Genomic DNA, 57,671 nt, shown 5'->3' with positions numbered 1-57,671 from the left:
AGTTATGGACAGGCGTGCAAGGGGCTATTCATGATTTTACGGAAGGCCCCGCTGAGACCATTAATTATGTAACCGTGCATGACAATCTCAATTTGTGGGATAAGGTGGCGCGCACGCAAGGGTTACAAGATATGCTGGGTTTTCTGACGTATAACGAAGATGGGAATATCCGAGGGTTCGACAACGTGGAAGAAGCTGTTCAAGAGGCCAATCCTTATCTTCAGATCGATCCAGAGCATGTGCTAGAAAATGAAACCGTTAGACGCTGCCTTCTTGCAAACGGCATTGTGCTGACCTCACAGGGTATTCCGCTGATTGTAGCCGGAGATGAGTTACTGCGTAGCAAATACGGGGATGCCAACAGCCATGAGAGTGGAGATGTGGTCAACGCCATTCATTGGGACCAAAAACAGCGGTTCAAGCCGGTATTTGACTACTATCGAGGTCTGATTCGTCTGCGGCGGGAGCATCCTGCCTTTTGCCTGCGTACACGCGGAGCGATTGAGCAGCATATTCATCTATTGCACAAAGAAAAAGGACTGCTTGCATTCGAGCTGCAGGGGGCGGCTGTGGACGATACATGGCACCGGATTATAGTGATCTATAATGCTACCAAAGAATCTCAGGCGGTCTCCATTCCTTCAGGTACATGGGAAGTGGTTGTTGAAGATGGACAGGCTGGCGTGGATTCGCTTCGCACAATCGAGTCCACCGAGAAAATGGAGGACAGCAAAAACGTTCACACTAGGAAGACTCGGAACACCAATAACACCAATAACATCAAAAATAGCTCAGACAAGCAGGGGCATACCAACACCCAAGTACAGGTCCAAATGTTATCTATGACCGTATTGTTTTCGCAGTCATCTTGAAGAGAGTCCAGCTTGAACAGGGTGATTTAATATCGAATTGCGTTTAAAATCAGTACAATAATCAATAACGATGTGTAATGTGTATAAGTTGAACTATCCATTTACTCTTCAATGGAGAAAACAGAAAAGCCAAGGGATAACAATAAATGGAAGTTTATTCTGTCATGGAATCGGACTGTGTAAAATCTTTAGTTCAACTTATATAGTTAAAAAAGTCATATCGCCCACCACTCTCTTTGATATTAAAAGGGAGTTTTTTTTGATTTCACAGGTACATACGCTGTCAACCCTAACGCTTGTTTACATATGATAAATGAAAGCGATTGCTCATCGATTGCCTTGCTTTAACCGATATGTTGAGTACAGACAACCCCGGGTTGACAAAAAGCGTCCCACTTCGTAACATCGGGACAATACGAAATTAAAGGATACAAAGGCGGTGGGAACGATGCCGGAATGGACTTCTTTTTGTTATGAAGGCAACGATCTTGGCTTAACTTATACCAGTGCTGCGAGTACATTCAACGTATGGGCTCCTACAGCACAGCAAGTAAATATACTCGTCTTTGAGAATGAAGGAGAATATAACGATCTTGGCGAGGTAAACCATCATGAGGATGGTCAGGTATATGAGATGACCCGTAGCCCAGAGGGGATCTGGCAACGGACGCTTTCGGGGGACTGGGCAGGACACTTTTATATGTATCGCATCGTTCATCAGGATCAACGGGTAGAAGTTGCAGTCGACCCTTATGCCAGAGCGGTTACAGCCAATGGGCAACGGACAGCAATCATTGACCTGAAAACAACCGATCCTGAGGGTTGGGATCAGGATGTTAAGCCATCTTTTCTACATCCGGTTGATGCGATCATCTATGAACTACATGTACGAGATTTCTCTTCTGATCCGCAGGCGGAAATCCCGTATAAAGGGAAGTATCTTGCTTTTACAGCTACTGGACTTACAGATGAGACGGGCAACCGAATTGGCGTCGATCATTTGGTTGAACTGGGCATTACCCATGTACATCTTCTGCCTGTGGCCGATTATCAAACAGTAAATGAACTTGCAGCAGCGAACGCCGATTCCACGGTTAAAGCACCGTACAACTGGGGCTATGATCCACAGCATTACAATGTTCCTGAAGGTTCTTATGCGACGAATCCACGAGATCCTGCTGTTCGGATTCGGGAATTCAAATCGATGATCCAGTCGCTGCACAGGCAAGGTATCCGTGTTGTGCTTGATGTTGTCTACAACCATACCTACAGTGTGGAAAAAGGACCTTTTGAACGGATCGTGCCGGGGTACTTTTACCGTCATTATGAAGATGGTACACTCAGCAACGGTTCAGGTGTAGGTAATGAACTGGCAACAGAACACCCGATGGTACGAAAATATATTTTGGATTCCTTGCGCTATTGGGCTGAAGAATATCATATTGACGGATTTCGGTTTGATCTTATGGCATTGATTGATCAGGACACCATGAGTGAACTCACCCGTGAGTTAAGAGAACAGATTGATCCTGCTTTTCTGATCTATGGAGAGCCGTGGATGGGAGGACACTCGCCACTGAATCGTCCTACTCTCAAAGGAACGCAGAGAGACAAAGGATTTGCTGTATTTAACGATCATTTTCGCAATGCGATCAAAGGAGACAGTGACGGTAGCAGCAGAGGATTCATCACGGGTGCTGGAGGTCAGGAATACGAAATAGGCAAAGGGGCAGCCGGAGCACTGGATGACTTCACCTCTTCCCCAGCAGAAACCGTTAATTATGTAACAGCCCATGATAATCTCAATTTGTGGGATAAAATCGCAACCTCTCTCCATCTTCGCCATGATCTGGGTTTTCCTATATGGAAAGACGGACATCCCGTGGAGGGTGGTAGTGCCGAATCAGCGGTTAAAGCGGCAGTTCCGTATCGATATGTCGATGAAGCTGATGTAATGCATAATGAGATGGTGCGTCGTTCCATTCTTGCATCAGGTATCCTGCTTACGTCACAGGGAGTACCCTTTCTTCATGCCGGTGATGAGATGTTAAGATCCAAGGTTGGAGATCATAACAGTTATCGAAGCGGTGACGCGGTAAATACGATTACTTGGGCAAATAAAGCCTGTTTCAGACCTGTATTTGACTATTATCGCGGACTGATCCACTTGCGGCGTACCCATCCAGCGTTTCGCATGACGGAGGCGGAACAGGTTCGCAGACATCTTCGCTTTATTCGGATGGACGGAAATGTCGTTGCCTATATGCTGGAGCATGGAGCGAATGAGGATTCTTGGAATCGTATTATTGTGATTTATAATGGTTCGGACGAATCCCAGTCCATACATTTGGAACCGGGTGAATGGAAGGTTACCGTGAATCATCATACGGCTGGAACGGATGTGATCGAGACCGTCGTAGGCGAGGTTCGAGTGGAGCCGTGGTCGCTCATGGTTTTATATGATGTGGAGCGTGCTGTTGAGACCGATCCTGCTTCGCTGGAGATTGCTCTTCCGCGCCGGGTATTCTCTCCGCAAGAGACTTCTCTGCTGCGAGTTACGGTGAGGGATCATATCGGCAATGTTCTGGAAAATGTGCCTGTGGTGTGGAGATCATCCGATCCAGATATTGTTCGTATAGAAGAAGATGGTACCCTCCACACGTTGAATCGAGGGGAAGTTTTGATTACGGCTTGCGTCGGTTTGATCAAAACATCTTGTAACATTCAGGTAGATGTGCGGTATGCTGAGAGAATTGAAATTGTAGGTGAGCCTGTGCTGTATACCACTCGAATAAGTCGTTTCCGTGCGATCGTGCTGGATCAATACGGGCAGCCGCTCACAGAAGCCCATATCCGGTGGAATTCTTCTCATTCAGATATAGCTGCCGTAAGTCATGCTGGTATTGTAAGGGCATTGACAACGGGTAAATCGGTGATTAGCGCTGAAACGGGAAACATTCGCGCAACTTATGCAATCACGGTTCATAGACATATGTCACGAACGGTGACGATCCGTTACGAGCGCGCAGATCACTGCTACGATGGCTGGGATGTGTGGGTGTGGGGGACCGGTATGGAGGACGGAGCGGTTCGCTTGGAGCGGGTAGGCAATATTGCAGAAGCTCGGTTCCGCGTCGCTCCGGGTTTGCATCATCTCGGTTTTATCATCAGGCTGCACGAGTGGGAGGCCAAGGACACTTGCGGAGATCGATATGTGGATATCACACCTGAGGATAGTGACGTACAGATTATCGTGCAAAGTGGATCAGACAATATGCAAATTATACGGGAAAATCGTGAAATGGATGATCTGAATAGTGCCTAAAGTGTTGCTGCTTAATTCTATTTCACAGGAGATTTAGTTGAGCCTTTCAAATCCCCGCCAATCTTACAGTCGGAAGGAGTTCCGGCTGTTTTGGTATTCCCAAAATAAATGGAATGACAAAAAAAGGTTATAAATTTTCAGGTTTATGTTTTAGATGCTGGATCATTGGGGTAAATATAGATATGGCCCAATATATGGCCTCAGAAAAAAGACCATATCGGTCTAAGAGAGAAGCCGCAGAGCTTATCAACAAATACAAAGTAGGGATCCCTTGAAGGAGGATGTTCAATCATGAAATCCAACGGAAAAATGGCTCAACTTACAGCAACGCCAAGAACGGAAAAGAAAGGCGCAGCACTGCGCCTGTTAAGACAAGGTGGACGAGTTCCTGCCGTAGTTTACGGACCGGGGCAAGAAGGTGCCGCCATACATGTGGATGAAAAAGAAATGCTGAAAATGGCTCGTACAGGCCGCTCAGAGATGTTTAACTTGAACGTGGAGGGCGGCAAAACCGTTCCTGTACTGATCAAGGATCAGCAGGAGCGTAATGGACGTCTGTTGCACGTTGACTTTTTGCAGATTTCGAAAAACAAACCGATTAGTGTTAGCGTATCGATTGACTTCCAAGGTACAGCTGCAGGTTCCAAAGTAGGCGGTGTATTCCAAACGCAAGAAACGCAGCTGGAGGTTGAAGGTTTGCCGGCAGATCTGCCAACATCGATTGCAGTTGACGTCAGCGGTCTGGAAATTGGTGATCGCTTGACAGCGGGTGACGTTAAACTGGATAAAGGTTTGACACTCGTGACTTCACCAGAATCCATCGTTGCTTCGGTTATGCCACCACAAGCTATTGAAGAGGAACCAACTGCTTCTGCTGATGGTGCAGCACCTGAAGCGACAGAAGAGCAATCTGCAGAAGAATAGGGCGAAAGCTGGAAATTAAAAATATTCCTCGATCGTCAAGCCTGTCCAAGCTCAGTCCCGCTTATTGTGGACTGGGCTTTTTTCGCATGATCATGTTATCCAGAAAAGCGTTCATTTGGCCATGATTGCAGGTAGATGATTGGAAAATCCTAAATTGTTGGATTTAAAGGTCGTATTTATGGTACAACGTGAAGATAGATGAAATAGAAAAGAAAGCAGGTTTGCCATATGTTTGACCCGACTGTGTACGATAATTTAAAAGTAGCCTTCGAGAATGTTCTCTATGACTTGGACAATCTGGATGAGAGTATCCACATTACCCATCGTAGGGATCAATTAGAGATGGCTAGCATGTCCCGAGAGTTTACCCTGCAATTCTGTCTGAGAGATCATGCCGCCGTGACAGCTGAAGTGGTACTGAGAAGCTCGTTGCAGGCAATAGCCGCCGAGATTTTGGAGACGCCAGGCAGCCATCCAGGCTGCGAACTGGAACTTCGCTTTGCATGGGTAACAAAGGAACCGGAGTCACGTTGTCACGACATCATGGCAGTCATGCAGGAAAATTGGCCTGATCAGCGGACGATACAGCATGTCCACTATCTTTTTGGAGATGAGTCCAAAACCTACAACGTTTCCACTAATGTTTATTTTGATCGGCATGTGAACGAGGAGCAGATGCACGATATTCCCTTATTATGTGATCATATGGTTCAGGTGCTGAACAAATTGGTAATGATGCATGAATAAACATGTAAGAATTTAATAGAACTTTGTAAGCCTTATCTCTTATGGAGAGTGGGGCTTTTTTGTATTTATTTTAGATATTTGTATAGGCTTTCAGGCTTAGAAAAATCAGATTTTGGGTTATTAATTTACGCAAGCAAGTAAGAGAATGTATATTTAGGGAGGGGAAAAGTGCAATTGGACTATAAATAAAAGGTGAAATTGCGAAAAATCTATTTGGGACTAAAGATTTAGATATGAACTAAAGGAACTAGTTTTCCTTGCCGATAAAATATCGAAGGGGAGAAACTACATGACAGAGAAATTAATTCGTCTGCTGCGTATACTTCAGGCTATACAAGCTAATCCCGGAATCTCTGCTAAGGAATTGGCGCTGAAATGTGGTACAACAGTGCGCACAATCTATCGTGATCTCCGGATTTTGGACAGGGTAGCTCCCATAATGAACGAAGGATATGGAAAGGGTTATCGATTTATCGGTGAATTTGCCATGTATCCTTTAGACTTTACCGAACAGGAAGCCATGCTATTCTGTATGCTTCCGGCCTTAGTCGATACATCAAAATTACCTGCTGAATTTGACTCAGCTTTTGATAAGGTTATATCGGCACATACCAAACTAAAAACAAGGAACAGTGAAATTGTGGAAAATATTGCAGGAATCATTCGGATGGGGATACCTGCTTACCGTGAAGAGGGAAAAGATCCAAACTTGCTAATTCCCATTATCGAAGCGATTTTAGATGGACGTACGATCCAGGCTCAATATCATACGCTCACCGATAACGAGATTACAGTTCGGCATATAGACCCTTATTATCTCGTACCGCGTGACCAACGTTTTTATCTGATCGGTTATTGTCATTTACAACAGAAAGTTCGGTTGTTTCGCATTAGCCGCTTTCTGGATGTAACACGAACCAACAATGCATTTGATATGGGTGACTTTAATATAACTCATTATATGAAAAATACCTGGTCTGTTGACCGAGGGGACGAGCATATTCATTTTAAGGTGAGATTCTCCGAAAAGGTGGCCCCCTACATAAAAGAAGAAGAGATGTTTGTTCGTCCGCGAATGACAGATCTTGTGGATGGCAGCTTGTTATTCGAAGTAACACTGAATAGCAGCCGTGAATTTTTGCAATGGTTATATCAGTTCGGTCCTGAGGCTGAGGTGCTTGAACCTCGCGAGTATCGGAAAGAAATTCGTAAACAACTTCTGGAATGGCTGGAGCACTATGAAGATGAAGAGGCTCTATAGTCATAATCCAAGGAATATAGTAAAAAGGAGCATTCTTATGAGTAACAAAATTTTTGCGGCTATGGTGGGCATGGAAAATTATCATGGAGCACAGATACTTCATGTAGGGGATACACTTTATCTTGTAAAAGATCCGGATAATCGCTTGGATCATCAAGCTATCAAAGTGGTTATACCCCCAATAGGTGAGGTGGGTTATATCGTTAACCAGAATGGAAAGGTGCCTCATGGCTGCTGGACTGGGTCAGGGTTTTATGATGCCTTCTATCAACAAACCTGTGCAAAAGTGAGATTTATGATGCAGGATATAGTGATTATTGAACTGATTGAAATAACGCATGTACCTGTATTACAGAAACAGATAGACTCTATAATTGTGGAATGGCAGTTCCGTGAGAAAGCCTAATCAAGAAAAAAAGGCTCATGGACGGATGAGCCTTGTGTACACCGCCTCCAAATAAAGAGCCGTTCTTGCCCAGCTGAATTGCACACTAGCCGTTTCGCGGCCGTTTTTCCCCATGGATTGCACAAGATCAGGTTTGGTAGCTAAATGATACAAGAATGAGGTGAACTGTTGGGGCTGTTTATATTTTGATATCAAGTATCCGTTTCTTCCCGACTGGATAATCTCCCGGATCCCCCCGTTATCCGAGGCGATGACAGGGATGCCAGAGGCCATAGCTTCTACATTCACCAGACCAAAGGCCTCGTGGTTCTGTGAAGGACAGACCAGGCAGTCGACGCACCGATAGAGTTGATCAATTTGTTCGTGATTCACCTGTCCGAGAAAGGTAGCGTGAACGTTATGTTTCTGCGTCAGTTTACGGAGAGAGCGTACATAGCGTGGAGGCCCCTTACCGCTAATGACCAATTGGACAGATACTTGTGGCTGTAAGAGAGCAACAGCGCGAATAAGAACATCTACTCCTTTGCCAGGAATGACTCTTCCCGCATACAGAACAGTGAAACGTTCGGTGATTGCAAACCTTTGACGCAGGCGAAGACGCTCCTCACTGCTGGCAACGGGTCGGAATCGGTCAAGATCTGTACCCAGTGGAACGACGTTCATTTTTTCCTTCACTGCAGGAAAACGACGGTAAAGTCTGCGTTTTAATGATTGGCTGTTCACGGCAATACAATCAGCTTTTTTCAGCATTGTCAGCTTCCTCGGTCCGGGCTGAGCGAAGGTGAGTGAGTGGAGATAGAGAACAACAGGGATTTGTGGAAAGGCTTGTTTAATGGTCGTCATGCTGTGAGGTCGGTTATCCACCTGAATGATATCAGCATCAAGTGTCCGGATCAAACGAATGGCTGCCCCTGTGTAGCCTGAAACACTTGATGCAGAGATTCGCTGAATCGTAATATGGCGGATTTGCTCCAGCGCTGGTAAACCCTTTACTGCGCGGCTTATAATAGTAACCTGATGACGGCGGGCAAGTTCGTGTGCAATACCTAAAATACAGATTTCCACTGAACCATTGCCGGGCAGAGGCAACTTCTCTGGTGCAATCAGGACTATTTTCATGAATTAATCCCTCCTTGTCCGACATTGGTAACGACCTATTTCATGCATTGTATGTTATAGAAGCATATTTGCTCCTGTCAGACGGTTACATTGAATTTTTCTGAATCAAGGAATATTCTGACTGCTCGGCTGGATACAGATTGTCTCTGCTTTTGTGATATAATGTACAAGATACAACATGCGTTTATTGCATAAGAGCAGGGGGAAGATGATGCTAGGTTCAATGCTGGGGCGTTTCCGGCTAATGTTATGGTTACAGGGGATTTCATATGTAATGTTATTGTTCGTTGCGTTTCCCCTTCGGGATGCAGGAATTATGCCACAAGCGGTTACTTGGTTCGGTAACCTATATGGTTTTCTGTTCCTGATGTACCTTTTGTTTATGGTGTCTTTATATACGGTTATGAAATGGCGTCTGCGCCGTCCTATTGCGCTTTTCTTTATTTCTTTCATACCGCTTGGCAATATGATTTACGATTTTTTTGTCTTTCGAAAATTGGTTCGTAACACTGCAAATAAAGCTTGACTTTATTTTATGTTATGAAATATGATGTATACAGGTTATTCACCGGTTTCAACTAAAACTACATATTCCTGTTAAAGGGGAGTAGCTTTTACAGTAAAGTCGTCAATTCGGGATTACATCCCCGGCTTTATTGGCAACAATTTGTTGTTAGCGAGACCTTTACCAAGTTTTTATGCTCGGTAAAGGTCTCTTTTTGTGGTTAAAAAAGGATCTTGCCAGCAATGGTGAAGATCCTTTTTTTTGTACATTATAAGCATATTAAGGAGGAGTTAATGTTGGAACCAGCACTATTATTAGAATACGGGTGGGTACTTCTGGTCTTGGTTGTCCTTGAAGGATTACTTGCAGCAGATAATGCCCTAGTACTCGCAATTATGGTTAAGCATTTGCCTGAGGAAAAGCGTAAAAAGGCTTTGTTTTATGGTCTGATGGGTGCATTTGTTTTCCGTCTCGGGTCGTTGTTCCTGATCTCATTCTTGGTGGATGTTTGGCAAGTTCAAGCGATCGGCGCACTGTATCTTCTGTACATCTCGATAAATCATATCGTCAAAAAGATATTGAGTGGTCGAAACAAAACAGATGAAGCTGCTGACGATGCACCCAAAAAACCAAAGAAACAATCTGGTTTCTGGATGACCGTATTTAAGGTAGAAGTTGCGGATATTGCTTTTGCAGTAGACTCGATATTGGCAGCGGTAGCTTTGGCAGTCGCTTTGCCACCAAGCGGTTTGCCGCCAATTGGCGGCCTGGATGGTGGACAGTTCATTGTTATTTTCCTCGGCGGTTTTATCGGACTTGTCATCATGCGTTTTGCAGCGTCGTTTTTCGTGAAATTGCTTCATTCCCGCCCGGGTCTTGAAGTTGCTGCTTTTGTGATTGTAGGTTGGGTAGGGGTTAAATTGTCTGTAATCACACTGGCTCATCCTTCACTGGGTATTTTGGATGAGCATTTTCCAGAAAATAAAATATGGAAAATTGGTTTCTATGTTGTATTGATCACGATTGCTGTATGTGGATGGTTCCTTTCTTCCAAAGTACCTGAAAAGGAAGATGAGAATCCAGTGGAAGAACTGCAAGAGCAGGCTAAACTCTAAGGATTACAAAAGATTAAAAAATATCTTGCAACATAACAGATTACAACAGTGAGTAACCGTTAAAAAGTAGAAAACAGGAGGTTGTCCGGGGGACAACCTCCTGTTTTGTCTAACCCGTTATATCGTTTGACTGCTTTAATTTCCAAGAAAAGGGTTGACATTATAAAAGATGTACCTTTAATATATACATATCAATTAAGAAGGGAGGCCGAGAGACATGACATTAGGTTATGAATTGAATCCAAGAAACAGAAGCATTGACACAATTGCATATCCGGCTCATCGTCTTTTTGGCCTCATACGGTCGACATAAAAGAAAGGCGTATTGTTTATAGATCACATCTGAGCGTAACATGTGATGTCTATAAGTAATATGCGTTCTTCGCTATATCAAGCGATGGATGACATACACAAATTCCGTTTGTGCTGTTATCCGTTATTGTCATGTAGTAGAAGCCATGGGCGATGAGTCCATGGCTTTTTATGTTTTTATAAAACAACAAGCAGCAAACCGAATTTGCTGAACGAATAGGAAGGAATTACACTTATATATGAATAACAAATGGAATGGTTTTGAGAGTTTGAACGAAATGACCGGGGGGTATCGCCATCAAGTTAAATTACCAGCAGGAGAACTCACTGTATATGCGGCACAACAACTATTTTCTTCTCTGGATTACAAAGTATTTGAGATGGCTAACAACAATTTGCAAATTCCAGACATTTCGTACATGGGATATACCCCGGATGTACATGTCGGTGTAGGAACGTGTATTGGAACGACAGCAGTATGGGAAGCACAGAGTGGCTATGTATCACCATCTATCGTGGGCAGTGACATTGGCTGTGGTATGAGAGTACATCTGACCAATCTGCATAAGGATGATCTAAAAGAGGTAAAGCTTCGTCGCAAACTGGTTAAAGCGATTGAGAAAGTACTACCGATGGAGGCTAGTCAGCGAGGACATTTTTCAGATATAAGGCTGGAGCATATTGTACGTAATGGACTGCATGGATTACCTAAAAAATATATTCCTGATAGCTACACACCCAAGAAATCGACTTCACTGACGCATGTAGAGAGCAGCAGGTTTACGTATGACGAGAATGTGCTGAATCTTGTTCCAGATATGACCTGGCACCGTTCACATCGCCAACTTGGCACGCTGGGTGGAGGCAATCATTTTGCCGAGATTCAGGCTATTGAGATCGCAGAGGAAAATCGTGAAGTGGCCGAGGCTTGGGGGCTTTATGATGGACAGATTGCTGTTATGATTCACTCTGGTTCAAGGGCGTGGGGCGGACATGTAAGCCAGACAAGTTCGGCTGCGATTGCCAAAGTTATGCAGCGACTGGGGCTCGGAACTTCCGATCCAAGATTAGTATTTGCCCCACTAGATCATGCGGAGGGACGCCATTACGTAAATATGATGTACTCCGCTTTGAATTATGCCGTAGTGAATCGTCACCTCATTGCCTATGCAATCCGGGAGGCGTTCAGGGATGTATTCGGGCCAAAATGTGAATTCCGTACACTGTATGACTTGATGCACAACTATGCTTGGGAAGAATCCCATGCAGAGAGAGGCTCTGTATTTGTACACCGGAAAGGAGCCACTCGGGCATTACCTGCGGGTCACAAGGACAATCCCAAGCCTTACCTGGCTACAGGCCACCCGGCGTTGATCCCTGGCTCAATGGGGACGGCCTCTTATATCATGGTTGGTCAACCTGAAGGAGTAGATAACTACTACTCGATTTGTCATGGTGCGGGCCGTGTACGGTCACGTACTGCAACGAAACGTTTGGTGACGGTTGAAGATTTTGCTACAGCTCTTGGTGTAGGAACGGCGGATGAGATTGTTGTGAACCAGCGATCCTTGGAGTCCATTATTGATGAATCACCTCAGGCGTATAAAAACGTTGATGAAATTATAGATAGTGTTACCGGAGCCGGACTGGCTCAAGTAGTAGCCAAATGTAAACCGCTTGCCGCGGTAAAGGGAGCGAAATGATGAACGATAAAGAAAAACAGATGAATCCAATGAACGAAACAAAAGCCATCTATTCCTACGATGAACAGCATGATACGCGTATCCGGGTTGAAGGATACGCGGTCTATTCTAGACTGATTCGAGGAATTGGTGAGGCGCTTCTGAAGCGCTATGGCGTTGAATACAAGTTGTATTCAAGTTCTGATCCGAACAACGAATATTGGGAACTGTTGCGGGAAGACTTGCAGAATGGAAGTGACGAGGTCGAGCTTGTTGCTCGTATATTTGAGGATCTCGAGCTCCAAACGTTGCATTACGATGATGATGGAGATGTGCCAACATACGGTGTACACTATTCCATCCGCAACAACGTATTTGCTTATCCCAAGTGGGGCGTAGCTTTGGTACGGGTGCCTTTCTTCCGGGAGAACGGAATCTACAGTGAAGATTTTGTGTTCGCTGTAGGGGATGAAGAGATGAAGCATTTCCTAGGAAGTGTCCGAGAACGCGAACGTCAGCAAAATATGAAAAAAGTAACTGTTTATACGGATGCCCGCAATGGCAGCGATCGCCATGTGGAGTCCATAACACGTTCAGTGAGTAGAGAAGATGTGGTTCTCTCTGCTCAGATCAAACAGGATATTTTCCGTTCGCTGGATCAGTTTTTTGAAGCGGATCGTTCGTTTTACAGAGATTACGATATCCCTTACAAACGCGGCATTCTGCTATATGGACATCCAGGGAACGGAAAAACAACGCTGGTGAAATCGATAGCAGGTAGCATTCCTGGACCTGCTGCATATTGGCAAATTACCGAATACACGAATAGCGAATCTGTGCGTGAAGTGTTTGATGCAGCCAAACGTCTGGCACCGATGGTGTTGATTATCGAAGATATCGACTCCATGCCGGATGAAGTTCGTTCCTTTTTCCTGAATACACTGGATGGTGCGACGTCCAAAGAAGGGATCTTCTTGATCGGCACGACAAACTATCCTGAAAAAATCGACCCAGGTCTCATGAACCGTGCAGGACGATTCGACCGGGCTTATGAGATTCCTTTGCCTGATGAAGCCTTGCGCCTACAATATTTGAGGCAGCGTGGATTTAGCGTGTTTGCAGGTGAGGAAGGAACGATTGAGGCTGCGCGTCTGACCGATACCTTCTCGCTTGCACAACTTGGCGAATTGTATGTCAGTGCTGCGCTGGAGTGGCATCAAAATGGTCGAACGGATATTGTTCAAGTTATTCAGTCTATGCGAGGAGAGCTAGACAAGAGCCACAAACATAATTGGCTTGCACAGCCGGGTAAGGGCCGAGCCGGATTTTATTGATCTGGTTTATGGATTCTGTTTTTTTGATCTGATACGTTGCTGGGATACCGTGCTGATGGACTGTAAAGATTGAAACATTAATGGTTCTAAGCCATAAATATAAATTCACCTTCACTGGGTATACTAACCTTGTCTCGAGTAACATACAATGACTTTCGGGAGGTACATATCGCACCCATGTGCTGATGAGATGCCGGAAAATGAAGCGGCCTGTTGTCATGGTCTCGCGGAGCGCCTGTTAGCAGAGAAGGAAGCATTTTGGACAATGGTAATATGCAACAATTTTCATGCCAGTTGTTTAAATGCCTTCGGAGCGGTTAATAGTAGTCAGACGCAACAAAAACTTTAAAATAGAGGTGAATGATATGGGTTGGTTATGGTCATTAATTATCGGTGGTATCATTGGTTGGCTCGCAGGTCTGATTGTTGGTCGTGACATCCCAGGCGGTATTATCGGTAATATCGTTGCTGGTTTTATCGGTGGATGGTTAGGTGGAGTCATTCTTGGAGACATGGGTCCTGAAATGGGCGGATTCCACATTGTACCGGCATTGATTGGTGCGATCGTGCTTGTAGCGATTGTCAGCTTGATCTTCCGTTCGATGGGACGAAGCCGCGGGTAAACTAAAGCGAGCGAGGGTCTTGTCACGAAGCTATGTCACAGCTGCAAGTTGTACAAACCATATGGTTATGAGTGCTTCCAAGTGAAGCTGAATGAAGAGGTTGATGAAGAGCCATTGCGGTGGCTTTCCATCAACCTCTTGTTGTTTTACAATGTAGGAATGAATGCGTGTCTGAGCCAATTGCTTTCATGATATTGTTTTATACTAGAGGAGTTGAAAGAGATGGAAAAAGCAACGTTTGCCGGCGGATGTTTCTGGTGTATGGTTACCCCTTTTGAGGAACAACCAGGCATCTACGGTATCGTATCCGGTTATACAGGTGGTCATGTCGAAAATCCGACATATGAGCAGGTGAAGACGGGAGAGACAGGGCATGTTGAAGTCGTTGAGATTACATTTGATCCAGATGTATTCCCTTACGAGCGCTTATTAGAATTATACTGGCCTCAGATTGATCCCACGGATGATGGAGGACAATTTCAGGATCGAGGATCGCAGTATCGTACCGCCATCTTTGTACACAATGATCGCCAGCGGCAGCTTGCCGAACAGTCCAAAAAAGATCTGGCGGCCAGCGGTAGATTCAATCAACCCATCGTGACCGAGATTCGGGATGCTGTAACCTTTTATCCTGCAGAAGATTACCATCAGGACTATCACAAGAAAAACGAGAAACATTACAAGGAAGACCGCGCACTGTCCGGCAGGGACGAATTCATTAACGAGAACTGGAAATAAAAAGAAGCCGGAGAGCACCGCGAGGAGCTGTTCCGGCTTTTTTTGGCTAATGATATGTCAGGTAAGAGGCAATAGTAATTATTTAACTGAAGAAGTCTTGAGTGCATACTTAGAAAGGGTTTCACCCTTCATCGAATAGATTACATCATTCAGATAAGTGGAGATGCTTTCTAATGAGGGAGCAGCAGCACTAACGGTGTACACGTGCACGTCTTCTAATGTCTGCGGATTAAGAATATATCCTGCTTTGGCAAAATCAAGCTGGTATTGCCCGTCTTGTGTCCGGTCAACATGCATGAGCACAGGCTGAGTATCCTTGAACATACGCTCTGTCACTTTGCCTTTCATTGTGTATAGCTCTAACTTGGAGCCAGTGAGCACAGTGTATCCATTACCCGCTGTTTGTATATACGCATCCCCAGCGATCGCACGTCCCCATGCAAGTTTGCCGTCCGAACCAAATCCCATCAAGCGATTGCCTGTGGATTCAAAGTTAGCACGCATCAGAACGGAACCATCGTCCAGAATGGCAAGAGATTCACCGCCGCCATCCCCTTGTGTATTGGCATCTGCCGGGAACTGATAGAAGGACAGGCGTGTTAACGAGGTATCGTAGATTTCAATTTTGGGATTGGCTGCGGGCTGCCAGAAGTTGCCTGACTTGACCTGTTTGCTTGCATCCACAACGATCCGTCCCTGACCTGCCTTGAGCACAGTCCCTGTCATTGCTTTCTCGGTCAACAACTTGCCTTTTGTGTCGTACAAAGAGAGCGTCGAGCGCACAGAGCCATTCGCTTGTACTCCCTGGCTTGTAGCAACCAGTAGATTATCGTTATCCATGAGCGAAATGCGCGCTGGCGAATTCAAGGTTTTCACCCAGTTGGTCTTGCCTGATGTATTAAACGAATATAATTTCTTGCTTTTATCCGAATACTCCATATAGACGTAAGCCGTACCATTGCTTGTATATAAGGAATTGGAATAAGTTGTATAAGGTCCGCTTTTCTCATGGAAAATCGTGCTCCACTTAAGCTGTCCTGTCTTTGCATCCAGTGCTTGTAACGAGTCAAGCTGCCAGTCCAGCGTTGTTTTGCTGCTCGTTTTCGTTACGGGTTGGGAAGTGTGCACATACACTAAATTTTTGGAGGGCACAGCGTAAATGTTCTTAATCATGACATCCTTCTCCGTATTAGCCTCGTTTAACATGAGGGAAGAGGAAGTCCATGCCGGTTTTGGCAAAGATTCTGTGGCTGCCGCCGCGTATCCTGTTGTTGTATTCATGTTCATGAGAAGCATGCCGCTGAGCAGAAGAACGGCCCATGTTGTAGACTTGCGTTTAGGATTGGTATAGGTATGCAAGTGATAAACCACCTTTCGTCTTCGGTCAAAAATAACACCGATTGTAGAATTCTACCATTGATTTCTAGTGGAATTCAACCGAACACGCTGTAACCTTTTTGCACATTGAATGTGTTAGTCCAATGTTAAGAGAGGTGAAACAGTTACAGGGAAGTCATTTTCTTTAGATGTGCAAGGAAGTTTGATATATTTAGTGCTGTAACACGAGATATGCGGAGTAATGAGGACAAGGAGAAACCGACATGAATTGGAGTGAAAACATCACCCTATGGGTTATCACAGGCATTGCCCTGTTGTTGTTACTGACCTGGGTTATTCGCCGGATCGTTTATCGAGGACAACGGATACGAAGTGAGGCGAACCCCCAGAAAATTACGATTAAGGATATCGATAAAATGGAGGATGGCTCAGAGTTTGAATTATATCTTTACAATCTGTTCGAGCAACTCGGTTATGACGAGGTCCACAAAACAACGAGCAGCCGTGATTTTGGAGCAGACCTTGTGTTTGTGGACAGATTGGGCAGACGTACGGTGGTRCAGGCTAAACGCTACGGTGCCAATCATCCTGTTGGTCTTAGCGCAGTGCAAGAAATTTATACCTCCATACGTTATTATGAGGCGGATCGATCCATTGTACTGACTTCTGCCCGGTACACGGAGGCTTGCCGCACGCTGGCTGCTGTGAATGAGGTAAAACTGCTGGATCGAGAGGACTTGATCGATCTGATTGCCCTGTTTAAGTCGCGCAGGCTGGACGAAGCGATGGAACTGATCGAAGAGCATGACCACGAACCCATTGAGACGTGGCAGTCTCGGCGCAAGCGATCTTGATGTCAAACGAGCCGGAGGGGAACCTTGTGGGCAAGGTTGAAGGCAGTGCAGGGTATGGGTGCTGGGCTGGAAACGTTACACCATTACATGGCGACGTGGGGTAGAAAACATGAACTATGATGAATCTATATACGTCATTTATAAAAAAAGCATCAACTCATACAAGAAAGAGTTGATGCTTTTTTTCAGATAAAAACTTATTATTTAGATACTTCAGTATCCGGAAGTAATTTTTTGAAAGCTGATTGGTCAAAATCATCGGCTTGAACAAGCCATTTGTCATTTTTGTTTACGAGTGTAAGAACTCCCTTCATGGGGACAACCTCTTTTTCACCATTTTCTTTCTCAAGCACGAGATCCAATGTGTAGTCCAAATCTACGTAATCCTCTAACTCTTGATAAACTGAGAATTTCATGTTCTCAGGCTTTATTGAAGCTTGTTGTTTTGAAGCGGCTCGTAGGACTAGTGATGTATGACTCAAGTGCACAGGTTCTTCTTCGAAATTTTTAGCGAAAAAGGGCTCCATTACCTCGTAGCGTTTAAGAAATTCTTCTTCAGATGGAGGATTTTCAGGAATATCACTAATCGTATATTCCTTCAATTTGAATTCCTCAGCTGCTTTGATGTATTTTTCAGTTAAATTTTCTTTATCTGAAGGATCTGTTGGATTCTTCACTTCAGTTCCTGGATTCTCAGTGACCGTTTGTTGTGGACTGGAATTTGAACTACAGCCTACCACTAAAATAGCTGATATTAAAGTTATTCCTAATATCCATGGTAACCTCTTCATTGTTGTTATATTCCTTTCTATTTTAGGATAACCCTACCATAATTAACGTATTGCACAAAGATTAGTTTCTATTTTTGGATCAAGAATATCCTAAAAAAAGAAGGAATTATAAGAACGAATGTCCCCTTTGATTGTTTTTCTCCATTGAATTTCTCTTTATATAGAGGGGGACATCATATCAGACTGACCTCATTAAGCTAACAGGCAGTTTTGAGGTAAAGAAGAAATCCGGCAGATATAACTGCGATTAAAACTACCCATGACGCACATGCGTCATGGGTAGTTTTTAATCATTTTCATACGTTCAGGAGGGGGCCGAGGTGAAATAACGATGTCCTAATTACTTCGTTGGACAGACAGAATGGAAAGACAGAGTTTTGTTTCAAATGGCCACCGCTCGGGAACGGCTATTCTTCATATACATTTCCGAACCCACTTACTTGACCGGTCCCATCCAGGTTGAAATCGTCTTCTGCTGGTGCGGCAACGGCGGTTTCAACTTCCCGTTATCGATCAAATGCTTCAAAATATAAGCGACTAGCCGGCCTCCTCCGGTGTTGCCTCTCACCATGTAAGCAAGCTGCGGCTCCAAATGTTTCGGCTGATTTTGCAGGAACAAGTTGAGCATTTTGTCGTAGAGCTTGCCGACAGCAGGCGCATACAGAGCGGATAAATCCGGCATTGCCTTGTTCAACCGATCCAACGTTTGCGGAGAGTCAATCCAAATCGCATTGAACTTGTACCCCTCCTGCGTCTTGCGGATGTACCCCTTCTCCAGCAGGAACGAATATTGCTCGGCGTTCTCTTCGTTGTCGGGCAGTTCCCCTTGTTGGAACGCATGACAAATCTCGACATTCCGGTATTCCAGGAAACGCCAATCCATCTCGCGGTCGCTCCAGTAAGTATTGAATTGCCATAAGTATAAGGGAGTGTCTTCGACATAGCGGAGCGACGGACCGAAGGTGACGTAACTACCCATATCAAAACCCGGATCGGCATAGTGGCTACGATTTAACGCCGCATAGGCAATATATTGACCTCCGTCCTTTCGTATTGGTGCGACCGCATCGAAGTTTTCGCCAGCCGGCATGCTCCGCCAAGATTGCTCCTCGATGTTCTTGGGTAGCAAGGTCCAAAGCAGGAAGTTATAGTCGCCTTCCGGAACGAACACTCCGCTATCCTCGATTTGACGGCGAACTTCCATTAACGCGTCAAAATGAACATCGGCCACTTCGGCGGCGCACTCTTGCCAAAATTGATGGCCGGCTACAGCCAACTCGAAGAGGTCCCAGATGATGGTATTGCTTTGATATTTGCCGGGAGAGGTTTGGATGAGAAAATTGTAATCGGCCAGATGCCGGACTTCGCCTTCCAACAAAGACGGCGGCATTCCCAGCTCCTCCGCGATTTGATGTACGGTACGCGCCTTGTGATAAGCCGCGTAAACGATATTTTGTGCCAAGGCACGTCCAAGAAAATCGTTGGTTTCGCCCAAACTGCCGGCCGAACCCGAATGGCCCATTTCCCCCATGCTGACCGGATTGACACTTAAAGTTCCTGTTGTACGCATACGTTTCATCCCTTTCCGTAACTTCTTTTTAGCCTCGCTCAAATGCCACTTCACCGTGCCTTCAGGAATGTTCAGAGCAATCGCGATATCGCTGATTTTAAGCTCTTCGTAGTAATGCATGACCACGATCCGGCGATGGATGTCGGACAGAAACGCGACTTCCCGGCGCAGCTCGCGTGAAGCTTCGGTTGCCAGCAACCGGTCAAGCGGCTCCCGGGAAGGGGCGGCAGACAGTTCGGACATACCGTTGATTTCGATCGCTTTGGGAGCGTGCGCACGCTTTTTCAACCAATTCACCCAAGTGTATCGGGCAACCGTCCAGACGTAAGCATCAAGGCTTCTAATGTCTCGCACCCCAGAGAAGGATTTCAACAACTGCAGCATAATTTCCTGAGCCAGATCCTCCGCCTCGGCCCGGTGCTTGACCCGGTTTAACGCAAAACCGAAAATCGGTTTGACATAGCTCCGAATCGCTTCCGCGGCTTCATTTCCGTTTTTACGAATTGAATCCATTTTTTCCTCCATATTTGCATCTGTAATTCCTGACAATTATATAGTGTTCCAGCAGAAATAAAGGTTGGGATTATTTTTTTGAAAATTTAACGTCCTACGAGATCACTCATACATATATAATACAAACACTATAAGTAGGTCACTTTAATGGTTAAAGAGACGTTATGGATTTTGTTAAACAAGTTTAAGATTATTTTAAATGTAAAAGCCTCACTCTTCTATCGACTTGTTGTATTTTTATCGGCTATGTAACGTTTTAATAGGGTTACAGCTACGTATACGGATGTATAAATGAGTTAGGGCTGGATGCATCTTCACTTGCTTCGCTGCACATGATATATTGAACGTATATCAACTGAAGGAGTGTGTATATTAATATGGCACGTACACAGACACAAAAGGCATTACGTAAAGCATCACGGTCTGGACTATGGACTCCCGAGCAAAGCCGGAGAGTGAATGGAGATTATGGGGTATTATCGCAGCATGTTCGCCTGACACCAACCAAGCAGGAAAAATTGCAAAAGGTCAAACACAAGAAGCAGATCATCCAGGATGGTGGTGCTTCTTTTTATTTTGCCTTCAAGCGGAGTGGGTCAGGAAAAAAGGTTTAATGAATTAAAGAAAACGAATGGACGAATGGATGATAGGAGAGAGGAATAAGTGCAAGACGCCTGAAAAATAAAAAAAGGAGAAGCAATGGAGCTCCTCCCTGAATGCAAAACAAGATTAAACTTTATGACTGAACGAGATGAGGTACTTCCACATTTGGATCCACATCAGCCTCATAATCGACGCCATCCGTTTCGAAACCAAACAGTTGGAAGAACTCGCGGCGATAACCTTCAAGATCGGACAGGTCATAGATATTCTCGGTTGTCAGCTCGTTCCAGATTTTCGCCACTTCCTCCTGTACGTCGGGTCTCATCTCCCAATCATCGATCCGAATGCGTCCTTGCTCATCTGTTGGCACTTCACCGCCAGCGTACAGACGATCCGCAAACAGCCGTTGCAGCTGTTCGATGCATCCTTCATGCAGTCCTTTTTCCTTCATCACTTTGTACAATGCGGAAATATACAGTGGCACAACTGGAATGGCCGAGCTGGATTGTGTAACAAGGGCTTTGGCTACAGTAACAAAAGCACGTCCTCCTGTTGCACTCAGTTGCTCATGCATTTTGCGTGCTGTTTCTTCCAGATGAGCCTTCGCTTGACCAATGGAGCCATCACGATAAATGGCATGTGTCAGTTCAGGGCCGATGTAAGAGAAGGCAATCGTTGTTGCATTGTCTGCGAGTACGCCGCCTTGCTTTAGTGCATCCATCCACAGTTCCCAGTCTTCGCCGCCCATGACGTTAACCGTCTGACGAATTTCTTCTTCTGTCGCTGTTTCGAGAGTCACTGAAGTGATCTCGCCAGTATGGAAATTGACGGTTTTGTTGGTGTATGCTTGTCCAAGCGGCTTCAGCACAGAGTTGAACACTTCACCTGTATTTGGATCGGTACGCCGTGCCGAAGCAACGCTGTAAACGACCAGATCCACTTGACCCAATTCGCTGCGAATCAGCTCAACAGCTTTGTCACGGGTTTCATTGGCAAAAGCATCACCAGTGATGCTGTAGGATTTCAGTCCTGCGGCATCCGCAGCCTTCTCAAATGCCGCGGAGTTATACCATCCAGCAGAAGCAGTTCGTTTATCGGTTGCACTCGAGGGGCGGTAAATACCAATTGTATTTGCGCCTGCTCCAAAAGCGGAAACGATGCGCGAAGCCAGTCCGTAACCTGTAGACGCGCCGATGACTAGCACGTTGCGTGGCCCCTGAATCTCTGGCTTGGATTTTACATAATTAATCTGCTCCTGCACTTGTGCTGCACAGCCGACAGGATGGGAAGTTGTACAAATAAAACCACGTGTTCTTGGTTTAATAATCATTATTGTGGCACCCTTTCGTGTTCAATTCATGTGTAACATTGGATTAATTTATCATGCTTTTTTCGTATATTGTACGTATACATCTCCCCTATTGTAAAACAATTACGTTCGAAACGGAAACCGTTTAGTCAATTTTGCTGGAAGGATAGTACGAGAGTGGCCATTCGGCTTTCATTTAGGGACGATCAGTTTAATAAGCATGAGAATGATGTAGTAGATGAGGAAGGTCGGATTCGCTATAATTAAAAGTTAGGCTTGATAGCAAATGAAGAATCGTACCATTGAGATGGCAGACTGGCTATAGAGAATAGAGAATAGAGAATAGAGAATAGAGAATAGAGATTAGAGAAAGAGAAGACCTTCATGATGAAAGGATAGACTTGTTATGCTGAAAGAACGGATCGAGTTTTTGAGCAAACGAAAACAAATCTCACGCAAAGACCTCGTAGAAGGTCTGGTTACGCAGGCACACTTCGCAAACATCCTGGCAGAGCGGTATCCGCTACCCGAGGATTTGGCGGAGAGTATTGCTGAGCGCTTGGGTGTAAGCTCCTCTTATTTGTTGCGGACAGCAGCGCAGGATGAACAGACATTGGCACGAGCAGAAACGATCTTTGTACAGCTGTCGGTTCCAGCCTCGGCGATCCCTGAGGAAACGGTACATGCTCTGGAGGATCGGGATGATTCACTTACGGTGGAACTGACGACTGCTTTGATGAAAGCAGTCTACTATCAGCAGTTAAATGACGCCGCTGCGCATGAATATATACATACATCGTATCTGAATTTTTATTTGGAAAAGTATGGTCGCCCGGATGACGTGCAGCTACCTGGGCCGCTTACGAAAGCTTTGCTATTTTACAAAATCCAATACTACCGATCCAAGCAGGCGTTTGTGGATGTGCTCACTCATGTGACAAGACTGAGCGCCCTGACGGAACCTGGAAGCGAGCTATGGCTGTCGACCCAAAATATTCAGATGGAGGCATATATCCATACCCGGCAGTATGAGGATGCAAAGCGCACATTTGAGCAGACGATGAAACATGTGTATGATCAGCGGTTGTTTCATCGTTTATCCAGTCTGTATGTGGCATACAGCGGGTATTGCTTTACGATGGGACTGTTGCAGGAAGCTTTGTCTGCATTGTCGATGGCTGAGGCGAATCTGGTCTACGCCGGAAATCAGGGAGATTTGGTGACGGCCATTGCGAACAATCGAATTGTCATGTTGACGATGTCAGGGGAGTTAGATCAGGCACAGACTGAGATTGAGCGTTTCGAAAAACTACTCGAGGCAGAAACGAAGGAGACACAGCAGGCGATGAAGCCGTTGCTTTTGGTGTATCGCTGTGAGGTTGCTTCTTCTCGGAAAAGTTGGGGCATGCTTGCGCAAAGTGTGGATCAACTGTTAAATTGTGCTGTCACTGAGGATCAGCGAATGAACGCGGTTTTTTATCAAAGTCAGCTGGCGCTGGCGCACGGGGAACAGGACACATTTATAACTCAAGCCCAGGCTTGTCTGCCGTATTTTGAGTCTGTGCAGCAACCGCTACGTTTGGAATCCCTATATGAAGGATTGGCTGTGGTGAGTGAGGATCAGCGGCGGTACAAAGAGGCGGCAGGGTATTATCGCAAGCTGGTGTATTTGCTACGGAGAACGAAGTAAAGGTTAGATTATAAGGCTAGCTGGGGCAGTTAGGTAAGGTAAGGTAAGGTAAGGTAAAGTAAGGTAGATGGATTGAAGTTTCGGTTTTGGTAAAACGGTGCAGGTACGAGGTGACCGGCTAAAAAAGCTTAGGAAGTAGAAGGATAAGATAGAACAGATAGAATAGGTCTGGAACGTTTTGTGTATCGGACCGTATCGGACCGCTTGGCTAGATGCAGTAATGTAAAAGGATATAGACTGTAGCAGGGCAAGATGAGGCAATGAGACAGGACAAGGCAAGCAAAAGTTGAAGTAAGAGTAAGAGTAAGAGCAAGAGTAGAAGTAGGACAAGCAAGAGTGTGTAAGCTAGAACTAGATAAGTTGGATAGGGCTAGACAGGGAGGTTTATTTTCTAACGATCACCAGCGATGCTATTTGGATGAATTTCAGCGTTTTTATATTCTAACGATCAGAGTGGAGCTTATTTTGGGAAATCAGTGTCAAAATGGACGTTTTTCTTGGTTTTTCAGTGTAATAAGGCCTCTGGTGATCGTTACAATTTCAGAAAGGCCTTTTTTGCCCAAATAAGCTTATCTGAGATCGTTAGAATAAATAAATGTGTGTTGCAAAGCTTCAACTTCTCAGTAGAATGTCTTAGGTGTGGAAGATATATTGTGAGTACGTCTTGAACGGGGAATGTATGCTGTAAGTGCGTTTTTATTGCGGAATGTTTGCTATAAGCGTGTCTTCAATGGGAGATGTGTGCTGTGAGTGCATCATGAATGTACGATGTTTGCTAGATAAGTATCTTTAATAAAGCTGAGATGCAGAGTGTGCATTCGTCTAAAATTAGGGATTTGACCACTCTGAGTAACTGTAATCAGAGCGGAGTAGCGAACATTTTCACAAAAATAAATGGTTTAATCCTCGCTGAGTCGGTTAGAACAATGTTTTTATTGCAGAAAGGCAAGTATAGCTACAAATAAATTGATGGAATGTTGTCTTTAGCAGGACATTTCCTCGGTTCTTTTGTATGTGTCCAGATATGTATTCATACGGGTTATGTTGTGTTTATAATTAATCATACCAATAAAAAACAAATGAGGTGTTTGAAATGATGGGATGGTTTACACGTAAAAATAAACAGGAAGATGCTGTTGCCAAAGCAGATCGCGTAATGAACAAAGGGCTTACGGGCATGATGATGAAAGGATTTGTACCCAAGGAACATCGGGATGCCATCAACCAAAGTTTGGACTCGGCTAAGCAGGCACAACTGGCTGCAAGCGGATCGCTGCCTCTGACAGCAACTGGAACCGTAATCAGTGTAACGGATACGGGGAAATTAATTAATTTTGATCCCATTGTGGTGCTTGTACTTGAAGTCACTGAAACGGGTGGTCGCACGTATCAGCGTACGATGGAAACACTGGTATCCAAGCTGCAGATTCCGCGTGTGGGTGATCGTGTCGGTTTGGGACAGCATCCGGCGAATCCTTCTGAACTGATCTATATGGGACTTCTTTCAGTTTAAGTTTAAATAAAGGTATTATTTGTTTGGAAATAATTATGTTTTTTAGTTTTTACATTACAGATAACAACGAAAAGGAAACATACGTAACAAGAAAGATACACAGTAAAAAAGGTTTATAGAGCATAAATTAGATAGATAGGGTGATAGAGATGAGTCGTTTTTTTAGAGTAATCGGTTTACTTATGGTGTTTGGGGCGGGTTTCTCCCCGGTAGTCGCTCAGTGGCTGTGGGATGATCCGTTTATGGTTATGCAGTCGTGGTGGTTTAAACCGATGATTTTTGGAGGCATTGGTTTGATGGTCATTGGATCTATATTCGGTACAAGTTTGGGACAGCGCAAGATTAAATCCGGATTGCCAGCAGTTGGTGTGATCCAAAGCATTCAGCAGACGGGCACTTATATTAATGAACAGCCGGAAGTGAAAATGATGCTGAAGGTGTCTCGCCAAGGCCGGGAAACGTATGATACCGAACTAAGAACCATTGTTCCTCTAACCTCGCTGTCCCAGTTTCAGCCGGGAGCAATTATCCCGCTTGTCGTTTCCGAGAAAGATGAGCGCAAAGTCGGGCTGGATCATCAAGGAACGGTGTCGCAAGAGCATATGCAGCAACTGTTGAATGAAAAAATGATGCAACAAGGTATAGCACCGGAGATGGTGGATATTGCGCGTACAGGAGAGAAGGGGTTCGCTAAAATTCTGGACGTTACCCCTATGGGAAGTGGACAGAATGGCAACATCAAGCTACAGCTTAAACTGAGTATTACGAAGCAAAATGGTGAAACCTTTGAGACGATAACGCAAAAAGAAATCCTGCCCTCTGCGATGTCGCAGGTGCAGCAGGGGCATATCATTAACGTATTTTATTTGCCACAGGATCCTTCCAAGGTTGCTCTTGCCCTTCAAGTGCAGGAGCAGCAGCTGAATCAACTCTTCTCGTCCTGATCTGCTCATTTTGATCTTCTTAACTTTAGCATCATTATAAAAAAGCTGTACAAAATAGCTGTACAAAATGGAACTGTAGTTCTCCCGGTTCCTTTCAGGAAATTAGAGTTGTATATTCGAGTGCCCTCCCCAAGTCAAGACAGATGATTAACGGGGAAGGTACTCTTTCTTTATATCCCTATAAGTAAGTTAAGAACGAGTGCTTGAAGGAGAGCGCATCAGCATTTCCCGGAAAGAGTGAAAAAGAGGCTGTGCATAGGATTCAAGCTGCTCCCGGCTGGTCTGTCCCTCTTCTGTTAATATATCGTGATCGAACCATACGACAGCATAATCCTTGTCATCTTTTGGTTTACTTGTATCCCAGCAGACAGGCCCCGCATGATCTTCATAGGAGGCAAATGGAATATATCCCGCCTTAATCAGTGATTCCGATGATGACCAGAGGTCACGTAATTCCCGCAGAGGGTAGTCCGAAGGTAGATTCGGTAATTCGATCATAAATCCCTCATAACGAAGATAGACATTCAGAACGTATCGGCTGCTCAGATAGGCAATATACAGCGAAGGCAGGGAGAAAGGTGAGCTATACGTATCCGAGCCAGGCTTAATATAACTAGCAGCTAATTCATTAATCTGATCTACCGTAACCTCAGAGTCCAGCATTCTCCAGTGAACCCATTCTTCTTCATCCACCTCACCATCCTGCATATCCGCAGGCACGCCATAGTCCTCTTCTTCCATTTTGGCCGGATGAGACATTAGAATATCCCGGTGAGGAGAATCGAAATATGTGTCAAGCCAGCTTTTGATGAAAAGTCGATCTCGTGCCAGTACCTCGTTGACAGTCAAAGTGGTCACAACCCTTCAAGATTCATAATCATTATATTTTTACATTCTGATATGCTTCTATTTTAAACGATGCCGATTCGCATGCGATAGGAGAACAGCACTTCTTTTGATTTTTCGTCAAAAACAAGCTCCGCCTGGCGTCTGAAGTCGTCTGCCAGGTCATTCAATTCTGTGGCGCCCAGCTTCAAAGCTGTCTGGAGTCCGCCCTGGCTTAGAGCCAGGTTGGCATAACGCTCAGCTGTGAATGGCTCCCAATGATGGAACACAATCTCCCGGCTGTAACGGAATAGCCTGGATTTTAGAATCTGTTGCAGATGGCCTTCTTTGCTCCATTTATGTGCTTGCTGATCTGTACTCGACAGACGTGATGCAAGTTCATCCGCAGTGCTCACCAGTTGCTGGTATGCTGCTTCAAGCGACCAGTCCAATACTGGAGGCCAGTCACAGTCGTAGGCAGCAAAAATACCACCTGGACGCAGCACCCGTGCGAACTCGCGCAAGGTGGATTCGGGCTCCATCCAGTGAAACGATTGGGAACACGTCAGAATATCTACGCTGTCATCAGGCAGGCCGAGGTCATGTGACATTCCCGCCGCGAAACGAAGTTGATCCGGTTTGCCTGCTGCCTCCCACTTGGCAATGCCTACGGAGCGCATATCCTCGCTCGGTTCCACACCGATTACTCGCTCGGCATGATCCAGCCAGATCCAGGTAGATAACCCTGTTCCGCAGCCGACATCAGCCACGAAGCGAGGCCTTTTGCCCAGATAATGAGTCAAAATATCAACGACTTCGCGGGGAGCGTAGGGTCTGTTTTGGTCATACAATGTGCCAAATCCTTTAAAGCGTTCCACGTTATTATGCCTGATCCGTTGATTCATGTGTGTGCCTCCCAACATCTTTGAAGTCCTATCGATCCTATAACTATATGGTATATATGCATGCTATATTGTACCATTATCCTCTAAATTATGCCCATCATCTTCCAGTAAATGTACGAGAGCCTCCTGATGTCTACGGAGCAGTTCCCTGCGTACTGTCTTGGGTGCGACTACGGTTACTTTCGAGCCAAAGGACATTAGAAAGGAATACAGCTGTTCACCCTCATCAATCGGAATAGAAACCCTAAGCTTCCCGCCTGGCTCTTGCTGAATCATAGCGGGATCAATCAGGTCATAAACACGATAGGCAATCGTTTGTTCAAACAGAAGTTCGATCGGAAGCTGTTTCTCAGGCGATTGGTTAGACTGTATCTTGAGGTCTTTCTTTCCCCCACGATATGGATATTCTTGGATACTGTCCTCATCCATTGTCGACGTCCGAGTATGTTCATATGAGCCGGGGACAAAGCGAAGTTTCGTAATCCGCTTGATTTTGTACGTGACGAAGCTGTCGGTCGAATTGGATATCACCGGCTGTGTTTGCTTTAAACCCTTGAAATACCATGTATTGTTTTTAAAAATAAGCTTCACCGGCAGTGCCATTTCCTCACTCGCTTCTCCGTTGGAATCGATATAGTGAAACGATAGTAACTGACTTGCGAATATCGCCTGTTTCACCTGATTAAACAGTTGCATCTCTTGCTCGGGAATACTGCCCCATGGGGAGTACTCGAATTCAATCCAGTCCAGTTTATGATCAAAAAGGGTCGTTAATCTGCCCAGCATCCGGGCGCTATTCAGATGAGGAATGGCGCTGACGCTGTACAAGCCCAGCAAAATTTCATTCTGTTCATCCTCGCTCAGCAGCGATTTGTCCATGACATAGTTATCCATCAGATGAATACCGCCGTGTTTGCCCGTTGTTGTATAGACGGGAATACCTGCCGCACTCAGGCGGTCAATGTCCCGGTATACCGTGCGAACCGAAATTTCGAACAGGCGCGCAAGCTCCGGGGCGGTCGTTTTCTTTTTTTCCAGCAATAGCAACAACATTCGGAATAATCGGTTATGTTCCATGACTAAAATTATACCATGACAACCCTTGTCAGGGTATGGGTGTTACACTTGAACTATAACGTTACAGTTTTTAGTGTATTTCAGTGGATTGAAGATCACAGACATGCTCTAGCAGCAGTCTATATTAGAGGAGGAAACGCATTATGAAAATGAAAGACGGATTCTTTTGGGGCGGCGCAACGGCTGCCAATCAGTTTGAAGGCGGATGGAATAAGGACGGCAAAGGGCCAAGCACATCGGATATGATGACAGGCGGAACACATACCACGTCGCGCCGAATTACACCTGTACTTGAAGAGGGCACGTATTATCCGAGCCATGAAGCGGTTGATTTTTATGGACATTATAAAGAAGACATTGCGATGATGGCCGAGATGGGCTTCAAAATGTTCCGCATGTCGATCAACTGGTCTCGCATCTATCCGAACGGTGACGATCTGGAGCCGAACGAAGAAGGTTTGAAGTTCTATGATAACGTCTTTGCTGAGTTGAAAAAACATAACATCGAGCCTTTGGTGACGATCTCCCATTACGAGACACCCTTCGGGCTGACACAAAAATATAACGGCTGGGCTTCTCGTGAAGTAATCGAGTTTTACATCCGCTACTGCACAACCTTGTTCAACCGATATAAGGATCAGGTAAAATACTGGCTGACCTTTAATGAAATCAACTGTCTGACGATGCCGATTGGTGCCTATATGGCAGGTGGATTGTTGTTTGAGGGTAAAGAAACATTGACGGATGGAGTAGATCAGCCGCAGACCCGTTTCCAGGCGCTGCACCATCAATTCGTGGCTAGTGCCAAAGCGGTGAAGTTGGGACATGAGATCAACCCGGATTTCAAAATCGGCTGCATGGTTGCTTTCATGACCACGTATCCGAATACGTGTAACCCTGATGATATTTTGCAGGCGCAAAAGAAGGATCAGCTGACCAATATGATCTGCGGCGACGTGCAGGTTCGGGGAGCATACCCGGGGTTTGCCAAACGTTTCTTCGCAGAAGAAGGGATCGAGATTCAAATGCAACCGGAGGATGAGCAGACGCTACGCGAAGGCTGTGTAGACTTCTATTCCTTCAGTTATTACATGTCTCTTGTAGAAAGTGCGGATGCTTCACTGGATCAAGTGGAAGGCAATTTGGTGGGTGGAATTAAAAATCCATATCTTGAAACCTCCGACTGGGGCTGGCAGATCGATCCGAAAGGACTACGCTACACGCTGAATCACCTGTATGATCGTTATCAAGTACCATTGATGGTCGTGGAAAATGGTCTCGGTGCGGTTGATGTCGTGGAAGAAGACGGTTCCATTCAGGATGACTACCGGATTGATTATCTGAAAGGTCACATTGAGCAGATGAAAGAAGCGGTTGCGGACGGCGTTGACCTGATTGCCTATACGATGTGGGGCTGCATTGACCTTGTAAGTGCGTCAACTGGAGAGATGAAGAAACGTTATGGTTTTATTCATGTCAACAAAGATAATGATGGCAACGGTGATTTGATCCGTACACCGAAGAAAAGCTTCTACTGGTACAAAGATGTGATTGCTTCCAATGGTGAAGACTTGTAATTTGAACGAAGCATATTCTATAAAATTGTGTTCAATTATTAATTCGTAAAAACCCGCTCGTTCCTGTGTTCAGGAATAAGCGGGTTTTTTTGACGTGTGTTAGACTGAATGGGCAGTAAAAGAGTGAAACAACAGGCTCTTACTCTGCAAAGGACACGTAGGCGGGCATCGTGGTTAGGTCAGGCGAAACTTTTGGCTTGTAACTGAGACAGCCTCTGCAAATAACGTCTGTAGAACCAGATGCAAGTGGATAACCAACATCCACTCAGAAAGTAACCACCAACGATGTCACTAGGATAATGTACACCCAGATAAATCCGGCTAATACCAATCATCAAAATAAAGCCCGCACTAGCTGCAATCATACATATACGCCCCGTAAAACTAGGGATATGCTTCCAGATTAGAAAAGCAAGTCCACCATATAGGCTAAACGCAGCCATGGAATGTCCGCTGGGGAAGCTGTATCCGCTCACTTCGATAATGCGGTTAATCGTTGGGCGAGACCGTTGAAACACAAGTTTAAGCAAAGCGTTTAACAGTGTAGAACCGGCAAGTACGCTGGCCAGAAAGAACAGTTCGCGTTTGTGCCGCAGGAATACATAGAGGATTAGCATGACAACGACCGTAATGACAACGACCTGAAGCTCGCTGCCAATCCAGGTGAAAAATTGCATGAATCGAGTCATGCCAGGCGACTCCATACCTTGGATTAAGTCGATCAGCACAGCATCAAAACGATGAATTTGGTTATCGCTGATGGAGAGTGCAATCGTGATAAATGCGAGCATGCATAACGCTGCAACCAGCAGTGGGATTGAGATTTTTTTCATGTAAGTGTGCTTCAAATGTTGAGTTCCTCCGTGATGTCGATGTCTTTAACATAGTGTTAACATTCTACAATAAAACAAACAAAAACGAAAATGGAGCGTTAATTAAGATAAAGGCAGTTTAAAGGGTAACTCAACAGGGGGCGAAGAGATGAGAAGAATCATCACGACCGTATTGGTTCTGATGTTGTGTGCAACAAGTGTGATCGTTTGGCCGGGGGAGCGGGCATATGCATGCAGTTGTGTGGATTCGAATGCCAAGGAGAAGCTGGAAAAGTACACTACGGTATTTACGGGAAAAGTAGTGGAGATCGGAGGTGGCTCCATATTCAGCAGTAAGCAATATAAGAAATATACGCTCGATGTGGATACAGCCTGGAAGGGTGTAGATGCAAAACAGATGACGATCTTGATCGGTAGTATGGGGGCGGATTCCTGCGGAACAACGCTGGTGAAAGATCAGTCCTATCTCATCTTTGCTCATCAGAATAATAAGGATGGAAAGCTGCACAGCAGTCTATGCAGCGGCAATCTGCAGCTGGAACAGGCGGGAGAGGCGATAAATATGCTGGGTAAAGGCACTCCTGTAAGCCCGGATGATTTCAGGAATAGCAGCGGATATCGCAATCCGTGGATGATTGTGCTTTATGGCGGAGGGGCGGTTGTATTACTTGTACTCTTAGGTGGCTGGCTTCGGAGAAGGAAGCGGCGGAGAATCTAATGTGTTGGCATTGTCTATGGTATCACTATGGCATCATAGTTGACAGGTTTGAGGGCAGCGAATCGAAGGAACAGAAGCGGCAATGAGCAAGTTTAAAGTGGAGTTTGCCAAAAAAAATCCCCTTATGGACGTGAGCACGTTCTGTAAGGGGATTTGCACTTTTTGACTCAAGGTAAACTCTGTTCGTTTTTATTCGAATATCCATTCATGATGTTTAACCTTATTACTAGCGTTGGAGCTGTAACATATACTCATAAGCGGTAACACCGAATACTCGCTTGAAATGTCTGTTCAGGTGTGTGAGATCCACGAAGCCGCAGTCGGCGACAGCGGTGTAGATGTCTTTGTGTTTTTCAAGGGATTGGCGGGCATGCTCGACCTTACAGTTCAGGAAAAATTGATAGGGTGATATTCCGGCATGAGCCTTGAATTCACGGATAAACTGAAACTTGGACAGGCCGAATTCAGCAGACAGATCATCCAGTTTCAGTACGTCAGCGGTGCTGCAAAACATGATCTCTTTTGCTTTGCGAACAATACTGTCCTGAGGTTTCCAGAGCTTTGCGGGCTGTTCTTCCTGGGCGAGCATTTGTACCAGATCATATAGGCGCGTGCTGCACTCCGCCTCATCTTGTCTGTGCTGAACGGCATCGTTCAGCATCAGAATGCTTCGGGCAAGCTTCGGATCATAGACGATAGGGCTGGTGAAGCGCAGTTCTTTTTTGCCCATAATCTCCTCGACTAATTCGGGTCTCAAATAGAGCATCACATAGTCGATGCCCTCTCGATCATAGGAACTTCCATCATGGAACTGTTCCCGGTTAAACAGCATGACACCATTCGGATGTGAGGCTTGATAATGACCGTCCAGATGATATTGCTGAATGCCGCGCAGCGTTACACCTACGGCATATTCCTCATGGCAATGCTTTTTATAAGTAAAATCGGTGAAGCTGGCGGACAGAGCCAGCACGTCTTCCGATCTTCTGTAGCTAAACTGTTCCATACCGCACACCTCCGCAGATTGAGTAAGTTGTTAGATAAGACCGGACACAATAATAGCTGAGTATATCAAAAAGAGGGCCATCAGCATACTGCATGTTCGCTGGTATCGATTCAGCAGGGATCGAAAGACAGTACCGAACACTACCCAGCTGGAGTATGCCAGAAAACCAATACATGTAATCAGCATCACATAGAAGAACGCAGACCAGGATTCTGCAGCGACGTAAGGAAGTACATAGGCTGGAATGACGGTAAATGTAAACAGCACCACCTTGGGATTGACAAATTGCATCATCACACCGTTCCAAAAGCCTAATATGGCTTGGGGAGCGGCTTCAGTAGAGCCCATTCGATAGACCTGATACGCGAGGTACAGCATGTAGATGCTACCAATGATCTGCATGACTTGTAGTATATTCGGCAAGATGTCAGCAAGAAGCTGATTCAGAAAAGCAGAAGCGGTAAGTAGTAATCCAAAAGCCAGCGTCGCTCCCCAGACATAAGGCATGGTGCGGCGTGCGCCTACTTTTTGTGTGGAGGAGAGAATGACAATATTGCTGGGGCCGGGTGTAAATGTGACAACGATACAGTAGATTAAAAAAGATAATATATTCATCTGGAGCTCCTTCTTCGATGCTAGGTTTAAATTGAACGATCATCGTCGTAATCATAAGACAATGCAGACCAGAGCTATAGTACATTATTGCAGCGGAGCTTGAGATCATGAGGCGTTTTTCTCCTGATCAGTGCGCTCTCTATAAAAGTTGTGCGTATTTTATTTACACGTTAACGGAGAGGACAGAAAAAACCTGAAAAAGCGAAGCGTTCGCCTAAAAGCTTTCTGCAAGAAAGCTACATCGGAAGCATACGCTTATCACCGGATTTTCCCCTTTGAAAAAGGGAATCAAAAAAATCTGGGGATAACAGCGATTGGAAGGTTATTCTGTCATCGGAGTGGACTGTGTAAATCTTTAGTCAACTTATATAGAGGTTCCCTTTTTGAATGATTGCGTTTACAATCTATAACGGAGTGAGGGTGTACAAATAGACATAAACCACTTGAGGAAGTGAACGAGATGAAAAAAATGCTGCTGATCTATATTGTGTTGATTGCGGCGTTTGCATTGTATGTATTGAGATTTGAATATACCAGTCAGGTGAACAGCTCGTGGGAGAACCGTGGACTTCGCGGTGATCTGGGTGAGACGTACATGATGATTACGTTTCAGTCCGGGCTGGAATATTGGAAGAGTCCACTGAAAGGTTTTGAGGATGCCGCGGATGCGCTGGGCGTGACCGTCGAATATCGCGGGGCTACACGGTATGATGCCAAAGAGCAGATCACGGTAATTGAGCAGGCCATTGCGCGTAAACCTGCAGGCATTGCTATATCCGCAATCGATCCAAAATCATTAATTCCAGCGATCAATAAAGCTGTGGAAGCGGATATTCCTGTGGTCCTGTTCGATGCAGATGCACCAGGGAGTCAGGCATATTCCTTTTTGGGAACAAATAATTACAAAGCAGGCGTAACGGCAGCGGACAAAATGGCCGAGCTGCTCGGTCGTGAAGGAGAAGTCGCTGTAATAACGTCGCCGGGACAACAGAACCATGAGGAACGTACCAACGGATTCCGCGAAACAATTCGGAAACGATACCCTTCTATGCAGGTTGTTGAAATCGCAGATGGACATGGAGATGTGTTGAAATCCCGGGATGAAACGATCCGGATGATGAAGGCACATCCGAAGCTGGCGGGTATATTTGTCACCGAGGCAACGGGAGGCGCCGGAGCCGGGGAAGCGGTACAAAATGCCAATTCAGGCAATGGTCAGAAGCTGCACATCATTTCTTTTGACACAAATAAAGCAACACTCGATCTGATCCAAAATGGTACGATATCCGCTACGATTGCACAAGGGACCTGGAACATGGGATATTGGTCGCTCCAATATCTGTTCCATCTGCACCATCACTTGACTGTACCTGCACCTTCGCCTTCAGGGGAAAATGCACCGCTGCCTGTAACGGTAGACACGGGGATCTCTGTTGTGATACGTTCGAATGTGGATGATTATTATGCCAAATAATCAGAAAACCTGGCGCTCTGTAATGGGGAATGGTCTACGTCGCTTGCGTCTGCGCAACATGCCGTTACGGTATCAGCTGATGCTGCTGTTTTTACTTTTTGCGATTGTGCCATCTGTAGGCTTGGGTCTGCTCGTGAATTGGACGGTAGAACGGGTGGTGGAGCGGCAGGTTGAAGGTCATACGATGCAACTGATTGGCAAGGTCAATGAAGCGCTGAATACCAAGATGGAAAACTTGCAAAATATGACATACCTGATTGCGTTTGAACCGGATGTCAATGCATTCATGGATAATAAGATTAGCGGAGATGGAGACGGAGGCAAACGTGAAATCGAACCCGAACGAATCAAACCTCCAGCCAATCAAGTTTACACGGAATCCGAGCAGAATCGGTTGTATGGCATCAAGCAGACCTTGCAAGGATTCACCACGTTATACCCGGAGATAGCCGGCATCGTGCTTGTGAACAGTAACGGTGACTATATTAGCAACGAGATGTACCCTCGAACGGAGCAGCGTTTGACCCGGGAAGATTGGTATCAAAAAGCTGCAGTGCAACCAGGTATTTTCACGGTGCTTGGTCAACCGCAGGAACGCAACATGACAACCCATGTGCGGTATAAAAACGATGAGATCGTATCGGTTGCCCGCTCTGTCACGGATGAAACAACCGGTCTAGTGAAGGGAGCCGTGCTGATTGACCTTAAGCTGAGGTCTGTCTCACAGGCAGCACGTAATGTGACACTTGGTAAATCCGGGTATGTCATGGTTACGGATGCAGCAGGACAAAGTGTATACAAACCGGAGCATCCGTTAATTGAACAGATCCCGACGAGCTGGTTTGCTTCTGGGGAGAGTGGAACGTTTACGAAAGAGGTGGATAGCGAGACATTATTATTCATGTTTCAGTCATCTACCTTTACAGGTTGGAGAACGGTAGGGGTATTCCCGACCAAAGAGTCCATATCCGAGGTGCGGCAGATTCAGTTTTACGTGGTCAGCTTTGTCTTTGTGGTGTGTCTGTTTGGTCTGAGTGCATCCTTATGGTTTTCGCGTTCGATTGCCCAACCGATTTTCCGGTTGATGTCATATATGCGAAGGGCAGAGACGGGTAATCTCAGTGCAGGCCGCTGGAGTGATCGGGCAGATGAGATCGGTATGCTGGGCAACAGCTTTAACCGAATGCTCAGTCAGATTCGTCAGCTAATCTCGCTGAATGAGCTACGGGAGCGACAGAAACGGGATGCGGAGATGCGTAGCTTACAGGAGCATATCAAACCTCATTTTTTATATAATACACTGGATACGATTCACTGGATGGCTCGAAAAGAAGGGGCTGACGGTGTGTCCGATATGGCCTCTGCCTTGTCCCGTTTGTTCCGGATCGGGCTGAGCAAGGGTCAGGATTATATTCCGCTACACTCGGAGCTGGAGCATATCAACAGTTATTTGCAGATTCAGCAGACAAGGTACCGTGATCGCCTTCAATGTACCGTAGATGTTCCGGAAGAATTGCAGAACTTGTATGTGCTCAAGCTGTTGCTCCAACCATTGGTGGAAAATGCAATTTACCATGGTATTAAAGGTAGACGTGGCCCAGGTCATATTGTCATTAAAGGGAAGGTACAGCAGGGGCGACTTCATCTGACGATTCAGGACGATGGAGCCGGAATGACAAGGGAGCGGCTCGCGGAGATGCTGCAACTGCTTGATATGCCTATGGAGAGTCTGGAATCGACTTCACCGGAGTGGACAGGCAAAAGTTATGGGATGCTGAATGTACAGGCACGATTACGATTATCATTCGGTAGTGACTATGGGATTTTACTGGACAGCAGGCAGGGCGAAGGAACCCGCGTTACGATTGTTCATCCACTGATGCGGGAACTGCCTGCAACAATACTTCCCGAGGTTGAACCCCGTGATAACCAAGATCGACAAGAGAAGGAGTGAAGAAGGCTGTGGAATATACAGTGACACCCGTCAATTCGAATGCAACGGATAAGTTGTATCGTGTGTTGATTGCCGACGATGAGCCGATCATTCGGGAAGGTATCCGGGAAGCCATGGATTGGACTGCACTCGGTATGGAGGTTGTCGGCGAAGCCGAAGATGGTGAAGAAGCACTTGAACGGGCAGTTGAGCTAAACGTAAATGTCGTACTGGTCGATATGAATATGCCTTTTCTGAATGGTATTGGACTGATTCGCGCTTTACAGGAACAGTGTCCCGGCGTTCGTTATTTGATCATATCAGGACATGATGAATTCGCTTATGCTCAGGAAGCGGTTCGTCTTGGGGTGGAGGATTACATTCTGAAACCTGTACAAGCAGACCAGTTGAAAGTAGCACTTGAGCGGTTACGTCAGCGATTGGATGAGGAACATCAACGGACAGCATATGTCAGACAGGCGGCAGAGCAGATTGAACGGAATATTCCGCTGTTAAGGCAGCGATTTTGTCAGGAGTGGATGGGGGGGCAGGCAGGTGGTAAAAACCTGACCGAGCAGCTTTCATTTCTGCATCTGCCGTTTGAATTGCCTGTTCAAGTTGGTGTTGTACGCTGGCCAGCTGCGGAAGCACGTCAGACGATACTGCGAGAGAATGATCGTCAGTTGTTCCTGTTCGCCGTGGAAAATATCATTGCGGAGTTGCTCGGAGATCGTCCGCATGTGCTCTTCCGCGATGCCAGCAGTGTCATTGGTATTTGTCTGTGGCAGGAGGCCCCAGAAGATATTGCATCATTGTTGGAGCAGCAGATCAGTGCTTGTCTGAATATTTCAGTTCATGCCCATGTTGAACCTCATTTCGGTTCGCTGGAAGAGGTGCCGGACACGTATCGGCATTGCCGTGAGCAAGTATATGAAGAAGTGAAGCTTTCACCGCTCGTTCGCAGAGCACGGCAGTTGATTCAGGAAGAGTACGCTGAACGGGAGCTGACACTGGAATCGCTGGCATCCCGTTTGCAGGTGTCGGCCGTGTATCTCAGTCGTGTATTAAAAAAAGAACTGAACGATTCCTTCGTTACACTGGTCACTCGTGCACGCATACGTAAGGCTGCACAGTTGCTGGACTCCACTTCACTTCCGATTCACTCGATTGCCGAACGAGTAGGATATGATACGCAGCATTATTTCAGCACAGCGTTCAAAAAAACAATGGGCATCTCCCCTGCCCAGTATCGTAAAAATGGCGGAACGGACAATTCGTCCGCAGGCCCGATGTAGACATTTCACATTGTGAAACATAAAAACCAACCCACCGTTTAAAGGCTAATCGCCTGCGGTGGGTTTTTCGTTGTTTGTTTCCATCAAAAGTTAAATTTTTATAAAAAAGGTTCAAAACCTGCAAAGACCCCGCAGGTTGTGAAATGCTACCATGGGATGCAGAGAGGAACAATAAGCAGCAAGATACTCCATGTGTTGTAAGCGTTATCTTAAGAATTAAAACGAACGCGATGACGTGAAGAAAGGGGAACTTCATATGAAAAAAGGAGCAACACTCATCTGGCTTCTAATCATGGCCTTGATGCTCTCGGCCTGTAATCTGGCTGAAAGTGATGTAGGTAGCAAGGAAAAAGGATATGTCGGCATATCCATGCCTACCAAATCATCAGAACGCTGGGTGGGCGACGGAGAGAATATGGTTCGTTTGTTTCAGGAGCAAGGTTACAAAACAGATCTTCAGTACGCCGAAGATGTAGTTGAGAATCAAATCTCACAGATTGAAAACATGATTACCAAAGGTGTCGACGTGATGGTCATCGCTTCTGTTGATGGCAACACGCTGACCGATGTCATCAAGAAGGCACATGACGAAGGCATACAGGTCATCTCGTATGACCGACTTATTCGTAACACGCCATATCTGACTTACTATGCTACGTTTGACAACTTTAAAGTCGGGGTGCTGCAAGCCTCCTACATTGAGCAGAAGCTTGGGCTTAAAGATGGCAAGGGGCCATTTAACATTGAGCTGTTTGGCGGATCACCGGATGACAACAATGCATACTTTTTCTTCGACGGTGCAATGTCTGTACTGAAGCCATATATCGATTCTGGCAAGCTAGTCGTCCGCAGTAAACAGATGACGATGGCTCAAATTGCCACACTGCGCTGGGACGGGGCTTTGGCCCAATCACGGATGGATAACCTGCTGAGTGCTTACTATTCAGGCGATAATCTCGATGCCGTGTTATCTCCCTATGACGGAATCAGTATCGGGATCATCTCATCTCTGAAAGGAATTGGCTACGGCAAGCCGAACAAACCACTTCCGGTTATTACGGGGCAGGATGCGGAACTGGCATCCATCAAGTCCATTGTGGCTGGGGAACAGACACAGACGGTCTTCAAGGACACACGTAAGCTCGCAGAGAAAACGGTGGAGATGGCTAATAGCATTTTGCAAGGAAAACAAGCAGAGGTTAATGATACGGAATCATATAACAACGGTTTAATGGTTGTTCCGGCATATCTGCTCGACCCGATATCTGTGGATCGAACCAATGTGGAAAAAGATATTGTAGGCAGCAAGTATTACACGAAAGAAGAAATAGGATTGCCTTAAAGGTACATCCAGGAAGAGAGAAGGCTGCCGTAAGATACGATGCAAGTGATCGGGCTAGCGTAAAGCGTGGAGCAAAAGATCGGCTTGTTATAACGCATAACCCAGGAAAGGAGCACATGCCATGACGGACATCATTCTTGAAATGAAGAACATAACGAAAACGTTCCCAGGAGTTAAAGCGCTCGGGAACGTCAACCTGAAGATCCGGGAAGGCGAAATTCATTCCATATGCGGAGAGAATGGAGCTGGCAAATCTACACTGATGAAGGTACTGAGCGGAGTATACCCGCATGGAAGCTATGAAGGGGACATTTTGTTCCGCGGTAAGACATGTGAATTCAAAGATATCAAGCAGAGCGAGGATCTGGGCATTGTCATTATTCATCAGGAGCTGGCGCTGATCCCGTATCTCTCCATTGCGGAAAATATATATCTGGGCAATGAACGCGCAAGCAAAGGCATTGTGAATTGGAAGGAAACCTTTGTTGGGACACGTGAACTACTTGGCAAAGTAGGTCTGAATGAAAACCCGAACACACTGGTATCCAGCATCGGAGTAGGTAAGCAACAACTGGTTGAAATTGCGAAAGCGCTCTCCAAAAAAGTGCGTCTGCTGATCCTTGATGAGCCTACCGCAGCGTTGAATGAAGACGACAGTGAGAATTTGCTGCAACTGATGCTGGAATTCAAAAAGCAGGGCATCGCCTGTATCCTTATCTCTCACAAGCTGAACGAGGTGTCCAAGGTTTCGGATGCGGTGACGATTCTGAGGGACGGCAAAACGATTGAAACGCTTGATATGAAAAAGGACAACGTCACCGAGGATCGCATCATCAGCGGAATGGTTGGACGGGATCTGACGAGCCGCTACCCTGAACGTCATGCCACGGTTGGTGACGTGGTGCTGGAAGTGAAAGACTGGACGGTGTATCACGAGCATCAGGCCGAGCGTAAGGTGCTCGATCAGATCAACATGAACATCAGACGTGGCGAGATCGTAGGGATCGCGGGACTGATGGGAGCAGGACGTACAGAGCTTGCGATGAGTATTTTCGGCAAATCGTATGGTCGCAACATCTCGGGACAACTGATCAAGGATGGCAAGCCCATTCAGAACAACAGTGTGACCGAGGCGATTCAGAATGGTTTTGCCTATGTGACGGAGGATCGCAAGGAATATGGACTTATTTTGATGGATGATATCAAACGCAACATTTCACTCACCGGACTTGGCAAACTGACCCGTAATGCCGTTGTGAACGAGCAGGAGGAAGTGTTGGTTGCGGAAGAGATGAAAAAAAGCATGAACATCAAGGCACCGAACATCCTGCAGAAAACAGGCAATCTGAGCGGAGGTAACCAGCAGAAGGTGGTGCTGAGCAAATGGATTTTTGCCGGACCGGATATTCTCATTCTGGATGAGCCGACGCGGGGAATCGACGTGGGTGCCAAGTTCGAAATTTATACGATTATCCACCGGCTTGCTGCCGAAGGCAAGGGTGTGCTGGTGATTTCATCAGAGCTGCCAGAGGTTCTCGGCCTGTGTGACCGGATTTATGTGATGAATGCCGGACGAATCACGGGTGAAGTCAACCGGGAGCAGGCATCGCAAGAAACACTGATGAGATATATGACCAAGTCTGGAGGCGGTAAGCATGGAAACGGTAACTAAACTGTTCAAAAATAATATACGTCAATATGGCATGATCATTGCCCTCGTTGTCATTATGATTCTCTTTGAGGTACTGACGAGCGGGCTGCTGCTCAAGCCAATTAATATCACGAACCTGATTTTGCAAAATAGCTACATTCTGGTCCTCGCCATTGGTATGGTGCTGGTCATCATCACGGGACATATCGACTTGTCCGTCGGTTCGATTGCGGCCTTTGTCGGCGCCGTAGCCGCCATCATGATGGTGGATTGGCAGCTTCCAGCTTGGCTAGCAGTTATTGCTTCCCTGCTGGTGGGTGCGCTGATTGGCGCATGGCAAGGCTTCTGGATCGCGTATGTGCGGATTCCCGCCTTCATCGTTACGCTCGCCGGCATGTTGCTCTTCCGTGGTCTGACGATGATTGTACTGGAAGGGCAGTCTATTTCTCCTTTCCCTGCCGGTTTCCAGAAAATCAGCTCCGGTTTCCTGCCAGATGTTCAATTCTCGGGTCTGGGTCTGGTGTCCATCATTGTGGGGATTGCACTCACGATCTGGTACATTGTGAATGAACTGCGGGAACGAGCTTCCCAGCGTAAGTATGGCTTTGAAGTGGTATCGCAAGGACTGTTCCTGCTCAAGCTGATTGTGGTAGCAGCAGTAACCAACCTGTTCACGTTTGTACTGGCAAGTTATGCGGGTATTCCGAACATTCTGGTGCTCCTGTTTGTTCTGATCGTGGTGTATTCCTTTGTCATGAATCGTACGGTTATGGGACGTCATGTGTATGCACTTGGCGGCAATGAGAAGGCAGCCGGACTGTCTGGTGTTAAAACGAAAAAAGTGACCTTCTGGGTGTTTGTCAACATGGGTACACTAGCTGCTGTATCTGGTCTGATCTTCGCTGCGCGTCTGAATGCGGCTACGCCAAGAGCGGGTACCAACTTTGAGCTGGATGCCATCGCAGCCTGCTTCATCGGTGGAGCGTCAGCTTCCGGCGGTATTGGAACCGTTTTTGGTGCAATTATCGGTGGTCTGGTCATGGGTGTACTGAACAATGGTATGTCCCTGATCGGCCTAGGTATCGACTGGCAGCAAGGAATCAAAGGATTGGTATTGCTGCTGGCAGTGGCATTTGATATCTATAATAAAAATAAACGAGCTGCTTAAATCATAACAGCTGGTTCGGAGCTCGCTCCGACAGGTTTTATGAGATGCCGTAAATTTGAAATATGGAGTTAGTGAAAAGGCTTGGCATGTGCCAAGCCTTTTTGTCTTTATTTTGTAACCGCAATCCACAACGTCCATGAGTCCTTCTCAATAATTGCATCATCAGCACGGTTTTTAAGTTTGCTGTTAATAAACACAATCAGCTCTCCGAGCTCATGGTCTGTTAATTCATGAAGAATAGAGCGTCCAGTCCGCTGCGCCAGATCGCTATTCAATGCAGCTATGTTCTGGTGAACAGATCTAGTCTCCCAAAGCTGCACGGTTTTAAGGATCACGAATCCATTAGAATCAAGCGATTTTTGGACTTCAGCGGCTTCGTGCCGACGGGAGCGTTCCATGTCAATCAATTTAGGATACTTTTCGAAGAAGTAACCCCTAATATGATTTCCATCCCCTGGCATTAAACAATCTTCCGGTGTTCTGTCTTGAATGATGAATACACCACCACCAGGTTTCAGGATCCGCTTAGCTTCTTGAAAACAGCTGTCCAAATCATGCAAATGATGTATGAGCGCTCTTTCTAAGACAATATCAAATGTATGGTCTGGAAGTCCCGAGTTGTAGGCATTCCCTTGTTGCAATGTGACATTGCTCAGATTCTCACAATGTCGAGCAGCTCCTTGTAACATCTCATTTGAAAAGTCTACTCCAGTAACATGGGCTGCCCCTGAGCTTGCTAAAGCTTTAGTATAAATCCCTCCGCCGCAGCCGATGTCAACAATTTCTTTACCGGCTATGCCTACATGCTGCTTAATCAAAGATAACCAAGATACATCGGCAGTTCTGGTTGTGTACGTCATTCTGTTTCGTTTATCGTGAAAATTAATTGGCATTCAAACCACCTCTTGTTCCGTTCTGTGAAACATGGTTTCAATAAGTGATGTGCCTTTACAATACCATAATTATCTTCATCGTCAAGAGGCGCTGGTTTAAATATACATTTTTGAATTAGAGACGGCTTGCTTAATTTAAACCGACCCTTACACAGTAGGATTCACATCAGTGCGCCTATAAAACGTGTAGCAATACCAAAATAGATAAACAGGGAGAGAATATCATTTAACGTCGTAATTAACGGGCCGGATGCCACAGCGGGATCAACCTTGAAACGACTGAGCAAAAGCGGAATGCATGTGCCTGTCAGTGTACCGATGATTAGCGTGAGAAACAGGGAAACACCAATAATCATCCCAAGCAACCAGTCTCCTTGCCACAAATAAGCAATGACCGTAATTAGCAGACCACAGACAAGACCGATCATCGTACCGACTTTAATCTCTCGTCCAATCAGAGCAAGTACCGTTGATTTGTCCAGCTTGCGTCCAATAAGACCGCGTACGACAACAGCTAGGGACTGCGTGCCTGTATTACCCGTCATTCCGGCTATCATGGGCATGAAGAACGCAAGAGCCACAACCTGATTTAACGTATCTTCAAAAAAATCCACAATGCTTCCCGAAATCAAGCCGATCAATAACAGCAAAATAAGCCAGGGCAACCTGCGTCTGACCGCAACGAGCGGTTTGGTATCAAAATCAATATCTTTACCGCCGCCGCCCATTTTGGCGAGGTCTTCACTGGCCTCGTCCATAATGATGTCAATGACGTCATCCATCTGGATGATGCCGCACAGCCTGTTATTCTCATCTACGACCGGAAGGGCGATGAATTCGTAACGCTGTAGCAACTGTGCCGCTTCTTCCTGATCCATATCTACGGTGGCATGAATGACACGTCTGGTCATCAGTTGTTCAACCTTGGTTTTGTCATCGGCCAGAGCAAGCGAGCGATAACTAACAACACCAGCCAGCTTGCCTTCATCGTCTATGACATAAAGGTAACTGGAAGGGGAGAGGTGCAGCGTACCCTGTGATTGCTTCAGTGCTTCCTTCGCTGTGTCGTGGGTGGACAATGTCCGATAGCGGTCGGTCATGATCCGTCCGGCAGTCTCTGGTGGATAGCTGAGTACAGAGCGGATGATGGCGGAGTGATCCAGATTCATGCTGGATAACAATTCTTCCCTGCGTTTCGCTGGCAGATCATGCATGAAGCGAATGAGGTCACTTTTGTCCATCTGTTGCATGACTTCGAGTGTACGTTCCGGTCCGAGTCGTTCAAACAATTCAGCCTGCTCGTGCAGCTTCAGGTTCTCGGCCAGATCGGCAAGTGTATCTGGTTTAAATAGAAGAAGAAAACGATTCTTTTCGTCTTCAGGGAATATTTTATAGATAAGTGAAAGATCATAGGGGCGCAGTTCCTTCACCAGTTTATAGAATTCCGGCAGATTTTGGGACTGTACATGCTGTGTCAACTGCTGGGTGATTTCTTCAACGGAAAGCTCTTTATTGGTTTGAGAACCGTTCATTATTGACAYTCCTTTCCTGAATGGTCAGCTTCATATTTTTAAACGGGAACGCTCTGTTCTTAAACAATGATATGTGTAGTGAAGTGGAAGATATATTGAAATCTTGCTCAAACATTCGAAGTGGGCTTACAAATGAAAGCACTCAGGATATACTTGTTCTACAGCAACAAATGAGGAGGTCGTGTGTCCTTGGAAACCGATATTCGAACGCAACTGCTCAGTCTGGCTGAGCCGGAATACCAGAAATTTTCAGCTTCACTTATTCCGAACATTACAAATGTACTGGGTGTGCGTTTACCCACGATTCGTAAAATAGCCAAACAGATTGCTGCAGCAGACTGGCGAACGTACCTGAATACGGCGCAGGATGAATATTTTGAAGAGGTGATGCTGCAAGCGATGGTGATTGGTCATGTGCAAGCGGATTTGGACGAGTTGCTGACACGCATTGCGGCTTTTGTACCCAAAATCGACAACTGGTCGGTATGTGACAGTTTCTGTGCCGGACTGAAATATACGAAAGTGCATATGGATGCGATGTGGAACTTCATTCAGCCTTATTTGATCAGATTAAACATGAGGCCTATTATGTGAAAATGGCGGTCGCTTGGGCAATATCGATAGCGTATGTGAAACAGCCCGAAGTGACCATGCCTTATTTGAAGCATAATACGCTTGATGATTTTACGTACAACAAGGCGCTACAGAAGATTACGGAATCGTACCGCGTGACACCGGAGGACAAGCAAATGATACGAGGTATGAAACGTAAGGTGAGAAAGCAGACACACACAACCTCTTGATATAAACTCGGGAGAAGAGAAGGTGAATAGTGATGAGGCAAAAGATGATGTACACCACCATGCAGCTGCACGGTGTTTCGTGGAGCTTGCTGGCAACCGAAAAAGGACTTTGTCGCGTGGTGATGCCCAATGAAACGCTGGAGGACTGGCATGGCTGGATCGGAAAAGTTGCTCCTGATACTGAACTTGAAGAGAATGAGCAAGCATTAAGACAGACGGGCATGATGGACTGGCTGAAGTCCTATTTTGCAGGGGAAAAGATCGCCTTCACAGAGGAAATCTCGCTTGACCTGATTGGTACGGAATTTCAACTGAGTGTATGGAAAGCGCTCGGGCGCGTGCCGTATGGAGAGATTCGCACGTATGGAGACATTGCTAGTGCCATTGGTAGACCTTCGGCTGTACGAGCTGTAGGTGCAGCGAACGGGGCGAACCCCATTCCAGTGTTGCTGCCATGCCACCGGATTATTGGTGCCAATCGCAAGCTGACTGGTTTTCGTGGTGGTCTCGAGATGAAGCGCAGGCTGCTGGATCTCGAGCAGATTCAGGGTGTTGAAGATGGAGGGCATGCGAGGTTTGAATTTTAATATCAAGAGGTTTTAATAGTAATATGAAAATTTTTCTTTATATGTAATCATTGTGGTGAAATGTGATAGAGATGTATTATATAATCGATCTGTGCTTTGTTTATTAATTACAGGTACAGAGAATTACATACATTAGAGAGAAATTGAGAAATACAGAGTTTTATTTGTAGATGAATATGGTAAATTATGATTTTTGAAGGGAGAGGATTATATTGGCGTACGTTTCGCAGAAATCTCACCCGAATCGTACAAAACGCTGGATGATCAGCATTGTCATTTTTGTAGTTCTTCAAGTAATCTTTATTGTTATTGACGGTACGTCTTTAGAACCCAGGGTAAATGATAGTGACAATGTATTTGCAGTAACGCTTAGAGGCATCCTTGAGTCAAAGCTGTTTAATGAAGGGGTAGCACCGTATTCTTTTCCCTTGTTTAATCTGATTCTGATCGTTTACGTAGCTGCCTTATTTCTTCAGGGTATAGCAGATATCATCTCAGTTGTTATTCGAAAAAGATAAAAGCAGACAAGTGATTGTTGAATCCTATTGAAATGTGTCGTTTTTATTTGGTGCAATTCCTTCTTGAAGCTTGAAGTGGTATGGTAAACTAAAACATAAAATGGTTTGTTATAACATCAGGAAACATGCCAGATATCAAGAGGTGAATGATCTATGCAACAGACATATTGGCTGACCAATGTAAGGTTGGAACAAGGATATATTCGTGAAGGAGCAGAGGTAACGGGCACACAAACAGGACTTGCCCATCTTCGAATTGAAAACGGAGTCATCGCTGCGATTATGGATGGTAATGAACCACTGACGGACAATTTGCCATCGTTGGATGGCAAAAGGTTGCTATTGTTGCCTTCGTTCCAAGAAGCGCACATTCATCTGGATAAAACCTACTATGACGGGCCGTGGAGAGCGGTTAGACGTAGCTCCAGCGTTTTTGATCGTATTGAGGAAGAAAAGGTGCTTCTACCCAAGCTATTGCCCGAGGCGAAACGTCAGGCAGAAAGCATTCTCGCATCAATTCAGACCTATGGTTCCACGCATGTGCGTGCGCACTGTAACATTGAACCAGTCAGCGGGCTGAAACGATTGGAAGCAACCAAGCAGGCCCTGGAGAGTTATACAGGTAAAATATCTTCAGAGATTGTCGCGTTCCCGCAGCATGGGCTGTTACGATCGAACTCAGTTGAACTCATGGGACAAGCCATGACAGAGGGGGCAACACATGTAGGCGGACTTGATCCGTATACTGTAGATGAGAATGTGGAGAAATCGCTGCATACCATGATGGAACTGGCAGTCAAACATCAGGCAGGGATCGATATGCATTTGCATGATGGTGGTGAAGCTGGCAAGCAAACACTGCTTGAACTTGTCAGGCTGACTGAAGAAGCTGGACTTCAAGGTCAAGTTACGGTGAGTCATGCGTTCTGGTTTGCCGGAGCGGAGCAGCAGGAAGCCGAAGAGATGGCGAGTCGTATGGCATCGCTAGGGATGAGTGTTGCTTCAACGGTGCCAATTGGCAAAACGGTGATGCCGCTTCCGATGCTGCAACGTGTGGGTGTGAACGTGAAACTGGCCACGGACAGTCTGACGGATCATTGGTCTCCATTTGGCAGCGGGGATATGCTGGAAAAGGCAGGACGTTTCGCCGAATTATATGGATATAGCGATGAGTTATCGTTGTCTCAATCGCTAGCCTATGTAACAGGCGGAGTGACACCGTTGAATGCAGCAGGGGAGAAGGTATGGCCGAAGGCTGGGGATGAAGCGAACTTTGTACTGGTTCAGGCGAGCTGTGTAGCTGAAGCGGTTGCCCGTAGGGCCGACAGGAAAGTGGTGTGCTATCAAGGTCAAGTGGTGAGCGGAACGTTAGCCTGATGAGTACGGACTGAACACCAAATATGTTGGGATAACATAGTAAACCGTGAACAAAGCTGAAAGTTAAGAAACAATAATGCTGAATTAACAAAATAGAGCATAAGGGTTAAGCCACGGATATCGTGGCTTTTTTGCATGGATCGGAGTGGAAGGGAGGTTATAAAATGGGAAGGAAGAAATTATACGCATAGTCCACATTCTGGGTTATGATAGATTATGATTTAATTTAGTGAGAGTTCCTCACCAGGTAGTAATAGGAGAATGAAGGAGAAATGAATATGGATCACAACATGGAGAACAGAGTGACCTTACGACCGATTACACAGGAAAATGAAAGTGAATGCATCCGTCTGCAACCGAGGGAAGATCAGCTCAAATTGGTAGCAAGCAATGCAGATTCTTTAATTCATGCGACCAAGGAAGTGACTTCGAGACCTTACGGGATCTATGCGGGAAATGATATGGTCGGGTTTATTTTGTTTGATAATGAGATGTATACGGATGGGCATTACTGGATTCTTCGTTTTATGATTGATGGGAAACATCAAGGTCAGGGTTATGGGAAACGTGCGATTCAGGAAGTCATTCACATGCTGCAGGAGCGAAGTGATTGTAGGCAAATCAGGGTATCTCATGTACCTCATAATGTTGCGGCTAATGCACTGTACAAACGGTGTGGTTTTCAGGAAACAGGTGAATTTGAGGATAACGGTGACATTATTTTAAGTTATCAGGTCAGAGAATAGGGGCGGTAAAAATGATCAGAGAAGCTGAAGCGAGGGATGCAGCAGCTATTGAAGAATTGTACAGAGAACTATTGCCTAACCATGCGAATATTGAGGTGCTGCCTGAACGAATTGAAGAGATCAAGCGTCACGAACACAGTTTCCTTTTTGTGTACGAAGCACGGGAGCAGGTGGTCGGTACAGCTCATTTACATATTTGCCTGGATGCACTCACAGGACATCGTCCCTTTGGTGTTGTGGAGAGAGTGATTATCTCTGACAAGGTGCAGGGAAAGGGATACGGGACAGAATTAATGCAACATCTGGAACAGGTAGGTGTGCGGATGAATGCATCGAAGATGCTGCTCGCTAGTGGGACTTCCAGACATGCGGCCCATCAATTTTATAAACAACTTGGTTATGATGGCGAGTCCAGCAAAGCGTTTAAGAAGTATCTATAATTATCTAAGGAGAACGATCAATCCAACAAGATGAGAACTAACCGATATCAATACAAGATCTTGAATAACGGATTCATGGCAATGACGTTTATGTTGATGTTTATGACGTTATTTTGTTTAGGCATTGCTGCATACTTGCGAGCAAAGCTCGGTTCAAACATGTATGCCTTTTTAGGTTGGGACATGTTTCTGGCATGGGTTCCATTGCTCATTTCATTGCTTATGGCTTACGTCTTCCAACGTAAGGCTGTGAGACCCGGATGGCTGGGCATGACACTGGCTGCTTTGCTAGGTCTGATCTGGCTTTTCTTTTTGCCTAATGCGGCCTATCTGTTTACAGAGATGCTGCATGCATTCCGATATTTTACGGCTCAACCGGGGAGTCGATTTTGGTTTACTATGGATTTCTGGTACAGTCTGACACTTGCATTTGCTGTTGCCATCGTAGGTTTGCTACTCTCGACATGTTCTGTGATGCAAATACAACAGTTGCTTCATCGGTTTGTACACAGGTTTGTTTGCTGGATGGTCGTGGCAATTATTTTGCTTCTGAGCAGTATAGGCGTGTATATTGGCAGATTTATTCGATGGAATTCATGGGATCTGGTATCCCAACCGGGTCAGATTATGATCGATCTATGGAATGATTTTAGTGCAGGAGACGGCATTATGATTGAGTTTGTAACCCTGATGTTTATAGTTCAAGGGTTCGCATACATCATCATTTCACAGATAAATATCCATAACAGGGAGCTGCCCCAATGAGAGTAATCATAAACCGCATTCGTTTACTGGAACAGTTAACTAAAACAGTCCGCTTTGTATCGTCTAATGAGCAAACTCGCGTGCTTGAGTGTATATTTATGGAGGCGGTTACAGATCGAATCAATCTAATTGGTGGGGATGGTACCACTTTTTTGATGACGGAGATTGCTAGGGAACATATTCAAATACAGCAAAAGGGGAAAGTGGCGGTTCAGGCGAAACTTCTGGCTGAGATCGTGCGGAAGATGGATGACAATGAAATCATGTTATCCAGTGAGGCAGCGGCGAGTGAACGGTTAATGGTTTCAACCCTTTCGAACAGATCAACCTTTGTCCTTAAGTTGCTGCAGGTTGATGAATATCCAATTCCAGAGCGCATGGAGGATCACACGTTGTTTACCATCCGCGGAGCAAGTTTGCGAGATGCCATTCGTCAAACCTTGTTTGCAGTTCAGAAAAAAGAACATCTGCCTACGCTCACTGGAGTGAAGATGGAGGTTAAGGATAATACGTTAATCATGATCGGTTGTGACCGGTATCGGATGGGTAAGGTGGAGCAGGTTTTTACGTCTGAGAAGGCTACCACGAGCGAAGGGGTCATTGTTCCTGGTCGAACTGTGAATGAGCTTGAGAAACTTATTGGGAATGAAGCTGTTTATGTAAAATGGTGTGAAACGAAAATCGAGTTCACAGGCAACGATTTTACTCTTCTGACTCATTCCATCACAGGAACTTATCCGAACGTTGATATAGGTGTTCACTCCGTGTACGCGGCTCGATTTGTCGTCCATGCATCTGTTCTTATATCGGCCCTGGATCGGGTTGCGATCATTGCATCTCAGGAGAAAACCAATCTGATTCAAATGCGAGTTCATGCGGGGCAAGTTGAATTCAACGCCTCAAGTCAAGTGAATTTTGCTTCAGAGTCTCTGGATATACAGGATTTTGTGGGGGCGGAATGTAAAGTGTCACTTAATGTAGGCTATGCATTGGAAGCTTTGAAAGCTCTGGGTGCAGAGCGGGTTCAGGTACAGATCAACCAAGGAATGCAGATGATTCTATTTACCTCGGAAGAAAAAACCGGGGTGTTACAGCTAATTATGGCAGCTCGAACAGCTGGCTGATTTTTGTTCTGAACAACTCTTAAATACAGGATTGGACAAAGTAGGAATTTGGAATATCAATAGAACTGATCAGGAGGAAAAGACATGAGTAATGCTTCTGATTTTATCCATCAAATGCCCCGCATTTCTGAGTGTCAGCGAATCCTCAAGGCAGCAGCGATGTTGGATGCGATTCTAATGCCAGAATGGGAGTACAGGTACTATTCGTACAATACGCAGTGGGATGCGAACGAACAGATGGCTTCGATGAGAGATGGGGAGGGAGATCACTATTTCGCGTTATTTGATTCGAGCAACCGTTTAATCATCAAAGGTTACGACAAAGCTTATGCTTCCCTACATCAAGATCAACTTGGTAATGTATTGGAGGGTGTGCCGGCAGATTTCAAAACAACGTTTCTGGACGAGCCTGCTTTTATGATGGATCAGACTACCTTCTGCATCTGGAATGAAGAGGAACAGAACGAGTGGACTTCGAGTCGACACCTCGCAGATGAAGCTTATGCTCTGCTAGAAGTTCTTGTGGGCGGTGCGGAGCACTACCATGCCTGGGCTCAGGAGTATTATGAGGTTGAACTTGATCTGGAGCCGATCCAGCATGTTTTTGCCATGAAACCGTTGGACGAACAACTGTTACAGGCATTAAACCCGGAGATTGAGTTAGATGAACTGGAAGAAGACATTGCAGAAATCGGATACCGGTTTAGGAGGAATGACATATGAATTTAACAGAATGGACTGCAGACACGCTCCAATATGATTTATCGGATGAATATTCGATTCGGCTTGCGGATGTTACGGAGTGGGGGTTATTTTGTACCATCTATTATGATATGGGTTATGTCGGATTTTTCAGGGAAGAAGAGTTCAGTTCCACAAGGTGCAGCGCGTACTGGATCTATCGGGGGGAAAGTAAAATAGGCGGTGTACGAATGGAGCCTAACAAGATGTATCATTTGTTTCTCATTCCGCCATTCCAGCAAGGCTTTGAGATCGTCAAGTTGCTGAAACAGAAATTAGTGCAATGGTCGGATCGCAGCAAACGTATTCTGTCATTTGAGATTCTACCGGGTCAGGTCGACTGGTTTGCGAGAGCGGGATTCTGGCCGGCTGAATTCAGATGCCGCTGGATGCAGCGTCCTACGGATCATTTCGAGGTGGATTGGGACAGCAGGGTGACTGTTAAGAGCCCAGAGATTATTGAAAAAGAATCAGGTGGCTTCAAATATGTAAACGAAGAGGAGATTGCCCGGTGTGATCTGGAAAGTTTCGGTGGAAGTCTGGAAGCAACGCGCAGAAAACAGAGCTCTCTTGAAGATTTTACACCTGATGAAGATCCTAATTATACGAATGAAATCCTGACTCAGGCATCTACATTGGTATACGATCAAGCAACGGGTCAACTGGTCGCGAACTGCCGCTTATGTTTACAGGACAATCAGGCTGCGGTATACAGTATTGGCGTAATCCCCTCGTATAGAGGCAGAGGACTTGCTACCCAAATGTTACAAAGAGCATTAACGATGCTCAAGGGGCACTATCCATTTTTGCGACTGTATGTGATGGAAGGCAATGATGCCGAGTCTGTATATCTGAATCTGGGTTTTGTTCAAGGTGTGCAGGAGATTCAGACGATGTATATTCCTGAGGAGAAAGCGGAATGAAGGTGGCCATTTTAACCGATATCCACGGAAATACTCCCGCGCTTCAAGCTGTGTTAAATGATATCGATCAACAGGGAGACATTGAGCAAATATTTTGTTTAGGGGATATGATTGGCATTGGTCCTTATTCGAATGAAGTCATCGAAATGTTGTACAGCCGTGATCATATGACAGCTATTGCAGGAAATCACGAAGCTGCTGTGCTTCATTTACTTCAAGGCAGGGGGCCACTAGAAGGACACAAAGGAATGCAGGAACATCATGAGTGGGTTGGCGGGCAGTTGAGTCAGGAATCGATCAAGAGAATACAGAACCTGCCCCAATCAATCGAAAAAGAAGTTGAAGGACATCATATACTTTTGACTCATTATCATATGAATGATAACAAGCTGGATACGATTGACCGGGAACCCTCAGGAGTGAAGTGGGATGCAAAATATAAAGGAACACCTTATGACCTGATCTGTTTTGGACATTATCACATACTGCATTATTTCAGAACAGAGCAACGGGTTTACATGAATCCTGGAGCGTTGGGATGTAATGATCTTGCGATTGCAAGATACGGAATTGTAGATTTTCAGAAGGAACGTCTGGATGTGAGATTTACAGCGGTTCCCTACGACAACAGGCAGTATCTTCAAGCGTATGAGCATCTGAACGTTCCAGATAAGGATTTTATTTTGAAAGCGTTCCATGGAAATCAACTCGAAAAAGAAATGTTGTAGAGATAGGGCGGTCTAATGAGATCGCCCTCTTTATTTCAGAAAAAGGAGGAGAAGATCATTATATTTGTTGTAATTATTTGTTTACTTATACTTTTAATTCTAGGTCAATATGTCATCAAGACGGCCATTGATACTTCAAAAAATACTCAGCATATGAAAGAGATTTTGGAAGAGTTAAAGGAAAATAAGTCTTTATTGAAAGAGAGACAGTAAAGAAGCTTAATGAAGAGGTGAGGGCATGATTCATGATTTAAAAGGTGAGAAAAATATGTCTCCTGTGACGGGGATGCTTTTCGCCGCGGTTAAAGAGAACAGTGATCGCCTGAAATTCATTACGGATTCCATGTCACAGGAGGAGGTCGATTACAGAGGACCTGGTAACCGATACAACAGTACAGCTCAGTTACTGCGACATATCACGTTCGTTGATATGAACTGGGTGTATCGTATTCAAGGGCAAACGCTACCTTACGATATGTTGGAGCAATATGGTCCGATGATGGATGAAAACAACAAACTTCCTTATATAGAGGGGATATCCAGAGACACACTTATTTCTCAACATCAGTTGATCATGAACATGCTAAAGGAAACATGCACAGTTCTTACGGATGCGGATATGGATATCGTAGTTACTTTTGGGCATAGGAATGAAAAGGAAGCTTCTGTTCGCTGGGGGCTTTGGCACATGGCTGACCACAATCGTTATCATCAGGCGCATATAAATCAGTTGCGGAAATGGTTCCACACTCATTCATCTGATTGATGAAGAGGCCGCCATTGAATAACTTATAAAATAGTCTGTAACTAAAGTTCAATTCAGGTTGTTTTTATTATAGGAACAGTGGAGCCCGTTGAAACGTGGAACAGCAGATTATTGAACATCATAATTCGCTGCTGAGCATGTTCGCTCATGTGGTGAACAAGGCACACATTGGGAGGTGATGAAGGATGAATAATACACGAAATATCAAACGATTTTGGTTGGTTATGGGCACTGTGGTAGCTCCGCTAGCCCTGTACTTCTCGTTTATGAACAACCGGTTTGTGGATATCGAAACCCCTTTATCTAGCGCGGAGGTTGTCCGTGCAGACACGAGCAAAGCAATATATAACAAATTAGGTGGTAGCGGAGCGCAGATCCGTTTTGATGATGCTGTTTTAAGTGAAGCGGAAACAAGCAGGGGTGTTAATTGGTTAAATGAAGCTCCAGCGTCAGCGAAGACAGCTGTAGATCGTATGGAGGGTAGCGTTCATATGGGTATCGCTCTGAGATTAAAGCATAACATTCAGGTCACGGTACAATACAATGGTAAAGAGATATATGTTACGAAAAATGGTCGTTTTAATCAGGATTCGAGGTATATATTGCATCATCAGGCATTGAAAGATTACCTGGATCAAGAGCTGGAGGGAACCTATTACGGAGGAAATCTGGCTAAGGAGGAACAGGAGGAGACGTAATGAAGATACATAAAAGAATATTGAACTTGTCCGCTTGGCTTGCTGTATTGGCTGTCTTTTTCATTCCGGGAACGCTGAATAATAATAACGAAACTTTACGAACCGAGTATGGATTCCCGCTTCGTTTTTTGACGGATTACCATGTCTCAAATTCGAATGGATCGACATGGTTTATATCGGATATGTATATTAATTTACTAGTATATTTCGTGAATGTTCTATTAATTTATGCCGGAATACATGTGATTGTGTATATCAAAAAAAGATTAACTCAGAATTCAGTGGAGTGAATAATAATGAAACATCTTCCTTCAAGCTGGAATTCAGAAAGGCTAATTATTTCAGATGTGAAGCCTTTCGAGATTGTTGAACTTCAGAAACTATATGATACAAGCCGTTATATATAGGAATGGGATGGACAAGAAAACGATTCGAATTACGTTAAAAATTGCGTAGAACTGGGCAACCTTCCCCCGGATGGAACATTGGCCAATTATAGAATTCAAAGTATACGCACACTTGAGGAGAGTCAGACGATCGGGATGTTAAGTGTGTATTATGGCTGCCCTGCTGAATCTGTATTATATTTGGAATTTTTATATATTCAGAACGGTGTTCAGAAACAAGGATACGGACAGCTACAATAGAGTACACCAACATAGGAGGTTATGCTGATGGAGACTTTTTTTCGATACAACTGGATCGTCCGTGAACAGTGGTATGCTTGGTGTGCAGACCTGCCGCCAGAACAATTGCTTCGACCACGTACAGGTGGTGTGGGAAGTATCCTGAAGACTTTTTTTCACATCATTGATGTCGAGTGGAGCTGGCTTCAACTGTTACAAGGAAAACCGGATACTGCAGAGGATTTTGCAAACTATCAGACGCTCGAAGCTGTTCGTGAATTGGACCGTAAGTTACATCAGGATGTAGAAGAATTTGTTTTAGCGTGGGAGCCGAGCATGGAAAAGAGAACTTACATCGATCGCCGAAGCGACGGGCATGTGGATATCGATGCTTGGGGTGAAATTATGCGTCATGTGATTGCACATGAAATTCATCATATAGGGCAGTTATCCGTATGGGCTAGGGAACTTGGCCGAGAACCTGTATCTGCTAATGTTATAGGTAAAGGATTGATCAAACCTAACCATGACGAAGGGGCGTGAGTACAAGTGATGCAGCTTAGCAGTATCCGTTGGGTTCAACTGGATGAAGTGCTTCGGCAGGGAATAGGACAGAAGCATCGGATGATCCCGCTTAAGCCTGGAATGGAAGCGGATGTTATGCGTGTTGAACTTAATGATCAGCTGTATGTACTGAAGATCTGGAATAAGGAGTCTCGTCCGGATATTGAAAAACAGTATCAGTTATTGCAGGAGTTGATTTTAAGCGGGATCCAGGTATCCCGGCCATATGGCTGGGGAATAGATCCGTATCAAAATCAAGTGTTGCTGACGAGCTACGACGGCGCTCCGGTTGTACAGCTAGATCAATCTATACTAAGACGGATGTCTCAAACGTTAAAAGAGATTCACCAGCATCCAGTCAATATTAAAGAATCGCAGATGGAACATTCAAAACAAAATTACATTCCTCGTTACAATTTCGCCGACTATTTTTTTCCTCAGGTTGCTAAGCACCAAGATATCCATCACATTGTTTATGACTTAATGAAGCGTGTAAAGATTAGACAGGATCACTTCATTCATGGTGACTATAACTTAGGAAATATCGTAGAATTGAATGGAAAATACACTATCATAGACTGGACCAATGGACAGTGCGGAGATCCGAGATATGATGCGGCATGGTCTGTTTTTCTAATTACCATCTATAACGGAGAAGAGTTTGGAAGTTTTTATCAGGCCGAATTACGAGCACTTGCCGGCGATACGCAGGATGAGGAAGAGGGTTTTGAAGCATTGGCTTGGTTACGCTGGGTGCTGCTTTCTCGGGAAGGTCATGTTCCGAGAAATTCAGAAGTCATGCGACGTGTGTTGAATATAGCTGTTCGTAATCCTTACCTGCATGCGGACTTGTTGTAAATGAAATCCCCTGTGTGGAGCAGTTCCTTCGAGCCCCAAAATATTGTTTGGGAAATTGAGGTATCTTCTGAAAATGAGCTACAAGCCTGTCCTAAACTCACATTTTCTGCATACCTATGGTAGTAGAGGAGTGTGATGAATGATGGAACAGAAGGTGCAGGCTTACTTTGAACTAAAACAGCAGCAGAAAGAGATCGAACAACAGTTATCTGTATTGAGAGATGAGATCGTGGGGTACTGTGCGCAGCAAGGGGTGTATGAGACCGAAGTAGGCCGATATAAGGTGAAAACGGTGCTCCAGCACCGCAAGGAATATGACGATCAGAAGCTGTATGCATCTCTGCCCGACCCGGAGATTTGGAGACTGCTGTCCAAGGTGGACAGTCATAAGCTGAAAAGCCTGATCAAGCTTAATGTTCTCTCTGAAGAACAGGTCAGCCCGGCATGTACAGTGAAGCAAGTGACTTTACTACAG

Annotated in this window: 54 protein-coding genes and 1 pseudogene (2 of these 55 running past the window's edge); 42 read left to right on the top strand and 13 right to left on the bottom strand. The window is 45.4% G+C overall.

The features are described from left to right. From pulA (AB4Z30_RS06825) to AB4Z30_RS06800, 6 genes are all read left to right on the top strand, one after another. Nucleotides 1-872 carry the 3' portion of a type I pullulanase gene (gene pulA / locus AB4Z30_RS06825; RefSeq protein ID WP_441924603.1) on the top strand. 1,309 nt of this gene lie to the left of the window's left edge, so the window shows 872 of its 2,181 coding nt (coding positions 1,310-2,181); the start codon falls outside the window, past its left edge; its stop codon occupies nucleotides 870-872. 448 nt (nucleotides 873-1,320) lie between these two features. Further along, a complete protein-coding gene (gene pulA, locus AB4Z30_RS06820; RefSeq protein ID WP_441924601.1) occupies nucleotides 1,321-4,197 on the top strand; it encodes a type I pullulanase in 2,877 nt (958 codons plus the stop codon). Nucleotides 4,198-4,488: 291 nt separating this feature from the next. Further along, nucleotides 4,489-5,121, top strand: a complete 633-nt coding sequence (locus tag AB4Z30_RS06815) for a 50S ribosomal protein L25 (protein ID WP_441924599.1) — start codon at nucleotides 4,489-4,491, stop codon at nucleotides 5,119-5,121. A 228-nt stretch (nucleotides 5,122-5,349) separates the two neighbouring features. Next, entirely contained in the window at nucleotides 5,350-5,868 is a 519-nt protein-coding gene (locus AB4Z30_RS06810) for a hypothetical protein (RefSeq protein WP_441924597.1), read from the top strand. Nucleotides 5,869-6,157: 289 nt separating this feature from the next. Beyond that, nucleotides 6,158-7,129 carry a helix-turn-helix transcriptional regulator gene (locus AB4Z30_RS06805; protein ID WP_441924595.1) on the top strand — a complete coding sequence of 324 codons (972 nt, stop codon included), beginning with the start codon at nucleotides 6,158-6,160 and terminating at the stop codon, nucleotides 7,127-7,129. Nucleotides 7,130-7,166: 37 nt separating this feature from the next. After that, nucleotides 7,167-7,535, top strand: a complete 369-nt coding sequence (locus AB4Z30_RS06800; RefSeq protein WP_441924593.1) for an HIRAN domain-containing protein — start codon at nucleotides 7,167-7,169, stop codon at nucleotides 7,533-7,535. 15 nt (nucleotides 7,536-7,550) lie between these two features. Here AB4Z30_RS06800 and AB4Z30_RS06795 read toward each other — a convergent pair whose 3' ends face one another. Continuing rightward, nucleotides 7,551-8,654, bottom strand: coding sequence for a glycosyltransferase family 4 protein (locus tag AB4Z30_RS06795; protein ID WP_441924591.1), 1,104 nt, complete (start codon nucleotides 8,652-8,654; stop codon nucleotides 7,551-7,553). 208 nt (nucleotides 8,655-8,862) lie between these two features. Here AB4Z30_RS06795 and AB4Z30_RS06790 point away from each other — a divergent pair, with 208 nt between their 5' ends. The 6 genes from AB4Z30_RS06790 to msrA all read left to right on the top strand — a co-directional run bounded on the left by AB4Z30_RS06790 (nucleotide 8,863) and on the right by msrA (nucleotide 14,963). Further along, entirely contained in the window at nucleotides 8,863-9,180 is a 318-nt protein-coding gene (locus AB4Z30_RS06790) for a DUF3817 domain-containing protein (RefSeq protein ID WP_441924589.1), read from the top strand. Between the two features lie 275 nt (nucleotides 9,181-9,455). Further along, nucleotides 9,456-10,274 (top strand): TerC family protein, encoded by an 819-nt coding sequence (locus AB4Z30_RS06785; RefSeq protein ID WP_441924792.1) that lies wholly within the window; start codon nucleotides 9,456-9,458, stop codon nucleotides 10,272-10,274. A gap of 551 nt (nucleotides 10,275-10,825) precedes the next feature. Continuing rightward, nucleotides 10,826-12,289, top strand: coding sequence for an RtcB family protein (locus AB4Z30_RS06780; protein ID WP_441924587.1), 1,464 nt, complete (start codon nucleotides 10,826-10,828; stop codon nucleotides 12,287-12,289). Beyond that, complete coding sequence (locus AB4Z30_RS06775) at nucleotides 12,289-13,602, top strand: AAA family ATPase (RefSeq protein WP_441924585.1); 1,314 nt, start codon at nucleotides 12,289-12,291, stop codon at nucleotides 13,600-13,602. Before AB4Z30_RS06780 ends, AB4Z30_RS06775 begins: the two co-directional genes overlap by 1 nt. A gap of 365 nt (nucleotides 13,603-13,967) precedes the next feature. After that, nucleotides 13,968-14,225 (top strand): GlsB/YeaQ/YmgE family stress response membrane protein, encoded by a 258-nt coding sequence (locus tag AB4Z30_RS06770; protein WP_090915436.1) that lies wholly within the window; start codon nucleotides 13,968-13,970, stop codon nucleotides 14,223-14,225. A gap of 222 nt (nucleotides 14,226-14,447) precedes the next feature. After that, nucleotides 14,448-14,963, top strand: a complete 516-nt coding sequence (msrA, locus tag AB4Z30_RS06765) for a peptide-methionine (S)-S-oxide reductase MsrA (RefSeq protein ID WP_441924583.1) — start codon at nucleotides 14,448-14,450, stop codon at nucleotides 14,961-14,963. 78 nt (nucleotides 14,964-15,041) lie between these two features. Here msrA and AB4Z30_RS06760 read toward each other — a convergent pair whose 3' ends face one another. Continuing rightward, complete coding sequence (locus AB4Z30_RS06760) at nucleotides 15,042-16,322, bottom strand: hypothetical protein (RefSeq protein ID WP_441924581.1); 1,281 nt, start codon at nucleotides 16,320-16,322, stop codon at nucleotides 15,042-15,044. A 242-nt stretch (nucleotides 16,323-16,564) separates the two neighbouring features. Here AB4Z30_RS06760 and AB4Z30_RS06755 point away from each other — a divergent pair, with 242 nt between their 5' ends. Further along, nucleotides 16,565-17,155, top strand: a complete 591-nt coding sequence (locus AB4Z30_RS06755) for a restriction endonuclease (protein ID WP_441924579.1) — start codon at nucleotides 16,565-16,567, stop codon at nucleotides 17,153-17,155. Nucleotides 17,156-17,355: 200 nt separating this feature from the next. Here AB4Z30_RS06755 and AB4Z30_RS06750 read toward each other — a convergent pair whose 3' ends face one another. Then, a complete protein-coding gene (locus AB4Z30_RS06750; protein ID WP_441924577.1) occupies nucleotides 17,356-17,946 on the bottom strand; it encodes a hypothetical protein in 591 nt (196 codons plus the stop codon). A 436-nt stretch (nucleotides 17,947-18,382) separates the two neighbouring features. Continuing rightward, nucleotides 18,383-20,029, bottom strand: a complete 1,647-nt coding sequence (locus tag AB4Z30_RS06745; RefSeq protein WP_441924575.1) for an RNA polymerase sigma factor — start codon at nucleotides 20,027-20,029, stop codon at nucleotides 18,383-18,385. Between the two features lie 377 nt (nucleotides 20,030-20,406). On the opposite strand from AB4Z30_RS06745, the gene AB4Z30_RS06740 reads away from it, so the two are divergent. Then, a complete protein-coding gene (locus AB4Z30_RS06740) occupies nucleotides 20,407-20,643 on the top strand; it encodes a hypothetical protein (RefSeq protein WP_441924573.1) in 237 nt (78 codons plus the stop codon). Between the two features lie 122 nt (nucleotides 20,644-20,765). Here AB4Z30_RS06740 and fabV read toward each other — a convergent pair whose 3' ends face one another. Next, nucleotides 20,766-21,962: an enoyl-ACP reductase FabV gene (gene fabV / locus AB4Z30_RS06735; protein WP_441924571.1), complete on the bottom strand. Its 1,197-nt coding sequence runs from the start codon at nucleotides 21,960-21,962 to the stop codon at nucleotides 20,766-20,768. A gap of 385 nt (nucleotides 21,963-22,347) precedes the next feature. Between fabV and AB4Z30_RS06730 the strand changes: the two genes are divergently transcribed. From AB4Z30_RS06730 to AB4Z30_RS06720, 3 genes are all read left to right on the top strand, one after another. Next, on the top strand, nucleotides 22,348-23,631 hold the full coding sequence (locus tag AB4Z30_RS06730; protein WP_441924569.1) for an XRE family transcriptional regulator: 1,284 nt from the start codon (nucleotides 22,348-22,350) through the stop codon (nucleotides 23,629-23,631). A gap of 1,093 nt (nucleotides 23,632-24,724) precedes the next feature. After that, nucleotides 24,725-25,144, top strand: coding sequence for a hypothetical protein (locus tag AB4Z30_RS06725; protein ID WP_441924567.1), 420 nt, complete (start codon nucleotides 24,725-24,727; stop codon nucleotides 25,142-25,144). 149 nt (nucleotides 25,145-25,293) lie between these two features. Beyond that, the gene (locus AB4Z30_RS06720) at nucleotides 25,294-26,088 is read left to right on the top strand and encodes a hypothetical protein (RefSeq protein ID WP_441924565.1); all 795 of its coding nucleotides are present in this window, start codon (nucleotides 25,294-25,296) and stop codon (nucleotides 26,086-26,088) included. A 189-nt stretch (nucleotides 26,089-26,277) separates the two neighbouring features. On the opposite strand, the gene AB4Z30_RS06715 is transcribed toward AB4Z30_RS06720, so the two are convergent. The 3 genes from AB4Z30_RS06715 to AB4Z30_RS06705 form a co-directional block, all read right to left on the bottom strand. Next, on the bottom strand, nucleotides 26,278-26,937 hold the full coding sequence (locus AB4Z30_RS06715) for a hypothetical protein (protein WP_441924563.1): 660 nt from the start codon (nucleotides 26,935-26,937) through the stop codon (nucleotides 26,278-26,280). A gap of 62 nt (nucleotides 26,938-26,999) precedes the next feature. After that, nucleotides 27,000-27,818, bottom strand: a complete 819-nt coding sequence (locus tag AB4Z30_RS06710; RefSeq protein WP_441924559.1) for a class I SAM-dependent methyltransferase — start codon at nucleotides 27,816-27,818, stop codon at nucleotides 27,000-27,002. Nucleotides 27,819-27,881: 63 nt separating this feature from the next. After that, complete coding sequence (locus AB4Z30_RS06705) at nucleotides 27,882-28,895, bottom strand: helix-turn-helix transcriptional regulator (RefSeq protein ID WP_441924557.1); 1,014 nt, start codon at nucleotides 28,893-28,895, stop codon at nucleotides 27,882-27,884. Nucleotides 28,896-29,038: 143 nt separating this feature from the next. Between AB4Z30_RS06705 and AB4Z30_RS06700 the strand changes: the two genes are divergently transcribed. Next, a complete protein-coding gene (locus AB4Z30_RS06700) occupies nucleotides 29,039-30,472 on the top strand; it encodes a glycoside hydrolase family 1 protein (protein ID WP_441924555.1) in 1,434 nt (477 codons plus the stop codon). Nucleotides 30,473-30,651: 179 nt separating this feature from the next. On the opposite strand, the gene AB4Z30_RS06695 is transcribed toward AB4Z30_RS06700, so the two are convergent. After that, a complete protein-coding gene (locus AB4Z30_RS06695; protein ID WP_441924553.1) occupies nucleotides 30,652-31,305 on the bottom strand; it encodes a phosphatase PAP2 family protein in 654 nt (217 codons plus the stop codon). A 148-nt stretch (nucleotides 31,306-31,453) separates the two neighbouring features. Here AB4Z30_RS06695 and AB4Z30_RS06690 point away from each other — a divergent pair, with 148 nt between their 5' ends. Continuing rightward, on the top strand, nucleotides 31,454-32,023 hold the full coding sequence (locus AB4Z30_RS06690) for a hypothetical protein (protein WP_441924551.1): 570 nt from the start codon (nucleotides 31,454-31,456) through the stop codon (nucleotides 32,021-32,023). 226 nt (nucleotides 32,024-32,249) lie between these two features. On the opposite strand, the gene AB4Z30_RS06685 is transcribed toward AB4Z30_RS06690, so the two are convergent. After that, nucleotides 32,250-33,029: an AraC family ligand binding domain-containing protein gene (locus AB4Z30_RS06685; RefSeq protein ID WP_441924549.1), complete on the bottom strand. Its 780-nt coding sequence runs from the start codon at nucleotides 33,027-33,029 to the stop codon at nucleotides 32,250-32,252. Between the two features lie 30 nt (nucleotides 33,030-33,059). After that, entirely contained in the window at nucleotides 33,060-33,644 is a 585-nt protein-coding gene (locus tag AB4Z30_RS06680) for a LysE family translocator (protein WP_441924547.1), read from the bottom strand. A 460-nt stretch (nucleotides 33,645-34,104) separates the two neighbouring features. On the opposite strand from AB4Z30_RS06680, the gene AB4Z30_RS06675 reads away from it, so the two are divergent. From AB4Z30_RS06675 to mmsB, 6 genes are all read left to right on the top strand, one after another. Then, on the top strand, nucleotides 34,105-35,118 hold the full coding sequence (locus AB4Z30_RS06675) for a substrate-binding domain-containing protein (RefSeq protein WP_441924545.1): 1,014 nt from the start codon (nucleotides 34,105-34,107) through the stop codon (nucleotides 35,116-35,118). Further along, complete coding sequence (locus tag AB4Z30_RS06670; RefSeq protein ID WP_441924790.1) at nucleotides 35,099-37,072, top strand: cache domain-containing sensor histidine kinase; 1,974 nt, start codon at nucleotides 35,099-35,101, stop codon at nucleotides 37,070-37,072. Before AB4Z30_RS06675 ends, AB4Z30_RS06670 begins: the two co-directional genes overlap by 20 nt. Before the next feature lie 8 nt (nucleotides 37,073-37,080). Then, nucleotides 37,081-38,346, top strand: coding sequence for a response regulator transcription factor (locus tag AB4Z30_RS06665; protein WP_441924543.1), 1,266 nt, complete (start codon nucleotides 37,081-37,083; stop codon nucleotides 38,344-38,346). Between the two features lie 256 nt (nucleotides 38,347-38,602). Then, nucleotides 38,603-39,688: a multiple monosaccharide ABC transporter substrate-binding protein gene (gene chvE / locus AB4Z30_RS06660; RefSeq protein ID WP_441924541.1), complete on the top strand. Its 1,086-nt coding sequence runs from the start codon at nucleotides 38,603-38,605 to the stop codon at nucleotides 39,686-39,688. A gap of 121 nt (nucleotides 39,689-39,809) precedes the next feature. Continuing rightward, nucleotides 39,810-41,360 carry a multiple monosaccharide ABC transporter ATP-binding protein gene (gene mmsA / locus AB4Z30_RS06655; RefSeq protein ID WP_441924539.1) on the top strand — a complete coding sequence of 517 codons (1,551 nt, stop codon included), beginning with the start codon at nucleotides 39,810-39,812 and terminating at the stop codon, nucleotides 41,358-41,360. Next, complete coding sequence (gene mmsB, locus AB4Z30_RS06650; RefSeq protein WP_434749846.1) at nucleotides 41,344-42,507, top strand: multiple monosaccharide ABC transporter permease; 1,164 nt, start codon at nucleotides 41,344-41,346, stop codon at nucleotides 42,505-42,507. Before mmsA ends, mmsB begins: the two co-directional genes overlap by 17 nt. 107 nt (nucleotides 42,508-42,614) lie before the next feature. Here the strand turns inward: mmsB and AB4Z30_RS06645 are convergent, their stop codons facing one another. Together AB4Z30_RS06645 and mgtE are read right to left on the bottom strand one after the other, a co-directional pair. Further along, nucleotides 42,615-43,400: a methyltransferase domain-containing protein gene (locus AB4Z30_RS06645; RefSeq protein WP_441924537.1), complete on the bottom strand. Its 786-nt coding sequence runs from the start codon at nucleotides 43,398-43,400 to the stop codon at nucleotides 42,615-42,617. Between the two features lie 161 nt (nucleotides 43,401-43,561). Further along, nucleotides 43,562-44,932 (bottom strand): magnesium transporter, encoded by a 1,371-nt coding sequence (mgtE, locus tag AB4Z30_RS06640; protein ID WP_441924535.1) that lies wholly within the window; start codon nucleotides 44,930-44,932, stop codon nucleotides 43,562-43,564. A 189-nt stretch (nucleotides 44,933-45,121) separates the two neighbouring features. Between mgtE and AB4Z30_RS06635 the strand changes: the two are divergent. The 17 genes and pseudogenes from AB4Z30_RS06635 to AB4Z30_RS06555 form a co-directional block, all read left to right on the top strand. Further along, nucleotides 45,122-45,735 (top strand): annotated as a pseudogene (locus tag AB4Z30_RS06635) (DNA alkylation repair protein). Between the two features lie 32 nt (nucleotides 45,736-45,767). Continuing rightward, on the top strand, nucleotides 45,768-46,322 hold the full coding sequence (locus tag AB4Z30_RS06630) for a methylated-DNA--[protein]-cysteine S-methyltransferase (RefSeq protein ID WP_441924533.1): 555 nt from the start codon (nucleotides 45,768-45,770) through the stop codon (nucleotides 46,320-46,322). 212 nt (nucleotides 46,323-46,534) lie between these two features. Next, nucleotides 46,535-46,840 (top strand): YfzA family protein, encoded by a 306-nt coding sequence (locus AB4Z30_RS06625; RefSeq protein ID WP_441924531.1) that lies wholly within the window; start codon nucleotides 46,535-46,537, stop codon nucleotides 46,838-46,840. A 153-nt stretch (nucleotides 46,841-46,993) separates the two neighbouring features. Then, nucleotides 46,994-48,217 (top strand): amidohydrolase family protein, encoded by a 1,224-nt coding sequence (locus AB4Z30_RS06620; RefSeq protein ID WP_441924529.1) that lies wholly within the window; start codon nucleotides 46,994-46,996, stop codon nucleotides 48,215-48,217. Between the two features lie 278 nt (nucleotides 48,218-48,495). After that, on the top strand, nucleotides 48,496-48,963 hold the full coding sequence (locus AB4Z30_RS06615) for a GNAT family N-acetyltransferase (protein ID WP_441924527.1): 468 nt from the start codon (nucleotides 48,496-48,498) through the stop codon (nucleotides 48,961-48,963). 11 nt (nucleotides 48,964-48,974) lie between these two features. After that, nucleotides 48,975-49,403, top strand: a complete 429-nt coding sequence (locus AB4Z30_RS06610) for a GNAT family N-acetyltransferase (protein ID WP_441924524.1) — start codon at nucleotides 48,975-48,977, stop codon at nucleotides 49,401-49,403. 81 nt (nucleotides 49,404-49,484) lie between these two features. Beyond that, nucleotides 49,485-50,168: a DUF1361 domain-containing protein gene (locus AB4Z30_RS06605; protein WP_441924522.1), complete on the top strand. Its 684-nt coding sequence runs from the start codon at nucleotides 49,485-49,487 to the stop codon at nucleotides 50,166-50,168. Continuing rightward, nucleotides 50,165-51,292 carry a DNA polymerase III subunit beta gene (gene dnaN / locus AB4Z30_RS06600; RefSeq protein ID WP_441924520.1) on the top strand — a complete coding sequence of 376 codons (1,128 nt, stop codon included), beginning with the start codon at nucleotides 50,165-50,167 and terminating at the stop codon, nucleotides 51,290-51,292. The genes AB4Z30_RS06605 and dnaN overlap by 4 nt, the downstream gene beginning before the upstream one ends. 84 nt (nucleotides 51,293-51,376) lie before the next feature. Further along, entirely contained in the window at nucleotides 51,377-52,015 is a 639-nt protein-coding gene (locus AB4Z30_RS06595) for a hypothetical protein (RefSeq protein ID WP_441924518.1), read from the top strand. Beyond that, entirely contained in the window at nucleotides 52,012-52,956 is a 945-nt protein-coding gene (locus AB4Z30_RS06590) for a GNAT family N-acetyltransferase (RefSeq protein ID WP_441924516.1), read from the top strand. The genes AB4Z30_RS06595 and AB4Z30_RS06590 overlap by 4 nt, the downstream gene beginning before the upstream one ends. After that, on the top strand, nucleotides 52,953-53,684 hold the full coding sequence (locus AB4Z30_RS06585; protein ID WP_441924514.1) for a metallophosphoesterase family protein: 732 nt from the start codon (nucleotides 52,953-52,955) through the stop codon (nucleotides 53,682-53,684). The genes AB4Z30_RS06590 and AB4Z30_RS06585 overlap by 4 nt, the downstream gene beginning before the upstream one ends. 238 nt (nucleotides 53,685-53,922) lie before the next feature. Further along, a complete protein-coding gene (locus tag AB4Z30_RS06580; protein WP_441924512.1) occupies nucleotides 53,923-54,450 on the top strand; it encodes a DinB family protein in 528 nt (175 codons plus the stop codon). A 185-nt stretch (nucleotides 54,451-54,635) separates the two neighbouring features. Further along, a complete protein-coding gene (locus AB4Z30_RS06575; RefSeq protein WP_441924510.1) occupies nucleotides 54,636-55,148 on the top strand; it encodes a hypothetical protein in 513 nt (170 codons plus the stop codon). Continuing rightward, a complete protein-coding gene (locus AB4Z30_RS06570; RefSeq protein ID WP_441924508.1) occupies nucleotides 55,148-55,438 on the top strand; it encodes a hypothetical protein in 291 nt (96 codons plus the stop codon). Before AB4Z30_RS06575 ends, AB4Z30_RS06570 begins: the two co-directional genes overlap by 1 nt. 384 nt (nucleotides 55,439-55,822) lie before the next feature. Continuing rightward, nucleotides 55,823-56,317 carry a DinB family protein gene (locus tag AB4Z30_RS06565; protein ID WP_441924506.1) on the top strand — a complete coding sequence of 165 codons (495 nt, stop codon included), beginning with the start codon at nucleotides 55,823-55,825 and terminating at the stop codon, nucleotides 56,315-56,317. A 9-nt stretch (nucleotides 56,318-56,326) separates the two neighbouring features. Continuing rightward, nucleotides 56,327-57,196, top strand: coding sequence for an aminoglycoside phosphotransferase family protein (locus AB4Z30_RS06560; protein WP_441924788.1), 870 nt, complete (start codon nucleotides 56,327-56,329; stop codon nucleotides 57,194-57,196). 142 nt (nucleotides 57,197-57,338) lie between these two features. Continuing rightward, nucleotides 57,339-57,671, top strand: partial view of a hypothetical protein gene (locus AB4Z30_RS06555; protein ID WP_441924786.1) — the 5' portion only. Its footprint extends 15 nt past the window's final position; only the first 333 of its 348 coding nucleotides appear in the window; the start codon lies at nucleotides 57,339-57,341; its stop codon lies beyond the right edge, outside the window.

This window comes from Paenibacillus sp. 2TAF8 (assembly GCF_052114825.1).
Lineage (GTDB): Bacteria > Bacillota > Bacilli > Paenibacillales > Paenibacillaceae > Paenibacillus.
The sequence above is the reverse complement of the archived record's forward strand: the minus strand, read 5'-3'. Positions and strand labels throughout refer to the sequence as shown.

Bases quoted from the DNA above. Each gene is read 5' to 3' on its own strand.
- AB4Z30_RS06560 (WP_441924788.1), top strand. From the start codon at position 56,327: ATGCAGCTTAGCAGTATCCGTTGGGTTCAACTGGATGAAGTGCTTCGG.
- AB4Z30_RS06680 (WP_441924547.1), bottom strand. From the start codon at position 33,644: ATGAATATATTATCTTTTTTAATCTACTGTATCGTTGTCACATTTACA.
- AB4Z30_RS06745 (WP_441924575.1), bottom strand. From the start codon at position 20,029: ATGGATTCAATTCGTAAAAACGGAAATGAAGCCGCGGAAGCGATTCGG.
- AB4Z30_RS06795 (WP_441924591.1), bottom strand. From the start codon at position 8,654: ATGAAAATAGTCCTGATTGCACCAGAGAAGTTGCCTCTGCCCGGCAAT.
- AB4Z30_RS06615 (WP_441924527.1), top strand. From the start codon at position 48,496: ATGGATCACAACATGGAGAACAGAGTGACCTTACGACCGATTACACAG.
- AB4Z30_RS06690 (WP_441924551.1), top strand. From the start codon at position 31,454: ATGAGAAGAATCATCACGACCGTATTGGTTCTGATGTTGTGTGCAACA.
- AB4Z30_RS06720 (WP_441924565.1), top strand. From the start codon at position 25,294: ATGAGTCGTTTTTTTAGAGTAATCGGTTTACTTATGGTGTTTGGGGCG.
- AB4Z30_RS06685 (WP_441924549.1), bottom strand. From the start codon at position 33,029: ATGGAACAGTTTAGCTACAGAAGATCGGAAGACGTGCTGGCTCTGTCC.
- mmsA (WP_441924539.1), top strand. From the start codon at position 39,810: ATGACGGACATCATTCTTGAAATGAAGAACATAACGAAAACGTTCCCA.
- AB4Z30_RS06580 (WP_441924512.1), top strand. From the start codon at position 53,923: ATGATTCATGATTTAAAAGGTGAGAAAAATATGTCTCCTGTGACGGGG.
- AB4Z30_RS06605 (WP_441924522.1), top strand. From the start codon at position 49,485: ATGACGTTTATGTTGATGTTTATGACGTTATTTTGTTTAGGCATTGCT.
- AB4Z30_RS06740 (WP_441924573.1), top strand. From the start codon at position 20,407: ATGGCACGTACACAGACACAAAAGGCATTACGTAAAGCATCACGGTCT.
- AB4Z30_RS06570 (WP_441924508.1), top strand. From the start codon at position 55,148: ATGAAGATACATAAAAGAATATTGAACTTGTCCGCTTGGCTTGCTGTA.
- AB4Z30_RS06645 (WP_441924537.1), bottom strand. From the start codon at position 43,400: ATGCCAATTAATTTTCACGATAAACGAAACAGAATGACGTACACAACC.
- dnaN (WP_441924520.1), top strand. From the start codon at position 50,165: ATGAGAGTAATCATAAACCGCATTCGTTTACTGGAACAGTTAACTAAA.
- AB4Z30_RS06675 (WP_441924545.1), top strand. From the start codon at position 34,105: ATGAAAAAAATGCTGCTGATCTATATTGTGTTGATTGCGGCGTTTGCA.
- AB4Z30_RS06710 (WP_441924559.1), bottom strand. From the start codon at position 27,818: ATGAATCAACGGATCAGGCATAATAACGTGGAACGCTTTAAAGGATTT.
- AB4Z30_RS06815 (WP_441924599.1), top strand. From the start codon at position 4,489: ATGAAATCCAACGGAAAAATGGCTCAACTTACAGCAACGCCAAGAACG.
- AB4Z30_RS06800 (WP_441924593.1), top strand. From the start codon at position 7,167: ATGAGTAACAAAATTTTTGCGGCTATGGTGGGCATGGAAAATTATCAT.
- AB4Z30_RS06590 (WP_441924516.1), top strand. From the start codon at position 52,012: ATGAATTTAACAGAATGGACTGCAGACACGCTCCAATATGATTTATCG.
- AB4Z30_RS06810 (WP_441924597.1), top strand. From the start codon at position 5,350: ATGTTTGACCCGACTGTGTACGATAATTTAAAAGTAGCCTTCGAGAAT.
- AB4Z30_RS06705 (WP_441924557.1), bottom strand. From the start codon at position 28,895: ATGGAACATAACCGATTATTCCGAATGTTGTTGCTATTGCTGGAAAAA.
- AB4Z30_RS06585 (WP_441924514.1), top strand. From the start codon at position 52,953: ATGAAGGTGGCCATTTTAACCGATATCCACGGAAATACTCCCGCGCTT.
- AB4Z30_RS06700 (WP_441924555.1), top strand. From the start codon at position 29,039: ATGAAAATGAAAGACGGATTCTTTTGGGGCGGCGCAACGGCTGCCAAT.
- AB4Z30_RS06790 (WP_441924589.1), top strand. From the start codon at position 8,863: ATGATGCTAGGTTCAATGCTGGGGCGTTTCCGGCTAATGTTATGGTTA.
- AB4Z30_RS06780 (WP_441924587.1), top strand. From the start codon at position 10,826: ATGAATAACAAATGGAATGGTTTTGAGAGTTTGAACGAAATGACCGGG.
- AB4Z30_RS06630 (WP_441924533.1), top strand. From the start codon at position 45,768: ATGAGGCAAAAGATGATGTACACCACCATGCAGCTGCACGGTGTTTCG.
- mgtE (WP_441924535.1), bottom strand. From the start codon at position 44,932: ATGAACGGTTCTCAAACCAATAAAGAGCTTTCCGTTGAAGAAATCACC.
- AB4Z30_RS06610 (WP_441924524.1), top strand. From the start codon at position 48,975: ATGATCAGAGAAGCTGAAGCGAGGGATGCAGCAGCTATTGAAGAATTG.
- AB4Z30_RS06575 (WP_441924510.1), top strand. From the start codon at position 54,636: ATGAATAATACACGAAATATCAAACGATTTTGGTTGGTTATGGGCACT.
- AB4Z30_RS06770 (WP_090915436.1), top strand. From the start codon at position 13,968: ATGGGTTGGTTATGGTCATTAATTATCGGTGGTATCATTGGTTGGCTC.
- AB4Z30_RS06750 (WP_441924577.1), bottom strand. From the start codon at position 17,946: ATGAAGAGGTTACCATGGATATTAGGAATAACTTTAATATCAGCTATT.
- chvE (WP_441924541.1), top strand. From the start codon at position 38,603: ATGAAAAAAGGAGCAACACTCATCTGGCTTCTAATCATGGCCTTGATG.
- AB4Z30_RS06620 (WP_441924529.1), top strand. From the start codon at position 46,994: ATGCAACAGACATATTGGCTGACCAATGTAAGGTTGGAACAAGGATAT.
- AB4Z30_RS06805 (WP_441924595.1), top strand. From the start codon at position 6,158: ATGACAGAGAAATTAATTCGTCTGCTGCGTATACTTCAGGCTATACAA.
- mmsB (WP_434749846.1), top strand. From the start codon at position 41,344: ATGGAAACGGTAACTAAACTGTTCAAAAATAATATACGTCAATATGGC.
- msrA (WP_441924583.1), top strand. From the start codon at position 14,448: ATGGAAAAAGCAACGTTTGCCGGCGGATGTTTCTGGTGTATGGTTACC.
- AB4Z30_RS06775 (WP_441924585.1), top strand. From the start codon at position 12,289: ATGAACGATAAAGAAAAACAGATGAATCCAATGAACGAAACAAAAGCC.
- AB4Z30_RS06730 (WP_441924569.1), top strand. From the start codon at position 22,348: ATGCTGAAAGAACGGATCGAGTTTTTGAGCAAACGAAAACAAATCTCA.
- AB4Z30_RS06670 (WP_441924790.1), top strand. From the start codon at position 35,099: ATGATTATTATGCCAAATAATCAGAAAACCTGGCGCTCTGTAATGGGG.
- pulA (WP_441924601.1), top strand. From the start codon at position 1,321: ATGCCGGAATGGACTTCTTTTTGTTATGAAGGCAACGATCTTGGCTTA.
- AB4Z30_RS06565 (WP_441924506.1), top strand. From the start codon at position 55,823: ATGGAGACTTTTTTTCGATACAACTGGATCGTCCGTGAACAGTGGTAT.
- AB4Z30_RS06695 (WP_441924553.1), bottom strand. From the start codon at position 31,305: ATGAAAAAAATCTCAATCCCACTGCTGGTTGCAGCGTTATGCATGCTC.
- fabV (WP_441924571.1), bottom strand. From the start codon at position 21,962: ATGATTATTAAACCAAGAACACGTGGTTTTATTTGTACAACTTCCCAT.
- AB4Z30_RS06725 (WP_441924567.1), top strand. From the start codon at position 24,725: ATGATGGGATGGTTTACACGTAAAAATAAACAGGAAGATGCTGTTGCC.
- AB4Z30_RS06595 (WP_441924518.1), top strand. From the start codon at position 51,377: ATGAGTAATGCTTCTGATTTTATCCATCAAATGCCCCGCATTTCTGAG.